Below are 56,387 nucleotides of genomic sequence, written 5' to 3' on the forward strand. Positions count from 1 at the left end.
CTACGACATCAGCGACGAGAAGAAGCCCGTACTGGTGTCCAAGCTCATGCTCGAGACGCACGATCCCGCGAACTGCGACAAGGTGCTGCCCGACATCGCGGGCCTCTCGACCTTCACCTATGGCAGCCACTACTGCTCGGTCGACAACCGCAGCAACGGCACCGCGCTGGCATGCTCGTATTTCAACTCGGGCGTGCGCGTGTTCGATATCCGCGAACCCGCGCGGCCCAAGGAGATCGCCTACTACAACCCCGCGGGCGCGACCACGCCGCGCGCCGGTTCCTTCCACAGCCAGCTGTCGGTGGCCGGCAGCGGCGGACCCGACTGGTGCGCGTCGCGCGCGGACTTCGATTTCGATCGCGGGCTGCTCACGACCATGTGCCAGGACAACGGGCTGCTGGTGCTGAAGTTCGCGAAGAACACCTGGCCCTTTGCGCAGAGCACGCCGTCGACCTTGCAGAACTGAAGACGATGCGGCCGCAGCAATTCACGTTTCAGCCATGGGACGGGATGCGTGCGGCCGCGACCGCACGGCGCGCTGCATAGACTGGAACATCACCCGATGTATCCACGAATCGACCATTGCAGACATGAAGAAAACCCGCCTCGCCGTCCTTGCATTCATTCCCTTGCTGTTCATGTCCGCGTCGTCGGCCGGTCCGGCCGATGGCCAGGACCTGGTCGGCCGCTGGAAGCGAGTCAAGGAGAACGGCGAGTGGGTCATGTACGACTACCGACGCGACGGCACGCTGCTCAGGGCCACCGATTCGCAGCACGCGCCGCTTGCGTTCGGCAAGTACAGGCTGGCCGGCGACGTCATCCACTTCCAGGAATCGCCCGAGAACTACACACCGGTGCGCTTCGCCATCGAAAAAGGCCAATGCAGTGGACACACCGGCATCACCCTGCTTCTCTACGACAGGACAACGGGCCATGCCTATGGCTGCTATTTCAAGCTCGACCCATCCGCACGCGCCAGTGACCCCTGACAGGCCGCGTCGACATCCGCGCGCATGGATGGCTGCCGTCCTCGCGCTGGCCAGCGCCCTGCCCTTCAACGCCGCCGCGTGGGAGGCCGACGTCCATTTCGGCCTCACGCGCTGGCTCGCGGTGCAGGCGGGTTTCAGCGCGCCGCAGGCCGATGCGATCGCGACCGGCAACCAGCGCGTGGACTTCGGTGCGATGGAAACGATGCAGCTCGTGACCGAATACGCCTGCACCGGCGCCGACGCCGAGGGCCGCGCGGAAGCGGCGCGCGCGGCGCGGCGGCTGCGCGCCCCCGGCGGCGGCGAGGCCTCGACCGAGGCGCTGCGCATGCTGCTGCGCGACGCGGGGCCGAAGGCTGGCTTGCTGCTGCTCAAGTTCGGCGAGGCGCTGCATCCGCTGCAGGATGCGTCGGCCCATGAAGGGCCGGATGCGGGCGAGATCGGCGCGCCCGCCATCGCGGGGCTGTCATGCGATCTGCCGCCAATGACTGCGGCAGCAGGCGGCGAACAGGCGCACCGCGCCGACATCACCGCGGCGCGGCCGGCTGCCGCGCTCGCGATGGCGCGCGCGAGCTTCGAATGGCTGCAGCGCTACCCGCCGATCGCGGATGCACCGCGCGTGGCCACCGAGTGGCCTCGCATCGAGGCGCAGCTCGGTGGCTTCGTGGCGGCCTCCACCAAGGCGGCGAAGGCCACCTGGTTCCGCGAGCACGGAATGGAGGACACGCGCTTTCTCGAAGGCATCAGCCTGCCCGATGGCGCGCAGCCCTGGACCGCGACCTGGCTAGGGCGTCGGCTGCCGCGGCTGCAGGAGGCCGCTTCCACGCAGCATGGCGTGCCCGAAGAGGTGCTGCGCTTCTTCGACGGCTTCTTCGCGGCCTGGCTGGGCGAGGACGACCCGGCCGCCGCGTTGGGCCTGGCCAAGGGCGAAGGCACGCCCGCGCAACGCGATCTCGCGGCGCGGCTGCGCCTGTGGCGCCTGCACGATCACGGCACCGCGGCGGCGCTGGCGCATGCGCCGTCCGCGCTCACGCGCGCGCAGCTGCAGCGCGTCGATGCGCTCGTGCGCGACCGCCAGGCCTATGCGCGCTATCCACGGCTGGCCGATGCCTTCTTTCCGCTGATGGCCATCGAGTCCTATGCGCCGCCGCTGCTGCCCTACATCGTGCGGCCGCTGCCAGCGCTCGCGGACGGCGAGCCCCGGATGCTCGCGATCGCGAAGCTGCGGCACGCGCCCTACGACGAGCTGCTGCTGGTTGCGCAGCGCCGCGCGGGGCGCTGGTCGGTGGTGTCGCTGCAGGGCGTGAGGGACCACTGATGAGGCACGTTGATGCCGTGAACGTGCGCCGATGGATCGCCCGGCATGCGGTCGCGTTGATGCTGATCGTTGGCTGGGCCGGGCTGGCGGGCCTGCTCGCGTTGAGCCTGGAACGCGCGGACCGCGATGCGCGCTTCGTCTATCTGGTGGAGACGCAGGTCTGCCATGTGCCCGGGGCGATCCAGCCCCTGGCCTTGTCGTCCGCGGCCGCCGTTGCCAACCCGCCGAAAGCCTCTCGCTGATGCGTTCGCTGGTTCGCCGCCCCGCCCTTCTTCTCGCCGCCGCGGCCGTGCCGGGCTTCGCGTTCGCCCACTCCTTCGGCGTTCAGTACACACTGCCGGTGCCGTTCTGGATGTATGCCTATGGCGCGACCGCGGCGCTGGTGCTGTCGTTCGTGATCGTGGGGATCTTCGCGGCGGTTCCGCCTGCGCGAAACGAGGCCTCGCCGATCGCTCGACGCGCCGGCACGCATGTCTTCGTCCCGGCCTTCCTCGTGCAAGGCCTGCGCGCCCTCTCGGTGGGCCTGCTCGCGCTCACCATCGCCTGCGGCTTCCTCGGCATCGACAACCCGTTCCGCAACCTCAACATGACCCTGTTCTGGATCGTGTTCGTGCTGGGCCTGACCTACGCCACCGCGGTCGTCGGCGACCTGTTCGTGTTCTGCAATCCATGGCGCACGCTCTGCGAGCTGCTGCGCGCGCGTTGCGGCATCCGCTTCGGCGGGCGCGTCGCCTATCCCGCGTGGCTCGCGTACTACCCGGCGCTGGCGCTCTACATCGCCTTCATCTGGATCGAGCTGTTCGGCCACAGCACGCCGCGGCAACTGGCGCTGATGCTGGCCGGCTACACGCTGCTGACCGTGGCGATGGCCTGGCTCTTCGGCATCGCGACATGGTTTCGTTACGGCGAGTTCTTCGGCCTCTTTCTCTCGCTGGTGGGACGCATGGCGCCGATCGCCTGGCGGCGCGCCGGCTGCCGCGGCGTGGCGCTGCGCTGGCGCCTGCCGCTGTCGGGACCACTCGAGCGCCATCCGGGGCATGTGAGCCTGGTGCTGTTCATCCTGTTCATGCTCTCGTCCACCGCCTACGACGGCGCGCACGAGACCTGGCCCTGGAGCCGGCTGTTCTGGAAGACGCTCTATCCGCTGGTCGAGCCGGCCGTGAAGGCTCACAGCGCGCAGCCCTACGCGACGGCCGCCAGCCTGTTCCATGGCTGGCAATGGGTTGCGCTGTGCCTCTCGCCCTGGGCCTATCACGGCGTCTACCTGTTCTTCCTCGCGCTCACGCGGCGCGTGGCGGCTTCCGAGCTCTCCACGCGCGAGCTGGCTTGCCGCTTCGCGCTCACGCTGGTGCCGATCGCCTTCGTCTACCACGCGACGCACTACTACACGATGCTGTGGTCCCAGGGCGCACAGCTGCTGCCGCTGCTGTCCGATCCGCTGGGGCGAGGCTGGAACCTGTTCGGCACCGCGAGCGCCTCGATGCCGCCGCGCATCATCGATCTCAACATCGTCTGGCACACCCAGGTCGGGTTGATCCTGCTCGGACACATCGCCAGCGTGGTGCTCGCGCATGCGGAGGCGCTGCGGATCTTCCGCCACACGGGCCGCGCGCTCGCGAGCCAGGTGCCGATGCTGCTGCTGATGGTGGCGCTCACGGCCGTGGGGCTGTGGATTCTTTCGCTGCCGCTGGCGGGATAGGTGCCAGCCCTTCTTCATCTTCCCCTGGAGCCCCAATGAAATCCTCGCTGGTCTACGCCTTCGGCGGCTTCGCCATCGTCGCGCTGATGGCGCTCGGCTACTCGCGGCGCGGCCGTCGACCGACCCGGCCACCTCCGCCGCGGCACCCGCGCGCACCGGCACGCAGTTCGAGGTACGGATCGGCGCGGCCGCCGAGGCCGAGGGCGCGCCGCTGCCGGTGCTGCCCGTCACGCGCGGCGACATCGTCTCGATCGTCGTGAGCTCGGCGCAGGCCGGCCAGCTGATGATGCACGGCTACATGCAGGAGATGGTGCCGGTGGCCGCGGGCCGCACGGCCACGCTGCGCCTGGCGGCGCTGCATGCCGGGCGCTATCCGCTGCACCTGCATGGCGACGACCAGAGCCACCGCGAGGTGGCCGTCCTCGAGATCCGTCCATGAGGCCGCGGCGTGTTGGCATACTCGGCCCCCATGATGGTCGAAAACAGCGGGCGGCGAGCGCCCCTATCTCGTCGAAGTGCAGGGAGAGGAAGTCACCGTACAGGACACGATGGTGGCCGGCTTCACCTATCGCATCCAGCTCGAATCGCAACTCGGCACCACGGCGCGTGTGGTCCAGTGCTTCAAGGCCTGGACCCGGCTGCAGCGCGAAGGTGCCGCGAACCTGCAGGGACCGGAACTGGAGCACGCGGCCGCCTGGCTCGAAGCGCATCGGCAGGCGCGCTGGCAGGCACGGCGCTTCTTCTCGTGCCGAGCGCGAAGACCTTCGTGCTGCGGCTTCGCGGCTCCTCCTAGCCAGCTGCGCGACATGCTCGCCAGCGCGTTACTCAGGCGCCAAAAGCTTTTAGGTTCACCGACGCCAGTTCCTTCGACCGCCTCCTATTGCAGGTCCCGCAGCGGTAAAGCTCAGTGAGCTCGACACGAGCCAGAGAACACCGGCGAGGCTTCCAAGCATGAGAAATTCTTCGCCGCCGTGGCCGACGCTGCCGACCTCGACAATCGAAACGCCAACGGATCGATCGGAAAATCCGTCGACTTCGCCGCGTCTGAATTCGCCGAGCCTATTGGCGGCTTAACCAGAACGAACTGATCGTCCACACGATACTTCTCGGACTCCTGCGTCCAAAGGGCCTCATGGGCAAGATATACGACCACCACTGGCAAGCAACTGAAGTCCCGATCTTCCCCTATGAGTCACTGCCCAGCACCTTGAGAGAGGTGCTGGACGAGCGCTCCAGTACCCCAAAAGACGATGCGATCGGAGCATCGTTGCTGGAGGCCGTTAGTTCACTGGCCTCATCAGGCTTGGCTGTGTACGAAAAGCCGGAAGGCGGCACCGCACCATTGAATTCATTCGGCATCCTGTTGGCGTCTTCGGGTGCGGGCAAGAGCTTTCATCATGGGCCGCTGACAGAGGCCATATCTCAATGGTGCACAAAGGCCTCCGAGCAGATACCGGCGACCCAACACCAGCAGCAAGCGGCACATCGTGTATGGCGCAAGCGTGTGATGAAGATCGAAAAGGATATTCAACAATGCTTGGCGGACGGTGAAGCAACGGATGAGATTGAAGCGCTGCTTGCCAAAACACTCGGGCAGGAGCCCCTCCCCGCAGTGACCCCCGCCCTCCTTCAAGAGGATGCCTCGATGCAGGCGGTGTTGCGCGACCTGGAACACTGGCCTGTGTCCGGCTGGATCGTCGATGAGGGCATGGTCGCATTGAACATGCTGCGCTCGAAGGACTTCCCGACCTTGGCGAATCTCTTTGGCGGAAAGATCGTTCGGCACAGCCGCGTCGGCGAGTCGCGCAAGGAAATCAAGGGCTATCTGACCACGCTGTTCATGGTTCAACCCGGGCTCTTCAAAACGTTCTACAAGAAGCGCGGGCAAGAACTAAAGGCCGGAGGTTTAGACGCTCGCTTTCTGTATCACATCGTCGCGGACAACTGGATTGGCTCAGAGAATCCCGAGAAGTCAAAATTGGCGGCGCGCACAAGGAATACAACCGCCGCGTGACCGACATGCTGGACGATCTTCTTAGACGTATCCGCTCGGGCAAAGAGAAACCCCTTCCATCGCCTTCAGCAGAAGGGCAAAGGAAGAATTGCAGGCATTGCAACGGAAAAACATCGACTCAATGGCGAAATCTAGGTATTCCTATTACCGCGATCTCCTGGCAAAGCAAGCCGGACATATTGCCCGCATGGCCGCCAAAAATCATATCTTCCTCGGCCTAGAAGGCGAAGTATCTCTTGAATTGGTGGAGCTCGCAGAACGAATTTGCGACTATCACTTCGATGTTTACATGTTCACTCACGACCCGCTCGATCAAGAGCCGCAACGCGTGCGCGATGCTGCGGCGCTGGAGCGGTTCATACGCCACGGGAACTCGCGACACTTCAGGTATGACGAGATTGGGAAGCTCGCGCTAAAGTTGGGGATGACGACGACCAACTTACGGGGAGCCATCGGAGAACTTTTCAATCAAAACCGTGCCGTACTGAAAAAACGGGATAGAGAATACCTGATTGAATTGATTCCGCCACCAGACTCACTAGATAACATTATAAACCTTCGTCAATTTTAGTATCGTTTGATCTGGAAGAAATAAAAAAACCTTGAGCGAAGAAAATTTCAAAAATCGTTCCGCGGTCAGCCTTACCGGTGCTTGAAAAGTCCGAATGCGTAAAGAAGGAATAAGTCGCGCGCCCCGTGATGAGCAATTCGATCTTGACGGAATATTTAAGAATCTGGAACGCAATATGGGGGTCACCTATGCTCTTGATGGGAAAGGCTACCGGCTCGGGTCGAGTGTCAAGCTACTCGTTTCCCAGATTCAATTCATGAATCTCGTAATCGAGACAGGCCAATTACCTTACGAGATCAAGCGCGACATTCAGGGGAAGGCACGCTTTAGCAGAAGCAAGCTGGCCGGCTATGCGGGCTTGCTACCCGCGTTCGGGCGACTGCTATTTGACAGCTTGGTGTTGCCACCCGATCTAACTTTATTCCATCGCGTTTTCTCGAAGCATGCCATCAAGCAATTTCCCGACACAGCCGAAAACCCGATTGATGAAAGTTTCGCAGCGACTTTCAACGATTTTGTCCTGAATCTGCGCGCGGAGGGAAAGCGGACCGATATCAAGCGACAGATGCAAGGCTGGCAACGAAATGCTGTTGAGAACGCCAAGCGGCTCGCTTCCTATCTTGACGCCTTGCACCGGAGATACGCCCGGCTGAAAGTGGTTCGCCTTGACCTGCTGTATCGGCAAGCGGCGTGCCAGGATTTTGAGGAGGCAAAGGAATGGAATCAAGTGCTCCAAGCCCTCCATGCCCGAGAGCGTTGCGCGTTGCCTCAAGAATTGATGCGCGATGATCTAGCGCATGATTTGCCACGCGTAGACATCATTACGGCGGCGCAGGACTGGCGCCACTTGAAGGACAACATGCGTGGAAAGCCGTCCTTGTTTCGCGACATGGTGGGCTACGTACTGCTCCATCGAATTCTCAAGCACGGGGGGCCGACTATTTGCATGTCATGCTGGCCTTCGAGGGTTCTTGGATCACTCCTCACGAATGGCTAGGCGATTTGATAGGCCAATATTGGGTGGAAATGACTGGGGGCCGAGGCTACTTTCGCAACTACGCGCAAGGCTTTCACAAGCATATGACTACTGGGCTGATCGAGTACGACGATAACGAAAAAGCGCCGTAGCCTTTTGCGCGAATTGATGCTTCTAGCAAAGAAAGATCAATTCGTGAGAGTGGCGGTACCGCCGAAATCTAAGACTTTCATGACAGGGCGCTTTCCCATGCCATCCTTCAGTGAGAGTGAATGGCGTCGCGCTGAGGACCTGGCTTCATCCTGATCGGATGGGCGGGTGATGCGCTGCGACAGGAGTCGTAGATAATTTTCCCGTAAATTATTAGACATCCAAAATGGTTCCTCGGCATACTGGGAACCATTTTGGATATCTGTATTTTATATTAAATTTATCTTGAATTGCCCCATGGATGGCTTTCCAAGCAGGAAGCGGTTTATGGGCAGCTCGCTCAGGCGGTTGGTGAAAATGGCCATCGACGGCTGAATATTTACCCAGGTCAAGCAGTGATGAACGGCTTTCGCTACGCGCCGAGGCCTCTAAAGCCAGGTTTCACTCGTGTTCTTCAGGATGCCCAACCTCGGACTGCCCATGCTGTTTCGCCGGGATTCCTCTATAAAAATGCACCCGCATCACACGACGTAGCTCAAGCAGAATATCGGGCCGCATGTGGTTTTCCAACAAGCTGGCTTCCGTGATTTCTATGGGCCTCAAGCATTAAGATTTCAAAAAAATCCTCAAATCGCGCCCCACATCCTCCCAGAATTGGCTCGCGACGGCTGAGGCCATGTCAGAACTACGTCTGCCCGCAGGTGTAGTTTGGACACCGTCTATGAATGAGTTAACGGGCGACATAAACCCCCGCACAGATCATTCTATGAATTTCGTCGCCGCGCTGCTGATCGATAGAATTTTTTGCGGCAATCTTTGGATTTTAGGATCAGAATTTTTTGCTTCTTATGGAATGGAAAAGGCCTCATCAATAAAAGCAAAATTCCACCGAATATCCAGGCACAGCCTCAACGGGGTCACCGGCAAATAAAATCATTTGCAGGAGAAGATCTGACCTATTCATAAGCAGCGACCTTCCAGGGTAAAAAATAATTGAGGAGCAAGATGGATTGAAATCAACCTCCATCCAGTCGATATGTTTAACCTTTCAGAGCAATCTCTTAATTATGACGAAGAAATTCGAAACCGCAAGGCCACACAAGCCAGGATACGGAGAAACAAGCAGCGCGGTCTGGATTTCGAAAAGGAGATGTTCGATGCCGCCTCCCGCTACCTGGTGCTGCACCTCACTCTCAACTACAAAGCAAAATTTCGGGACAAGGTAACACTCCGAACTATCCAAAAGCACCGAGATTTACTGTTTCGGCAAATCGACGAATACCCTCATCCTTTGCTTGAAGCCATTCATGGAATTATCTGGAAATTGGAAGAAGGTGAAAAATCGGGAGGTTTGCATATGCACCTGCTGATCTTCTATTCTGCGCACCGCAAATCGGACATTTTGGTTGCGCGCGATATCGGAGAGCACTGGGTCGAAAAGGTCACGGATGGATGGGGTGACTACTGGAACTCCAATGCGTGCAAGGAAAATCTGACACGGTGGGGAGTGGGCATCGGCCAAGTCAACAGGAGAGATTACTTGAAGCGAGGTTCGCTGCAAGCTTTCATTGCCAACTACCTCGCCAAGGCAGATCAGGTTCCTCATGGCCGCAGCAAAGACGACAAGCTCTTCGGTGCCAGGTCATTTGGCTATCTTCAGCCTGCCAATTCGGTACATTTCCATGCTGCAAGTGCGTCTCTGCACAGCTACTAGGCGAGAAAAAAATAACGCCTGATGAACAATCCCGCGTGGCCGTAAGGCCGCGCAGGATTGTTTTTTTCAAACTCAAATTCATGTCGACTCAGCACCCTCATCACAAGCCTCTTTCGCAAGAAATGACGAAGGAGAAATTCGAATGCAAAATGAGACTCAGGTACTGATCAGTTAGAACCGATCTAGCCAAAAAGTAAAAAAAGAATGATGCCGGCAGCTGCACACCCGGAGAAGACATATGACCAAACCTTCGCTGCATCAAGCTTGTATGCGGTTGACAATATTGAACGGCTTTCCCTCAGGTGAGTTGTAGTCCCTCGCGCGAGAGCGGCATCATTCTTTTCACGGATACGACGCCCGTGTTCAAGCCCAATTTCGTGAATACTCTCCAATTCGCAAGGCTTCCAGAAATTAGTGCTGTCGCTTTCGAACGCGATTCCAACTCTTTTGACTTGGTAGTACCCCAGAACAACGCCTTGCGCGTACGCATTGATCAACGGCTGCGCCGGGGAGCCATCGGTTAAATTTCGGCGGATCAAATCTCCGGCCAAATCGATCAAGTTGACCGCAACACCGGTCGGCGAAACGAAGCTCTCCTGGTTTACTCGCAGGCACCACAGGAGAGAGCCGAGCATCCAAATAGCTTGGCGAGGGGCTTCGCTACATGGCCGGTTGTCAGATGTACCTTGTCTCGCACTTGGGTAACTCGAGCCTCTGCGCGCGTTGAGCACGTCTGCCAACCGCTGGGGGCTGCTCAACATCTCCGTTTGCGCCATCTTCTCGAGTGCTCTCAGGCCGGAGACGTGATCGACGAGAAAGCTGAATTCAGTCGAGGACATCTGCCTCCCAGACGCCGTGAAGGTGTCGTACCAATCGGCAAGTCTCGCCGGCGTGGAGCATTCAACAAACGCCAAGTCGAACGAGGTCACCATCGCGGCGGGGATCGATCTCATATCAGGCCCCTCGGCAGGCGTATGCAGTTACGTCGATCGGCGCAAGAGGCACTAGCGCGAGTACTGGCGAGCCATCTGGCGTTTCGGTTGGCGCTGGTCGAGACCAGCCGAAAGAGGTGCTTCACGTTGTCTCTGGAACCTGTTGGGGGCGTAGTTGGGACTATAAACAACCTTTAGGGTTGACATCCAACTTTAAAGACCCTTCCTCTTCGAAGGGTGATACCCAACCATTCCAGTTGGAAATGGAGGGCGTATGCCGCAAGAGGAAAAACGATTGGCTGTTGCCGTGGGTCGGGCCATCGCCAAGCGTCGCAACGCCAGTCATCTCACGCAGGAGCGGGTGGCCGAGCGCTTGGGAATTGGCGTGGAGGCGATGTCACGCATCGAGCGCGGGTTGGCGCTACCCACGGTGGTGCGGCTGAGCGAGTTGGCCGACATCTTTGATTGCAACATCGCCGACTTGGTGACCGAGACCAGTTCCCGCGCAACCGATCAGGCGAGTCATCTGGAGCGGCTTTTGTCCAAACTCAGCGGGGACGATCGCTCGATGGTGGTCGACATCGTCGAGACGCTGACTAATCGGCTGGATCAACGGCGTCCTTAGCGCCCGGCTCTCACCTGCTTAGCCTGTGGGCAGGGCCCCGGCAGTGCCCGGCTGTTTTTGATAGCCATCTGGCAGCATGATGGTGGTGGTTTTCCGATCTGCCTCGGTGACGATCCAGATCCTGACGCCGTGTGCGATGGCATAGCACTACAGCACGCGCAGGCCCAGCAGCAAGGCCAGTTCGTTTTGCAGTGCGTCCTGCTCACACAGGTCGCCTCAATTGCCGTGCAGGTGACGCGCGAGCAGAAGGACGCCTTCGGTGCCGGTTCGTTCAAGAGCGGCCGTGGCGGCATCGGTGATGGTGACTTTGCCAAGCTCCAGGCGGGACCTGAAGTTCTGGCGCGGGCGGTGGAAGGGGACATGAAGAAATCTCCAAAATGAAAAGCCCGACCAGCCAAAGGCTGCCGGGCATGATGATGAATAAATGCTTCGGTCACGCGCGGGGAGCCACAGAAAGCGGGCGCCCGGCTGGAACTGGTTAGAAGTCTCGTGGGCCGTTCCGGTCTGCCAAAGGTGTGTCCGCACGTTTGGCACTCGTAGTTGTCGAGCACGTTGGTGTCGATGGCTTCGCCAACAGCAGCGCCGGTCGCACAACCCAGAGCACCACCGAAAGAGCGCCCATCAGCGCGCCCGCCACGCCGCCGAGGGCAGCGCCCAATGGTCCGGCGACCAGACCGAGGGCGGCCCCGGCTTCCGCGCCTCCGAGTGCAGCGGCGGCACTACCGGCCGCACCGGCAGCGGCTCCCACCGTGCCGCCAATCTTGCGGGCGTAGTCATGGGCGGTGATATTCGTCGAGTCGCAGCAGGGGCATGCAAGGGATTGGGTCATTTCCTATCTCTTCAAAGTGTTGGTGTGAGGGATAGCGTCGATGCGAAAAGCACCGATGCACGGGAGTCGTCAAAACGGCTCTCTTCGTGAGGGCCTGTCCAGGTACATCGGGTCATGGACGCTGGCGAGATGCACCTCTTCCTCGAGGGCCCGATGAACCTGATCCAGCCGGCAGGGATCGCTTCGCTTGCGGGCGAGGACTGCGCGATCGACCTGCAGGAGGAACGCCTCGTCGAACTCGATTGCCGCGCTGTCGCCTTGGGTGGCCGTGGCAATCGGGGCGCTCGTCATGGACGGACCTCCTCGAAAAAGATCCGCCTCGACGCGCTTAGCCTTGCCGCCGTGCGCGGGGAACCCCACGATGCAATGGCGATCTCGTTGCTGGCAGATGCCGCAGTTCAGGCAGTCGCTGTTGCCCACGAAGCCGGGCACACGACGACCTGACGCCCCCCTGGAGAGCGCATCGGCTTGGTCGTGTCCGCAGGAAGCACCACCACCACTGGCGCGATGCCCAGATCAGCATACGCATCCGCCTGCTGGAGCGTCTCGGCGCTGAGGTTGACCGTGAAGCCCATGCGGTTGGGCGGTCGCGATGGCGCCTCGATTGGCGCCGCTCGGCCGGTAGTGGGTATAGGTGAAGCCGCGCCGGCCCTTGTTGATCCAAGCCAACCGAGTCAGCAGTCGCGCGTCGATGACGCCGGGCGACGAGGGCGTGAGGTCACCTGCTTCGGTTGTGGCGCCACAGCGCATTGCGCCGCAGCGTGCCAAGCTCCCCAGCAAGGCGTCAGAACGTATCGCCTCGCTCGCCGCTGTCTGACACGGTCCCGAGTGGACTGCGCAGGGGCCGCTTTCTCGCGTAGCAGCCGTTGCCCTTGAAGCTGCAGTTCGGCGGGCACGAGTTTGCGCTCGTGGTCGTCACCGGAATGGGCCCGGTCTTGCGGTTGCGGCTGACGCGCACCAGATGGTATTTGTAATCGCTCGGTGCGCAGGTCGTTTCGGGAGCGAGTGCTGGGCGCACTTGGAGCGGCCAGTGCAGGTTCGAGTTCGGGCGAGCCTGTGCTCGCGCCATGATGGAAATGGACAAAATCGAATCCTTTGTATGTTGGGGCGCGCGCGGCCAGTGGTGGCCGCGGCGTGAATGCCGCGCGTGCAAAGCCGGCGGCGAGAAAAGTCCCGCGTGCGCATACGTCGCGCTCGGGCCGATGAGGCCGAGCGCGGTGGATGCATTGCTTGGAGGTGAGAAAGGTCGAAGCGAGGATGGAAGCGGCAGAACGCCAGGTCAGGCGCTCGGCAGCTCAAGCACTCGACCTGCGGGTGGCCAGCGGGCTGGCAGCCGGTGAACTGACCGCCTGCGGGTCAAACCTCCTTGCCAGCTTGTCGCGCAACTCCACGGCGCAACCGTGCCAGGCATGGCCGCTGACCATCGGGGTGTCCAGTGCTTGCGGATCCATCGCAGCGACGCGCTCGGCGTACTGCTGCAACGCCTGCGGCACGAAGGCCTGGATCAGCGCGCCGTGGGCACTGAACTCCATCAACTCGATGACAAATTCAACGTTGGACGAAGACATGTCCGCCGGCCTCGTTCACATTCGCAGGTCTCAGATGCTTCGCAGACCTCACAGCTCGACTGCAGGATCTCGAAGCCTGCGCCCTCCACAAGCCCTGGGTCGAGCAGCATGACGAGGTCGTCGGGCATCCCCGAACGCATCGACGCCCAGGCCCCGTCGCACAGGCCGTCTTCACGCGCGCGGATCCTGGCTGCGAGCGCCAATGCGTCTTCATCAAAGACCGCGAGCTCAACGCTGAATACCAGCACCGTGCGCGACCTCGGCAATATGGTGGACACCGCACTCATGCGCCCTCCCCGCTTTCGGCTTCCATGCTGGCCTTGACCCGATAGATTTCGGGCTCCGAACGCCAGTGCGGCGTTATCGGGACTGGGCGACCCGTTCTGACGAACCCACCAGTCCGGCGGGCTATAGGGCACCGTCATCACTCCCAGATACCCGTTCTGGGTGGCATAGCCCACCACCTTGGCACTGCCGATGCCATTGACGCGGATGATCACGTCTTCACCGATCGCCGGAACGTCGAAATCGCCCGACCACTTGAACATGTCCTGGGTAAAGGGGTCGCGGGTATGTGGCGGCACGATGGCGTGCCGCATGAATTTGTTTTTCATGAAAGGTTCTCTTGAGCGGGCAACACCTTGGCGTTACCCAGTTGTCGGGACTTCATGCGAAAGACGACGCCGTCGCTCTCGCGAGCCACCTCCCAGCCGCACGGCCGAGCTTGTGGCGAAGCACGTAGATGTGGTCGCCGTACGCGACGCGCGCGCCGCAGCGAATCAGAGTGCGCTTGGCAAACCGGTTCGCGTGGAATGCACGGACTTGCTCGCGCCAAGGGCCGGCATGTGGGCCGAGCGGCTCATCGGCGCGCGCCAGGTATGACAGCGGGCAGTCGTAGTAGTGAGGCCCAAGCGTTTCGTCCAGGCATTTCACGACCGCCTCGCCACCGCGACATTCGATGAGCGTCAGGCCGATCCACTTGCGACCGGCCAGCGTGCCCGTATGCGCTTGCGCGAGGAACCACAGCCGCGTGCCGATGACTCTGTGAGCCAACACTGCTGAAGAAGCGCTGACGTTCGCCAGTTCATCGCGGATGGCCTGTGCCTTGGTCGCGCGGTACACGAAGGAGCCCATGTCAGCCTCCGGCGAAGCAGGCGCAGCCCGGCCCTTGGAAGATCGACGGCTTCGAAGGGCTCGACGAAAAAGAAGAGAAGCAAATGGATGAGGCGGTGCATTGAACAGACGTAAAAAAAGCCCGCATGGAGCGGGCTGGATGAGAGGCATGATTGGGAGAGGGAGTGGAGGAAACCGTCGATGACGTCGGCGTTGCCCGGATCACGGCCACGAGAAAACATCAAACGCCAAGACTGCGGGCAAGACGAGGTTGTCGCCAGCGAGTTCCAGGCCTTCGCATCGGTGGCTTTGCGCGAGCGTCAGAAGCCGATGCAGCGCATGCCATTCAGGCGTCTTGGTCGCCGCAACGCTTTGGGGCGTGACATCCAGGCGCCAGTTGTAGTCCTCGAGCTCCAGGATCGGCAGGCCTGCGGGGATTGAAAGAGCGCCATCGCTCACTTGCGAATCGGACAAGGCATGAATTCGCTGCACGATCTCCCAGGGGAGATGACGCGCGCTGACGCGCAGCGTGCGGGCGATGTAGCGATGAAGGCTCGGGGCGCAAGTGCAGCGGAATGCTTCAGCTGCACCGGCACGGTTGGTCAGATTATTTTTCATTGCGAGTGGCTCTGTTTTGTGAATGACGCGTTGAAATGAATGGGGCTGCGGGAAAGAAGTTGGCCACCTGACCGGGCTGCGCTGCGGGCGCCATCTCTGCCCACATCTCTGCGGCATGCCGTTGTGGCGACAGCAAGACACTCGTCCAGAAAATCCAGGCGAGGCGGCACAATCGCCCCATGACAATGGAGCAGGAACTGCCCGACGAGGCGTTGAACACGATGGCCATGGCGTGGCGCAAGAAGGCACTCGAGGGAGACCTTCACGCCCGTGGCATTGCCCACGAACTGGAGACGGAGCTGCGCCGACGTGCCGGCGCCCCTTTACGGACTACGACACCCTGGATCTACGCCCTCTGGAGGCGCGGCGAGTCAGGCGCCGGTGGTGGACGTTCTGGCGCGCTCGCTGAGCGAGCAGGCTTTTCTACGACGCATCACTGCACCGGGAAATCCTCATCCGGAGCGGGGGGCGCCTGGTCGAGCTCGACGCCGCGCCAGAATGCCTGCTCCTGCTGGATAAGCCGCTCAATCTCGCCGTCGTCGCGCTCGATGCGGTAGACCTGCAGGTCCTGTCCGCACAACAAGGCCACCACGTCGACTGCGCGCGAACCGGTCACCGCCAGCAGATGCAGAGCCCGAAGCCTCATGTACCCCGGGACTCCCTGCGCCCGAAAGGGGGCGGCGTTCATGCCAACGCACAGGCATTCGAGAAGCTGAACGTCGGGGTCGGCCACCACCTCACGGGTCACGGTCGCGAGCATCCAAGGATGCTCCCGGTGCCGCACCGCGCCATCGACGCGCCGGACCGCGCGCCCGGTTCGGTTGATGTAGTGCGCGGCCACCAAAGGCTCGAGCAAGCAGCTCCAATACGTGAGGCTGTCGTCTTGCAGCTGCGTTGGGTGCAGCATGTCCTGGCGGCCTGTCTTCTCCATCCACAGGCGAACCTGGGACTTGAAGGGATCACGCCCCAAGGCAGCGGCGGCGTCGCGGTGTTCGATACCGACGTCGGGCGTTTGTGGAAGGTGCAGATTCCGATCAGTGAGAACTGTCGCACCAGGTGCCCTTGGCGTGCGATTCAAATGCAGCGCAGCGCGCTGTGTCGTGGCGAGGGCCGGGGATCGCAGCCGTTCTGCACGGGTCAGCATCATGATTTGCCTTTCTTCAGGTTTTTCGTTCGGATGAGCCACCCATAGCCAAAAGCCCCGTCCTCCTGGCGGAGGAACGGGGCTTCGGTGATGGGAGGGATGAGAGGGGTGGGCAGCGAAGATGCGGTAGAGCCGGGGCCCGCCTCACGAGGTCAGTTCAAGGGCAAGGCCCAGTGCTCGCTGTTTGAGCCTGCACACTGCCCGCACCAAGCACTGCCGAGACGGTACTCCCGGCTGCGCGCACGGCGTTCATGCTCGACGTAATCGGTCACGGCGTTTAGCAGGCCCCAAGCCGTGCCCTTGGCAGCGGTAAGTTTAGCGCCGCGGCCCTGACCCTCGCAGCTCGCTTGCAGCCGTTTGGCAGCCCGCTCGGGAGGGATGACGGCGGGCTCAAGGCGAGGTTCCGGCGACAAGGTCCTCCCTCTCGGCACCTGCCAGAAGTACTCCAGCGCCTCCTCGGGCTTGACGTTGCACTCGGACAGCGCCTTCATGCGGTACATGAAACCGTCCCAGTGCGATATCGCCATGCCCAACTGGCGCTTGATGGCTTCAGTATCGAAGGTGGTGCTGTGGAGTACGCGAATGGCGTTGCCGCTCGCGCCTTCGATCGCCATCGTGAGCGTGCTGTGGCAGACCATCCGCACCGTCGTCGGCGTGACGGTGGTGGCCAGGGAGCCATCGCTGAATGGTGGCCAGCAACAGGTTGCCTTCGACCGTATGCGAGCCCTGGAGCACGCTGCGCTCGCCTATACGAGCCAGAGCCCAGAATTGCGCCCCGCATTCAGGGCACTGACTGTCTTAGTCTCATCGCCTGAGAGGTGGGTAAGGTCTCGGTATCGCTTGAGCAATTCCGACGCCTAATGACCTGGTATCGGCTGTTAACCACCGAGAGCGCTGCACTGGTTTCGCTGCGGAAGAGGACCTTTTGCTCATTAAGGGCCTACAGGGCCTGAATTCAACCTGTGTGCTGCTCATGTACTACACGGGGGTGGCAAATGGTATAGGCCATCCTGACCTTCTGAGCCAAGGCCACCGAGGATTAATTTGACGTCAGCTGTCGATCGGGGTTGCGCCACGGGTGCCGCCCGCATAGGCCTGGGGGTGAGCCGGATTGGCTGGTTCCCTTTGTGTTGGTGAATAAGTAGCGCAAACTCACTCTGGGCAGCCAAGTGCGGCGCTCGGACCTGGGTCCCCCCACCTGCTCGGAGAAGAAAAGTAGAGGGGATCGCGGCATGCCCATCATGGAGTGGCGAATGCCGCAGATTCGCAGCCGAAGTTTAGGAAAGCCGTCCCGCTCAGGACGCAGACAGACGTTCGAAGCCCGCAAGGAGCTTGCCAAGACTGTTCAGACTAGCAAATCAAACAACCGATGCAACGATTTCTTCACTGTTCTCGGGGAGGTGATATAGGGCTGAAAAAAACTGGAATTCCAGCTGGCGCTGTGGGGCAACGACCGAAAAGTAAGCCAACGACCTAGTTCAGCTTCGGCCAGCCCGGTACAGCATGCTTGTCATTCAAGGAGCGAGTTCATCCCAACTCGAACCTGCAATCTCAAACAGGTGTCCACTGACAGATGGCTGACTTTTCGTCCTTAACTGCAGGGAAGTCGCTCAACGACAACAACCGTGACTTATGTCACGCAAAAAGATCAAAATAGCAGAGCAGTTACCACCTAAGAGTTAGCCAATGTCTGCTTTCAGAGCGTGCCGTTGCACCGTCAATCATCTTACGCGAGTGAAGCGAAGTCTTTGGATGAAACTATTCATGCCGTGGCTGAAGGCGTATCAGTGCCTAAACTGCGGAAAGACTCAACTACACCGAGAATCTATTGTAAACCAATCAAAAGCTAGGCATGCCGCGCGGCGAAAACATAAAGAGCCGAAAATTGAATAGTAAGCAATCAGTCCTCAACAACCAGCCGAGCAACGCTGCCACTATCCACGCCTATTTAGCCAACCCCCTGAAATTTTCCATAAACAATCAATTGTCAATAATTTGCGTCACCTGAAACTTTTTTACATTTTATGCAATTTTCAAGGCTCACTCCCGAGCATATTTCCCTTTGAAATGAACCTTATCATAATTTCCTCCAAAGCTGTGCTCCAATAGCTTGCGATCCAATAGGCTTTCACCTCGAGGAAGAAGCTCATGCCCAGACCTTGCTCTTTTGCCCGCGCTCCGGTATTGCTAGCCCTGATATGGCTCATAGTTTTCGCGCCGCCCGCACTGCCCCGTGCCTCTGAAGCAAAGGCATTTGATCATTTCCCACGTGATGTCCAGACACAACTTCGACTACTTGATCGGCTTTCCTGGGGCGCGAACGCGACGAGCCAAGCTCAACTAAAACAAGAGGGTCTCGGAAATTGGCTAAAGCAGCAACTACACCCTTCTTCACAATCATTACCTTTGGCGGCGCAAGCGCAGATCGACGCCATGACGATATCTCAAACGCCATTCGATCAGTTAGTAATCTCAGTAATTGAGCAACGGCAATTTATCGCAAAACTTGATGACGGAGAGCAAAAAAAAATTGCGCGTCAAGAATATCAGCAGCGCTTCAATCAAATAACCAACGAGACTCAAAAAAGATTTCTCCTCCGCACTCTTTATTCTGAAAATCAACTCCAAGAACAGATGACGTGGTTCTGGATAAATCACTTCAGCGTAAACATTCGCCGAGGAATTGTTCGCGCGATGGTTGGCGACTACGAAAACTCCGCCATCCGCCCGCATGCATTAGGAAAATTTCGCGATCTCCTAGGCGCGGTGGTCCACCACCCGGCAATGCTCTTATATCTTAATAATAACAGCAATTTCTCGAATCACATTAACGAAAACTTCGCGAGAGAGTTAATGGAACTGCATACATTGGGTGTAGGCAGCGGCTACTCCCAGAAGGATGTACAGGAATTAGCTCGCGTACTAACGGGTTTGGGCGTAAATATTCGACCGTTAGACTCGCCGGCCCCAAAACCGAAACCGGCCAGTCAATCCGAGTACGTACGTCGTGGACTTTTCGAATTTGACCCAGTGCGGCACGATTACGGACCAAAGACTTTGCTGGGCCAACCTATTGAGTCCAGGGGACTGGCCGAAACAGACGAAGCCCTCGATCGCCTTGCGAGTTCGCCTGCTACCGCACGCTTTATTTCTCGAAAGCTAGCGATTCACTTCGTTACTGATGACCCTCCGCGAGAGCTCGTCGATCGAATGGCATCGACCTTTTCGCTTAGTAATGGGGACATTGCCGCCACGCTTCAAACAATGTTCGAGTCGCCAGAGTTTTCTACTTCATTAGGTCAAAAATTTAGAGATCCCATACATTATGTGATTGCCTGCGTGCGACTAGCTTATGACAATCGTGTAGTTTCAAATGTCGCTCCAATAGTAAGTTGGTTGAATCGAATGGGCCAACCGTTATATGGACGCGAAACTCCCGACGGTTACCCCCTCAATGCCTCCGCTTGGTCAAGTGCGGGTCAAATGAACACGCGCTTTGAAATTGCTCGGGATATCGGCACAAACGGCATCGCCCTATTTCGAACGAACGACAAAAATTCACCAGCCCCGCTTCCATCTCCTATTTTTGCGAATTCATCAATTGGCCGCATGCTCCAAAGCAACCTAAATTCCAACACACGAGCGGCTCTCGCTGCGGCTAGGACTCCTGAAGAATGGAACACACTTTTATTTGCGTCGCCCGAATTAATGTATCGTTAATACCTCAAATTCACTTGTTTGGAAAAATCTTAGAGAGTTGGATTTATGAGGCGCCAAAACTAATTGAAAAATCGGCCATACACTTTTCGGGTCTTACGGGGTCGCTGTTCGCTGCACCATCTGCTAAAAGCGTGAAACTGTTGATCGTCTTTTTACGGGGCGCTTATTATTGCACCAGTTTCTTGATCCCATATCGAACGACTTTTACTACGAATCGCGACCCAGTATCGCGATTACGCCAAACAACTCCTACGGCGCGCCTCAGCTGGATGCCGAGTGGAGGTTGCATCCTGCAATGGCACGAAGTCTGATGCCACTCTTTCAGCAGAAACAAGCATCCTTTGCCGTCTACGCTGGGACCGACAATCTCACGCGCAGCCATTTTGAAACGCAGGATGCGATCGAACTTGATCGGCATCTGCGGCAACCACAGACGACGCTCGGGCTTCCTTAGCCGATTATCGAGTGTCCTTGAGGCTGGGCCGATCACCGGCATCTCGTTGATTGCCCTTACCAACGAATTGTCCATTTCTATGCGTGGCGATGCGAACGCGGTCAATAGGCCTTTGACCCGTGGCGCACGCACAGGCCTAGACGCGCAGAGGAGTCGACTCATCGCCTCGATGTATTGCGATAACCCGCTGGCCCGGTCTGCAACTGAGGTTTCGAGGTTCGCGACCAAATCCAGCGTGCAATGCAGGCGAATAAGATCGAAGGGGCGAGTCAGGGATTCGAGTTGATTGTGTGCCGCTTGGCGGTTCTTATGAGAGACCACTTCGATCTCGTCTTCATTGATGTCGACGGCTGAGTGGGCTGCTGCCGGTTTCGTTGACACCGACCTAAGCTTTTTGAGCTTGTTCGAACTGTACCGGGACTGACGTAGCCGAGCGTCGAATGCCGGCGCATCGGGTTGTAGAACCGCTCGATGTAGTCGAACACATCGGCCCGAGCTTGCTCCCGACTGCGGTACACGCGCCTGGCCGTGCGCTCGGTCTTCATTGAGCTGAAGAAGCTCTCCATCGCCGAGTTGTCCCAGACCTCGCCGGCTCTGCTCATGCTGCAGGTGATGCCTTGCTCGCGCAGCAGTTGCTGGAAGTGCGCACTGGTGTATTGACTGCCCTGGTCCGAGTGATGAAGCAGTGCTACTGGCTTGCCCCGGCGCCATACGGCCATCATCAGCGCGTCCACCACGAGCTGCGAGGTCATGCTCTCTTGCATCGACCAGCCCACGATGCGACGCGAGTAAAGGTCCAGCACCGCTGCCACGTACAGCCAGCCTTCGGCCGTCCAGATGTAGGTGAAGTCGGCCACCCACTTCTGGTTCGGTGCATCGGCCTGGAACTGGCGGTCCAGCACGTTGTCGGCAATCGCACAGCGCTCGCCCCGGTCCTTGGGTAAGCCCCGGCGCCTGGGACGTGCACGAAGAGCCTGCTCGCGCATGAGCCGCTCGATGCGGTGCAGGCCACAAGGCTGGCCCTGCTCCAGTACATCGCGCCACACGCGCCTGGCGCCATAGGTGCGGTCGCTGTGCACGAAGCTCTGGTGCACCTGAGCGCCCAGCTTCTCGTCATCGAGGCTGCGCCGGCTCCTGGGGCGCGCCAGCCAAGCGTAGAAGCCGCCTCGCGAGACACCGAGCGCCTCGCACATCAGATTGACCGGCCATGCCCCTCGGTGTTTCGCCACGAAGCCGAACTTCACATCGACTCCTTCGCGAAGTAGGCCGCGGCTTTTTTCAAGATGTCGCGCTCCATCTTGAGCTTGGCCACTTCCTTGCGCAGCCTGGCTATCTCCGCGTCCTGGGCCGTCTGCTTGCCATTGCCCGGAAAGGCCTCCTGCGGTGCCTCACGCAGCTCGCGAACCCATTTGCGCAGCACGTTCTCGTGTACGTCCAGGTCCTTGGCCGCCTGGGCCACGGTCACCCCACGCTCAGTGACCAGCTTGACCGCCTCGAGCTTGAACTCGCGGCTGAATGTCCTTCTTCTCTCCATGAACCACCTCCGGTTTCATTTCACACCTTAACAAGGTGTCTTTGAAACCGGCAGCAGCCAGAGACACGCTTGTAAGCCAAGGCTCAGCTACTGGCTATCTCGCAACAAGTTTTGAAGAACTGGGTCGCGGTCTGACGAGCTTCGCGGAGGAAATGGACGAGGCAATTTGGCGGCAGACCATAGTGGTTGTCATCAGCGAATTCGGCCGACTTTCCGAGAGCACGGCAGCAAAGAAGCTGGCCACAGGCACGGCACTGTCTCTAGGTGACGGCTCTCTGCGCAAGCCGGTTGCCGCACAGTAGGCGAGCAGCAGGCGTTGACCGAAAGCACGCTATTTCGAAACCGCGACTAGCCGGTGCTCAATGAGATCCGCGCTGTGCTGGGCGGTTTATTGCAACGCATGTAGGACTTCGGAGCTACAGCTCGCCAGGGTATTCGGTAACGTGACCCCGAAGACCTCAAACTGGTGTAGATTTGCGACGGCAAAAAGCATTGGGAAACGTTGCGCTGCTCAGCGATTAGTCAGGTCGTAAGGCTCTAATCAAAAGCGTCGAAGGTGGGAGAACCCAATGGCTCAACTAAGATGCAAATTTTTGAAATTGATCTAACTATTTTCGCACTTGGAGTATTGTTTGGCATCCTGCTAGCTAGCATGCTTGCTCTATTTCGAGCCGAAAAATCGCGCTCAAATAGATAGAGGCGTTGACCGCTTCGTTTCAGGTTTCGTCAAGGCAGCGATGCTTTGATCGAAACTGCCACATCAAAGCTCCCAGCCTGCCTGTCTAATAGCGAGGCAAGCGTCACCGCGCATCCCAAGGCAGCGAGGTTCTAGCAAACCTACTCCATAAAACGAACATTGATACAAATCTAAGGCTTGGTGCCGCTTGTCCGAATCGAACGGACGACCTTCCGCTTACAAGGCGGGTGCTCTACCAACTGAGCTAAAGCGGCCAAAAAGGAAACACCTGCTACAGATTCTAGCGGGGTGGCTGTCAGGACACGAAAGCAAGCACACGCGCACTCGACGGCTATTTGACGCGCTTGAGCGAAGGCCGCGCGCCACCGCCGGCCGGAGGGCGCGGCGGCTCGTCGGTCGGGTCGGCCTCGGGGCCATCGCCGACTTCCGTCACGTCGCTGCCCGCATCGTCGGCCGTCACCAAGTGCACGACCCGGTTGGCCTCGCTCTCGCTGCCGCCGCGCGAGGCATCGCGCAGCGCCGAACGCACCGGGCTCGCCGGTGCCGGCACGCCCGTGGCGGCCGGGGAATCGAGCCCCATGCCGGTGTCGGCCGCCGGGGGCGGTGCGGGAAAGGCCATGCCCTGGCCGTTCTCGCGCGCATAGATCGCGATCACGCGGCCCACTGGCACGCTGATCTCGCGCGCCGTGCCCGCGAAACGGGCCTTGAACTCGATGAAGTCGTTGCCGAGCTTGAGCGAGCTGGTCGCGTCGAAACTGATGTTCAGCACGATCTCGCCGTTCTTCACGTACTCGCGCGGCACCTGGACGGTGTCGTCGACCTGCACCGCGACATAGGGCGTGAACCCGTTGTCGGTGCACCATTCGTACAGCGCCCGGATGAGGTACGGGCGGGTGGAAGACGACTCGAGCGCGTTGATCATGAAGGACGGCGATGAAGCGAAGCGGAAACGGACCTGCGCGAGGATTACTTGCGCATGACCTTTTCGGAGGGGGTCAGCGCTTCGATGTAGGCCGGGCGCGAGAAGATGCGTTCGGCGTACTTCAGGAGCGGCGCGGCGTTCTTGCTGAGGTCGATGCCATAGTAGTCGAGGCGCCACAGCAGCGGCGCAATGGCCACGTCGAGCATGGAGAAGTTGTCGCCCAGCATGTACTTGTTCTTGAGGAACACCGGCGCGAGCTGCGTGAGGCGATCGCGGATGTGCGAGCGTGCCTTTTCGAGCGCCTTCTCGTTGCCCTTGGCGGTGCGGTTCTCGAGCGTCGACACGTGCACGAACAGTTCCTTCTCGAAGTTGAGCAGGAACAGGCGCACGCGCGCGCGGTCGACCGGGTCGCCGGGCATCAGCTGCGGATGCGGGAAACGCTCGTCGATGTACTCGTTGATGATGTTCGACTCGTACAGGATCAGGTCGCGCTCGACCAGGATCGGGACCTGGCCGTACGGGTTCATCACGCTGATGTCTTCAGGCTTGTTGTAGAGATCGACATCGCGGATCTCGAAGTCCATGCCCTTCTCGAACAGCACGAAGCGGCAGCGGTGGGAAAAGGGGCAGGTCGTACCTGAATACAGCACCATCATGGCGAAAGACTCCTAAAAATCAAAAAGAGTGGGCTGCGTTGGCAACCCGCTCCACGGGACCGGCGCACTTGACGCTCCGGTCGGCAAGGATGGAACTACTTGACGTCTTTCCAATACGAGGCGTTCAGTCGCCACACGAAAATCACCGACATCGACAGGAACAACAGCACCCAGACACCGATGCGGATGCGCGTGTTCTGCGCCGGCTCGGCCATCCACTCCATATAGCTCACCAGGTCGCCCACTGCGGTGTCGAACTGCAGCGGGGTCATGGTGCCGGGCGTGACCTGCTCCCACTTGCCGGTGAACACATCGGCTTCATGGCCATGCTGCTCGACCTTGGCGTGGATCGGACGGCGCTCGCCCTGGAGCTCCCACAGCGGATTGGGCATGGCCACGCTCGGGAATGCGAGGTTGTTCCAGCCGGTCGCCTTGGTGTCGTCGCGGTAGTAGGTGCGCAGGTAGGTGTAGAGGTAGTCCGCACCGGTGCCGCCGTGGCCGGCGCGCGAGCGTGCCACCAGCGTCAGGTCGGGCGGCGTGGTGCCGAACCATTCCTTGGCCTGGCGCGCATCGATGTTGGCCTTCATGGTTTCGCCGACCTTCTCGGTCGTGAACAGAAGGTTGTCCTTGATCTGCTGCTCGCTGATGCCGATGTCCTGCAGGCGGTTGAAGCGCATGAAGGCGGCCGAGTGGCAGTTGAGGCAGTAGTTGACGAACAGCTTGGCGCCGTTCTGCAGCGCTGCCACGTCGTTGGTCTTGTTCGGGGCCTTGTCCCAGGCGAGGCCGCCGGATTCGGCCGAAGCGGCCGTGGAGAAGGTCAGGCCAGAAGCCAGGCCGATGACCAGGCCCAGGGCCGCGAGCCAGCCGGAAATGCTTTTCTTCATCGTGTGTCTCTCGAGCTGTCTTGCGCTTTTCAATGGGCGGCGAAGGTCACGCGGTCGGGCACGGTCTTGAACTCGCCCTTGCGGCTCCACCACGGCATCAGCAGGAAGAAACCGAAATAGAACAGCGTGCCGACCTGCGAGATGGTCTGCGCGATGTCGAGCGCGAACGAGCCGATCACGAGGTTGCCCCAGACGCCGGGCGGCTGGATGCCGAGGTAGCCCAGGATCAGGAAGAAGAAGACGAACACGCCGTACACGTACTTGTGCCAGCTCGGACGGTAGCGGATCGACTTGACTTCGCTGTGGTCGAGCCACGGCAGGAAGAACAGGATGATGACCGAGCCGCCCATCACGACCACGCCCCAGAACTTGGCGTCGAAGGTCTTGAGCAGGAAGATCGCCACGGCGGCCACGACGATGATCGCGACCTTGAGCGCCACGCCCGACTTGCCCTTGACGAAGTTCCAGATCGCGGCCACGCCGATGATCAGCGCGAACACGTTGACCATGTCGTCGGTGGTCGCACGCAGCATCGAATAGAAGGGCGTGAAGTACCAGACCGGCGCGATGTGGTTCGGCGTCTTCAGCGAGTCGGCCGGGATGAAGTTGTTGTACTCCAGGAAGTAGCCGCCGGCTTCGGGGGCGAAGAAGATCACCGCCGAGAAGATCGTGAGGAACACCACCACGCCGAAGATGTCGTGCACCGTGTAGTACGGGTGCGACGGGATGCCGTCGAGCGGATGGCCGTCGGGACCGCGTTTGGCCTTGATCTCGATGCCGTCGGGGTTGTTCGAACCCACTTCGTGCAGCGCAATCAGGTGGGCCACCACCAGGCCGAGCAGCACCAGCGGCACGGCGATCACGTGGAAGCTGAAGAAGCGGTTGAGCGTGGCGTCGCTCACCACGTAGTCGCCGCGGATCAGCAGGGCCAGGTCAGGACCGATGAACGGGATGGCGGCGAACAGGTTCACGATCACCTGGGCGCCCCAGTAGGACATCTGGCCCCAGGGCAGCAGGTAGCCCATGAAGGCTTCGGCCATCAGGCACAGGAAGATCGCGCAGCCGAACACCCAGATCAGCTCGCGCGGCTTGCGGTAGCTGCCGTACATGAGCCCGCGGAACATGTGCAAATAGACCACCACGAGAACGCTGACGCGCCGGTCGAGTGGATGTAGCGGATCAGCCAGCCCCATGGCACGTCGCGCATGATGTACTCGACCGATGCGAACGCCTGGTTCGCGTCGGGCTTGTAGTGCATGACGAGGAAGATGCCGGTGACGATCTGGATCACGAGGACCAGCATCGCCAGCGAGCCGAAGATGTACCAGAAGTTGAAGTTCTTCGGCGCGTAGTACTTGCCCCACTGATCGTTCCACAGCTTGGTCAGCGGGAAGCGGTTGTCGACCCAGTTCAGCAGCTTGGCGCTGGCCGGGGCGTTGGGGGAGATTTCGTGGAATTCAGCCATGTTCTTCTTCTGCCTCAGGCCTTCTTGGAGTCTTCACCGATCAGGAGCTTGGTGTCCGACAGGTACATGTGCGGCGGCACAGGCAGGTTGTCGGGCGCGGGCTTGTTCTTGAAGACTCGGCCGGCCAGGTCGAACGTGGAACCGTGGCAAGGGCAGAGGAAGCCGCCTTCCCAATCATTGGGCAGCGAGGGCTGCGGGCCGGACTGCAGGCGGTCCACTGGCGAGCAGCCGAGGTGGGTGCAGATGCCGACCACGACCAGAACGTCGGGCTTGATCGAGCGGTGCTCGTTCTGGGCGTACTTGGGCGTGAATTCGTCGGGATGGCGCTTGGACTGCGGTCCGCGAGCTGCGCATCGAGCTTCGGGAGCTCGGCGATCTGCTCCGGGGAGCGCTTGAGGATCCAGACCGGCTTGCCGCGCCACTCGACGGTGACTTTCTCGCCGACCTTCAGGCCGGAGATGTCGACCTCGACGGCAGCGCCGGCGGCCTTGGCCTTTTCGGAGGGCTGGAACGTGCTGACAAAGGGAATCGCGGTGGCCACGCCTCCCACTGCACCGGCACAGCCGGACGCGATCAACCAGGTCCGCTTGCTTGTGTCGATCCGGGGGGAGCCGGCGGTCATGTCACTCATGGGGATCCTCTATCTTCTTCGCTGGAGCAGGGTCAACCGACGATTGTAGCGGGGCGCAACGTGCGAATTCAACGGTTGCAAGACCGCGCGGTCGCGCGAATGACGCTCCGATCCGACATCGGCGGGGTGCCGTCCGCTCGTGATCGATGGGCTATCGACGAACGGAACGAGCGCGCGCGAAAGCGCCCGCGGCTTGGGACCGCGGGCGCTTCACGAGGGGAGATTCAGTTCAGCAGGCCGTGCTGCATCGCTTCGCGAACGGCTTGCGTGCGCGACTTGACCGCGAGCTTGCGGTAGATGCTCTTGGCGTGGAATTCGATCGTGTTGATCGAGAGATAGAAGGCCTCGGCGATCTGCCGATTGCTCCAGCCCTGCGCGATCAGGTTCAGCACCTTGAGCTCGCTGACCGACAGCACGGACTTCGGCGCTTCGGTTTCGGCGGCGGCCGACGGCACCTGCGCGTGCTGCTGCTGGCGGGCGCGCGGCGCGGCGTGCCGAACATGCGTTCGAGCACGCAACGGGCGACGCGCGGGTCCATCGCCGCACCGCCGCGCTCGAGCCAGCGCAGCAGGAAGACCAGTTCGGTGTCGAGCGCATCGGTGAGCAGGTAGCCCGCCACGCCGGCCGAGACCGCGGCGCGAACGCGCTGCGTATCGGGCAGCGCCGAGACGGCGATGCGCTCCATGTGCGGGTGCGCCTCGCGCAGATGCAGGATCGTCGAGACACCGCCGTCCTCGGGCAGGTCCATGCCGACCAGCGCCAGTGAGCAGGAACTGCGCGCCAGGATCTCGCGGGCCTGGGCGCACGAGCGGGCAACCAGCACGCGTGCTCGGGGCTCGAGCACCGAAACGACGGTGCGCAGACGCTCGGTCACTTGCAGATCGTCATGGACGATCAGCACGCTCTGGAACTTCGAATTCCTCGCCATCACGCTGGCGTCGGTCTTTTCCAACAGAATTTCCACCTTGGGTCTCCCGGTGCGGCAACAGGGTTGCGGGTCTGAAAAAAGTTAACGTTGGTTTACGCAAACGCAGGATCGATGCCTGCGCGGCGCGCTGGAGCCAACAACCCGCGTCCGAGACGACCAAGCGGTTGATTTCATTGGAGTTTTTCGAAGCCAATTTGATCAGGCGCCCCCGGAACACGGTGGATTCCGGGCGTTTCGAAGGCCTCGTTACGGTCGACGTCACGCCTGTCGCTACGTAACATCAGATGCGTAACCTTTTTCACGGACGCGACCGGCGTCGGGTAACAAAGAAGAAACCGAGTGCAAATGGGTTGCGACCCACTTTCAATGCTGCTACTCTCGAATCGATTGCCTAAAAAAATCTTTGAGAGGACCCCTTATGAAGACCAACCAACTGCTTGCAGCTGTCGCTCTGTCCGCCCTGGCGGCCTCGTCGGCGTTCGCTCAGACCGCTCCTGCTGGCGGCAACACCGCCACCACCAACGCGCAAGGCAGCTTCACAACCGAAGAGAAGATCGCAGCCGGTGCAGGCGCCGCTCTGTTCGTCGCAGCAGTGAGCGGTAACGGTGGCAATTCGGGCGGCGGTTTCGGCCTGATCCCCGGCACCGGCACCACCGGCACGACTGGCACCACGCGCTGATGCCGCGAGCCCTCCTTGACGGAGGGCATTCGCTGAAAAGTCCCCGCGTCGGTATCGCCACGCGACTTATAAAATGTTGCCTTTTGGCAACGTTTTTTTTGGGCGTTGGCGGTTGTTCTTCCGGTTCTTCCGCGATGCTGGACACAGCACGCGCCCTCTATGGAGGGCAATCCTCCGCATCCTCGCAGGCTTTCAATCCCAATTTCGCCTATCTGCGGGCCGATATCTCGGGCCGCACTCTTTACATGGTGCTTGGCTACCTGGATCAGCGACCTGAGGGCGCTGTCGAAGTCTGGTACAGCGGCGGCGGCGAAGTCATTCGGTTGCTGAATGGCCGCTTGATCGGCACCACCGGGCTTTCCACGGACTGGCGAGCGGTTCGCATTGCCAACTGGCCCGCATGGCCCACCACGGCTTCGAATGCCGGCAGCGCCCCTGTGCAGCGCTACGAACGCGAGCGCGACGTCATGCCTGGCTATCGATTCGGCATCAACGACGAAATCACCCGTATCTCCATACCGGCGCCCAGCGACAGCGCGATTGCCGGCACGGACCGAAGTCGCTGCAGTGGTATGAGGAGCGCAGCGTCTCGCGTCCGGCGAGCGCGTCTCTTCCTGCCGCCCGATTCCGGAATCTCGAACAAGACAGGCACACCTGTTGTCATCTATTCCGAGCAGTGCATCTCCAACAATCTGTGTATGAGCTTCGAGCGCTGGACACCCCCCACGCCGCCGGCAGTCGGCGCCCCGGCGAGCGCTGGGACATGACCTCGCGAGGCCCATCCCCTCGGCATTCCCACTGGCCCCGTCACATAGCGGCGGCGTGCGCGCTGCTCGTCACATGCGGCGCCTGGGCTCAGCAAACCGGTACGACACCTTCGAACGGCCCCGCCACGAGCTCGGACGCCGATGTGCGCGCCGGCGAACGCTTCAGCACCTGGCTGCTGCGGCAGCCGCCGGAGACGGCATCCCCGGACTCTCATGGCGCGTCCCTGAGGAGCGGCTTGCGCAGCAGTTCCTGAAGAACACCCTGCTGGTCCGCCTCGAGGCCGAAGCCCGCCGCGCTCCTCGTGCGGATCAGGTCGATCGGCTCGCGCTGATCACCTGGCTGCAAGGCCTGCCCGTGACCGGGCGCGTGGCTCTGGGCATCGTCGATCCTCGGTGGCTGGAAACCCATCCCGCACAGGACCCCGTCCTGTCGGCCGGCCAGCAATTCGTGGCAGGCCCGCCTGAACTGAAGACGATCGCCGTGGTCCGTTCCAACGGCGAGCTCTGCCATGTCCGGCACGAGGCCGGCCGCAGCGCCTTGGACTATGCCAAGGCCTGCGATCTTCCCGCCGCCGATTGGGCCTGGGTGGCGCAGCCCGATGGCCGCACCGCACGCGTCGCTGTCGCACCCTGGAACGCGCAACCTTCGGACGAACCCGCGCCTGGATCCTGGATCTGGGCCGCGCCGCGAGCGATGCCGGATCTGGTCGCGGCGTCGGAGGGGATGATCAAGTTCCTGGCGACCCAGGGCCCCTCGCCCCAGGTCCTGGACGCCGCGGCGCTCGATGCGGTCGCGCCGGCGCCCGCCGCCGACAAACGCGCGCCGCTGATCACCTCCCTCGACACACGGAAAGGCGTCGACGCAGCCCACTACGCGCCCGTGCGCTCCGTGCTGCCCGATCCGGTGCCCACGCCCAAGGTCTTCAGGACCAGCACGAACGACTGGGCGAAACCGGCCTCCTTCAAACGCCTTCAGCCCGCATGGGCGAGCTCGGGGACTTCCGGCTGTCGTTCACCAACGTCTATCCCTACTCACGGCTGAACTTCATGTTTCAACCGCTGGAGTGGTTCGAAGCGGGCTTTCGCTACACCTCGATCAGCAACCAGGCCTATGGGGCGAGCACCACAGGCCAATCAAACAAGGACAAGAGTATCGATTTCAAGGTCCGGGCTCGCCAAGGAGTCGGCCTATGTGCCGGAACTCGCGCTCGGGTTTCGCGACTTCGGCGGTACCGGCTTGTTCTCGTCCGAATACCTCGTCGCCAGCAAACGCTACGGCGACTTCGATTCAGCCTCGGCATCGGCTGGGGCTACATGGGCAGCAGCGGCAACATCAAGAATCCGTTGATCGGCATCGGCAATCGCTTCAGAACGCGCCCCGGAAGCACAGGCACTACCGGTGGTCAAGCAAACTTCAACAGCTTCTTTCGCGGTCCCGCCGCGCTTTTCGGCGGCGTCGAATGGCGTACCCCCTGGGATCCGCTGACCCTGAAGCTTGAATACGACGGCAACGACTATCAGCACGAGCCTTCGGGCATCAATCAGCGCCAGCGCACACCTTTTAACGTCGGGTTTGAGTACCGCTACGCGCCCGGGCTGTCGTTTTCGCTGGGCTTCGAACGCGGCGACAAGGTCATGCTTGGCGTCTCGCTTTCGACCAATCTGGCCAAGCTCCAGTCCCCCAAAGTGCTCGATGCGCCGCTGCCACGTTTCACGCCCGAGGCACCCAAAACGCCACCTGGCTGGCCGACGACCGCAGCGGACATCGAGGCCCGAACCGAATGGACCGTGCAGCGCATCGCTCCACAAGACGACAAGCTGCATGTCTGGATCAGCGAAAGTTTGACCGTCTATCGCGAAGCGCGCGTCGAGAAAATCACCGCGCTGCTGCATCGCGATGCGCCAGCGTCGATCAAGTACTTCGTCCTACATTATCGTGAACGCGGGCTCTCGCTACATGCGCAGGTGATCAATCGCAACGAATGGGTCAACGAGCACTACAGGGCGATGACGCCGAGCGAGAAGCGTGCTGTCGGCCAGCGCGAATACGCACCTAACGTGGACAGCAGCGAAGACATGCAGCCTTTGCCCGCCGTCGCCGCCACGGCGGCGAGCGCATCCGTAAATGCGCCACAGAAGGCAGGGGATGGCTCGTCGACCAATGCGGCCACCGTGGCGACTACGCCCGCGCCAATGGCGCCATGGGAACGCAAGCGCGAACGCTACACCTTCGGCATCACGCCCAGCACCTCGCAGATCGTCGGCGGCCCGGACGCCTTCCTGCTCTACCAGATCGGCATTCAAGCGGTCCTCGAGTACCGGTTCACCGACAGCACCTGGTTCAACGGCGCCCTCAACTGGCGCATATTCGACAACTTCGACAAGTTCCGCTACACCGCCCCCAGCAATCTGCCGCGCGTGCGGACCTTCCAGCGTGAGTACGCCACAACGAAACGGCTCACGCTACCGGTGTTCCAGCTCACGCATGTAGGCCGCTTGGCGGAGGATCAGTACTACAGCGTCTACGGCGGCGCGCTCGAACCCATGTTTGCGGGCGTCGGGGCCGAATGGCTCTATCGCCCCTCACGCAGCCGCGTCGCCTTCGGCATCGACATCAACCACGTGCGGCAACGCGACTTCGCACAGGACTTCGGTCTGCGCGACTACAAGGTCAACACGGGACACGCCACGCTGTACTGGGACACGGGTTGGAACGGCGTTCGCGCAACCATCAGCGTAGGCCAGTACCTCGCGGGTGACAAGGGGGTGACGCTCAACGTCAGCAAGAGCTTCGACAACGGCGTCGTGCTCGGCGCCTATGCGACCAAGACCAACGTGTCCTCACGCGAGTTCGGCGAGGGCAGCTTCGACAAGGGTATCTACGTCGCCGTGCCTTTCGATGCCTTCCTGCCGAAGTCGAGCAAGTTCACCGCCGCCTTCAATTGGTCGCCGCTCGTTCGGGACGGTGGCGCGAAGCTGGGCCGGATCAATCCGCTATACGACATGACCTCGATCAGGGACCCAAAGGCCTTCTCGATCGGGGCTCCGGAGAGCAATCCGCCACGGGCGGGGGATAATATTCTGAACTTCGAGGGTGCTCGCTGAGGCGAAGGGTTGGCTAATACACGCTGACGAACAGATCGAGAACCCCAATCCCCTCCGCACTGCATTCAAAGGCATTCACACCAGAAACAAAGCGGCCGTTGCTCAGCAACGGGCCGCTTTGTTGTTTGTTGTCAATCCTCCAAAAGGCCGCGAGTCGAGCAATTCGATCAAGCCACAAGAGCAACTCCGGCAACCCGAGGAGAGCCATCCAGCAGGACCTCCGCACCAACAATCGCATTCGAATCCGAATCAACGTCTCGCAACAGCACTGCGTTTGCCGAGTGCCTCTCCAAATGCACCCAGTCGACCACCTCCGCGTGCGGCTGATATCCGGGCAGCATTTGTGCCAGCGCGTGCTTGAGCGCCGGTACATCATTGCGATCGAGGATGGCTCCCAACATTGCAAACTGCCGCCATAGCTCCTCGGCCGGCGGGCAAGGCTCGTGGGCCTTCATCACGCGAGAGTGTGTGGTCTGCATCGCGTTGTCCCCGATGAGAAGCTCTTCGTAAAGTTTTTCACCCGGTCGCAACCCTGTTATGCGAAGCTCGATGTCTCCTTCAGGGGCATTTTCGTCACGAACAGTTCGCCCCGACAGCTCTATCAGCCTCCGAGCCAGATCGATGATTCGAACCGGCTCACCCATGTCGAGAACGAATACGTCTCCGCCTTGCGCCATGGCGCCAGCTTGGATCACAAGTTGTGCAGCCTCCGGGATCGTCATGAAATAACGCGTGATGTCAGCGTGCGTCAAGGTAATCGGGCCACCAGCCTCGATCTGCCGACGGAACAACGGAACCACAGATCCACTGGAGCCCAGCACATTGCCGAAACGCACCATCGAGAAGCAGGTGCCAGAAGGCTGCTGTGCCAACCCTTGCAAGGCAAGCTCGGCCAAGCGCTTGCTGGCTCCCATGATGTTGGTTGGCCGCACTGCCTTGTCGGTACTCACTAGTACGAACCGACGAACCTGACATTCCATGGCGACCTGCGCCGCCAGGAGTGTGCCCAGAGAGTTGTTCCGGACGCCTTCGACAGGGTTGTGCTCCACGAGCGGCACATGCTTGTAGGCTGCCGCGTGATAAACGGTGTCGGGACGCCAGGTGCGCATGATTTCGCGCAGGCGTGCCGGGTCGCGTACCGAAGCCAAGAGAGGGATTATCTGGACATCCGGACTCATCGCCTCTAGTTCTTGGTGGATTGCGTAAAGCGCAAATTCCGTAAGCTCTACCAACAGCAGCTTCGCCGGCGAAAGCTTGACGATCTGCCTGCAGAGCTCACTGCCGATCGAACCTCCCGCCCCCGTCACCAGCACTACTTGATGTCGTATGTGCTTGTGCAGCAGATCATCGACTGGCGCGACGGGATCACGGCCCAGCAGATCCTCGATATCGACTTCGACCAAGTCATGAACTTGAACACGGCCATTGGCCAAATCAGCGAGCGCGGGCAGCGTACGCACATGCAGATGAAGCGGTAGCAAGTCATGCAAGATCTCGGCCCGCCGCGCCCTGCTAGTGGAAGGCATCGCCAGCAAGACGTCCGAGATTCCGAGCATCGCGGCGTTCTCTCGCAACCAGCTTGATGATTGAATCCTGATGCCGTTGAGAGTGCTTCCTTGAAGGTGCTTGGCATCATCGATGAAGGCACGAACTACCATATCGCGACTCTGCGCCAACGCCGCTACCAACTGCAGCCCCGCACCACCCGCCCCGTAGATCACTACCTGAGGCAGGGATTTGCGATCTACCGCGCTCATGTACATGCCTCCAAGCCAGTATCGGGCGAGCATGCGCAAGCCACCAATACAGAGGAAGAGCAACAGCGGCACCACGAGGCCAACGGTACGCGGAACTGTGGTGATCCCAACCAACGAAAAGATCACCGCATAGCTCAAACCGAAAAGAGCGCACGCTTTCATGATGGCCATGAGCGCGGCGGCACCAGCGTAGCGGAAGATGGCGCGATAGAGACCAAAACCGGTAAACAACGGCAGCGCGATAGCAACTGCCATGATAGCGGCCGACCACTGAAGGCCTTGAGGGAAGGTCCACTGCTCGAAGCGAAGGCTGAGCGCAAACCAGACGCACAGCACGCACAACAAGCCATCCACGCACAACGCCAACAATCGCTTGGCAGGTCGAGGCAAGGCGAGCAGATGCTCTGCCAGACGATTGATCACACTGTAACTCCTACCCGAACGCAACGAGGTCGTGATGTTGATTTTGCCTAGCTTCTCCTAGTGCAATCTTCACCAACCCGCACTTGATTGTGAATGAAAGTGTCAAAAACCACTCACCAAAGGCCTCCCCAATTCATGGGAGGCGAGAAACAAAAACTTTAGTTACCCCTAAAGCTATAGCCTCTGTAACTACCGCAAGCAAGAGCTCCTAAGCGCGGCTGCTACATCCGCACTGATCGAAGACCTTGTTGCTAGCCTCTTCACTAAAGGATTGCATTTGTTCGACCCGTTTTCTATACATCAAAAGAACTATCACGGTGCACCCACCCCTCAGAACTTGTACCAGTCGTCCGTTCAGACCGAAGCTGCGAACAACACCTCGCTGACGGCTTCACAAGTCTTCTCAATCTCATTTGTCATCAACGTCGGATGCACCAGGAACATCAAACTGGTTTCACCAAGCTCCTTGGCCACGGGTAGTCGTTTTTCGGGGCGCCAGCCTGTGGCGTCGAACGCGGACTCAAGATAGACCTCTGAGCACGATCCCTGATAGCAAGGAACGCCTCTCTCCTGAATGCTTTCAACGATGCGGTCTCTGCTCCAACCAGAGGCCAGGCGGCCTGGCTGCACGTATACATAGGTTTTATAGTGGGCGTGCACGTTGTCTTGAGGGACGGCAGGTACTCGCACCGCGGAGTAAGGGCGTGCGGCGGACCAAATGGCCTCGGCATAACGCGTCCGCATAGCCGTCCAGTCGGCCATGCGACGCAGCTGGATGCGGCCAATAACGGCCTGCATTTCCAACATCCGCCAGTTGGTGCCAAAGCCCTCATGGAGCCAACGAAACCCCGGGGGATGCTGGCGCTCGTACACCGCTCCATAGCTTTTGCCATGGTCCTTGAACTCCCACATCGCGCGCCACAGCGACTCGTCGTTCGTTGTCACCATGCCACCTTCGCCGCCGGTGGTCATGATCTTGTCCTGGCAAAACGACCAGGCACCGATATGGCCGATGCTGCCGACCATGCGCCCCTTGTATTGGGCGCCATGCGCCTGTGCACAATCCTCGATCACCTTGAAACCATTTTCGTCGGCGAGCGCCATGATTGGATCCATGTCGCAGGGCCAACCCGCGAGGTGCACGCAAATCACGGCCCGCGTCCGCGGCGTCACCACGCGAGCGATGGTCTCGGCCGAAAGATTGCCGCTATCGACATCGACGTCCGCGAAGACCGGCGTGGCGCCTGCATTGACAACACAGGAGACGCTGGCAATGAACGTGCGCGGCGTAACGATCACTTCGTCCCCAGACCCGATGCCCAATGCCTTGAGCGCGACGTCGAGCGCCAGCGTTCCATTGGACAGGGCAACCGCGTGCGAGGTGCCGGCCCAGGCCGCGAATTCCTTTTCGAACTCACGGCATTCGGTGCCGGTCCAATAGTTAACCTTGTTGGACAGCAGGACACCGCGAACGGCATCGGCCTCCTCGGCAGTGAAGCTCGGCCATGGGGAGAAGGGGGTATTCAGCACGACGATTCAACCTTTGGAAGAAAGAGGGCGCGCCGGGTTTCCAACCACGGTGCTGCCGGAGGGAACATCTCGCGTTACGACGGCACCCATGCCGATCACCGCACCGCGTCCAATTACCAATGGGCGGCCAGGCTGGCCCTGCTTGATGACCACACCCGAGCCGACGTAAACATGATCCTCAATGGCGATGTTTCCGTTGCACTTGACACCCGGGGCAAAAGTCACAAAGTCGCCTATCACGCAATCGTGCTCGACGTAGCTGTAGAGGTTTGCGTGAAAGTGCCTGCCGATCCTGATGTTCGAGGTGATCGTCACGAAGGGACTCAGCGCGGCGCCTTCCCCGAGAACGACATCATCCATGACCACTACGTTCTCTGCAGCAACGGTCCACGGACGCACACCATCCGCGGCGCATCGACCAGCAAGCTTCTCTCGAACCAAACCATTGGCAATTGCAAGCACGACGTGACGTGTGGAAGCCGTTTCCAGAACAAAATCGGCGTAGCGGAGCACACGATGTCCGTTGATCGAAGCGACCTGTGGGCTGTCGTCCACGAACACGAGTCGGTCCAGCGCAATGCCCTCGCGCTGCAGTTGTGCTCGTGCCAACGGCATGATCCCCCGGCCACATCCACTGGCGCCGAAGACGGCATACATCGGAAGCGTCATGGCTCGCGATTCACCGCCGAGTGCGAGCCATTGAATCGCGGCATGGTTGCCTCACCCGCTGCGCTGATCCCTTCACGCACGATCACCTTTTTCACGGTCAACCAAAGAATTCTGAGATCCAGCCACAGGCTCTGGTTATCCACGTACCAAACATCCAACTCGAATTTTTCTTCCCAACCCAGCGCATTCCGACCGTTGACCTGGGCCCATCCGGTGATGCCCGGCCGGACCTCGTGTCTGCGCGCCTGCTTCGTCGAATAAAGGGGCAAGTACTCCATCAGCAACGGCCGCGGTCCTACGAGGCTCATGTCGCCTCGAAGAACATTCCACAACTCGGGGAGTTCATCCAAACTGCTTGACCTAAGGAACCGGCCGAACGGCGTCAATCTCTCCCCGTCAGGCAAAAGCTGCCCATCCGCGCCCCGTGCATCAGTCATGGTCCGAAACTTGATCATCTCGAACGGTTGCCCACTCTGACCAGGCCGGGTCTGTCGAAAAAAGACCGGGCTGCCCAATTTGCGTCTCACCTGCCAAATCAACAAACCCAGGGGGACAGCAAAGACCACCAATGCGAACGCACTGGTGATCAAGTCAAATATTCGCTTCATGCCACTTATGTAACTTCATCTCGGTTCATTCCTGACGTTCATCGAACTTGAACGCCAAGGATCTGGATCATGGACTTAACCGATGATTTTTGTGCGACAACGGGAGGATGGGTTGGAGGCGACCCAGGTTCGCAAAAAACCGAGCGACAAACTCACTCGTGGCCTCGAACACTCGCATCGCCGGACACCTTGAACTCTTTGCTCCCAAGCTAAGCCGGGACACGAATCATAGGCGACTCCGATCTCAGGGCCATCCACCAAAGGGCGGGCGAAAAGTGCGCCATCAGAAATCACGCTGCCCTCAGCTCGGAGGCAGGGCAGAAACCGGAGGCATACTGGCGCCTCCCTCAACCCCAGTGCTCCAGCACCCTCCCAACCATGACCATCCTCAGCGAATTCAAGGAGTTTGCCGTCAAGGGCAATGTCGTCGACCTGGCGGTCGGCGTGATCATCGGCGCGGCCTTCGGCAAGATCGTCGATTCGCTGGTGGCCGACATCATCATGCCCATCGTCGGGCTGGTGTTCGGCAAGCTGGACTTCTCGAACCTCTACGTGGTGCTGGGCACGGCGCCGGCGGGTGTCGCCAACACCCTGGCGGACCTCAAGAAGGCCGGCGTGCCGGTGCTGGCGTACGGCAACTTCATCACCATCGTGGTCAACTTCGTGATCCTCGCCTTCATCATCTTCATGATGGTCAAGCAGATCAACCGCCTGCGCCGCACGGAAGAAGCCGCGCCGGCCGCCCCCGCCGCACCGCCCGAAGACATCGTGCTGCTGCGCGAGATCCGCGACAGCCTCAAGCGCTCCTGACGCGCAGCGCGGCCCGTCGCGGGCCACGCATCCTTCAGATACCGGCCAGCGCGCGCGCCATGCGCAGCGCCTCGATCAGGCTCGATGCATCCGCCCGGCCGCTGCCCGCGATATCGAACGCCGTCCCGTGATCGGGGCTGGTCCGCACCAGCGGCAGCCCGAGCGTGACGTTCACGCCTTTCTCCACGCCCAGGTACTTCACCGGGATCAGTCCCTGGTCGTGGTACATCGCCACCACGACGTCGAACTCGCCGCTATCGGCCACGCCGGGCTGCTTCGCCCGCGCGCGCATGAAGACGGTATCGGGCGCATGCGGCCCATCGGCGGCGATGCCTTCGGCGCGCGCCGCTGCAATGGCGGGCACGATGATCTCCTGCTCCTCCGACCCGAACAGCCCGCCCTCCCCGGCATGCGGATTGAGCCCCGCTACGCCGATACGCGGCGCGCGGCCCAGGGTGCGCGAGAGCGCATGGTGGGTGATGCGCAAGGTCTCGAGCACGCCGTCGAAGGTGACGGCCTCGATCGCCTGGCGCATCGACATATGGATGCTGACGAGCACGGTGCGCAGCTCGTCGTTGGCCAGCATCATGCGCACGGGCACCTCGGCCACGTCGCGGCCCAGATGCGCCGCGGCTTCGGCCTGCAGCAGTTCGGTATGGCCGGGAAACGGGAATCCCGCCGCGGACAGCGCCTCCTTGTGCAAGGGCGCGGTGACGATGGCGGCGATCTCGCCGCGCAGCGCGGCCCGGGCGGCCCAGACCACCGCATCGCCCGCCGCGCGCCCGGCCTCTGCGCTGATGCTGCCATGCACCACGCCCACCGGCGGCGCGATCACCTGCAGCACGGGCACGCAACCCGGCGGAACGTCCGGCGCCTCGGCCGGCGAAGCAATCTCGACCACGGGCCACGCCGGATGCCCAGGCGCCGACAGGGCCCGCAGCGCCGCCCGCATCGTCGCCACGTCGCCCGCCACGAAGGCACCGCGCGCGGCCTCGGGTGCATCGCGAAACGCCTTGCCGATGATCTCCGGCCCGATGCCCGCCGGATCGCCGAGCGTGATGGCAACGGGCTTGCTACCCACGGAAGCGTCGCTCTTCATGCCGGGTTGTCGATATCGATGAACTCGTGCTGCAGCCCGAGCTGCGCGGCCACGTGTTCGGCCACGGCGGGCGCGCCGTAGCGCTCGGTGGCGTGGTGTCCGCAGGCCAGGAAGGCCACGCCCATCTCGCGCGCGTAGTGCGCCTGCGGCTCCGAGATCTCGCCGGTGATGAAGGCATCGGCGCCCGCCGCGATGGCGGCCTCGAAGTAGCCCTGCGCGCCGCCTGTGCACCAGGCGATGGTCTTGATCGGGCGATGGGCCGTGTCGACCAGCGTCACCGGCCGCTTGAGCACTTTTTCGACATGGACGGCGAGCGCCTTCGCGTTGGCCAGGGTCTCGCCGTCCTCGAGGCCGCCGAGAAAGCCCAGCTCCTGCTCGCCGAAGCGGCCGGCCGATCCGGGATGGGCCAGCAGGCCGAACTGCAGGCCGAGTTGCGCGTTGTTGCCGAGCTCGGGATGCGCGTCGAGCGGCAGGTGGTACGCGAAGAGGTTGACGTCGCGGTTCAGCAGCAGCGCCAGCCGCTGCTTCATCCAGCCGGTGACGCGGCCGTCCTGGCCGCGCCAGAACAGACCGTGGTGGACGAAGATGGCATCGGCCTCGGCGCGGATGGCGGCCTCGATCAGCGCGCGGCTCGCGGTCACGCCCGAGACGATCTTGCGCACCGTGGTGCGGCCCTCGACCTGCAGGCCGTTCGGTCCGTAGTCCTTGAATCGCTCGGGAGCGAGCAGCAGGTCGAATGCGTGCAGCAGTTCGTGGCGGGTGGTGCTCATCGCGACATTGTCGCGCCGCCGGCCGGCGCCATGCCAGCCCGCATGGGTAGCCGGCGATCGGCGCGATGGCGATGGCACCGACGAACAGACCTCCAGGAATCTCGACCGGCCGGCGCGGTCTTCGTCCTCCTGCCGTTGAGAGACAATCTCCCGCAGCGCCGCGCTCCGCGGCCTTTCCCCCTCAGCGCCCCCGCCCTTTCGCGCCTTTTCACCAAGTTTTCATGAAACGCACCTGGCTGCTCTTCGCCCAAGCCGTGACCGTCCTGCTGGCGGCCTATTTCGTGGTCGCCACGCTCAAGCCCGAATGGATCAACCGGCGCACGACCTCGCTGGGCGGCGTGGTGTCGATCATCGAGGCGCCTGCCAGCTCCACGCCCGGCGTGCCCGCGCCCGGCAGCCTCAGCGCCGCGGCCAAGAAGGCCTCGCCGGCGGTGGTCAGCATCAACACCAGCAAGGCCGCGCAGCGCCATCCGCGCAGCAATGACCCCTGGTTCCGCTTTTTCTTCGGCGACCAGGACGACCAGCCCCAGGTGGGCCTGGGCAGCGGCGTGATCGTGAGCACCGATGGTTACATCCTCACCAACAACCACGTGGTCGAGGGCGCCGACGAGATCGAGGTCACGCTCAACGACAGCCGCCACGCGCGCGGCAAGGTGATCGGCACCGATCCCGACACCGACCTAGCCGTGCTCAAGATCGAGCTCGACAAGCTGCCCGTGATCGTGCTGGGCAGCTCCGACGAACTGCAGGTGGGCGACCAGGTGCTGGCCATCGGCAACCCCTTCGGCGTCGGCCAGACCGTGACCAGCGGCATCGTCTCGGCGCTGGGCCGCAACCAGCTCGGCATCAACAACTTCGAGAACTTCATCCAGACCGACGCCGCCATCAACCCCGGCAACTCGGGCGGCGCGCTGATCGACGTCAACGGCAACCTGCTGGGCATCAACACCGCGATCTATTCGCGCTCGGGCGGCAGCATGGGCATCGGCTTCGCCATTCCCGTGTCGATGGCCAAGATCGTGCTCGAGGGCATCGTGAAGGAAGGCCAGGTGCGCCGCGGCTGGATCGGCGTCGAGCCGAGCGACCTCTCGCCCGAGCTGGCAGAGACCTTCGGCGTGAAGGCCGACGCGGGCGTGATCATCACCGGCGTGCTGCAGAACGGCCCGGCCGCCAAGGCCGGCATCCGCCCCGGCGACGTGATCACCGCGGTGGGCGACAAGAAGACCGACAGCGTGCAGGCGCTGCTGACGGCGGTGGCCGGCCTCAAGCCCGGCAGCACCGCGCGCTTCGCGCTGCAGCGCGGCAGCGACAAGATGGAACTGGACGTGATGCCGGGGCTGCGGCCGAAGAGCCCGGTGCGGCAGGTGCCGAACCAGCAGGAGTGAACGAACGAGACGCGGACCCGGGTCCGCGGCACCACGAAAAAAGCGGCCTACGGGCCGCTTTTTCGTTGCCGGATCCGGAAGACCCTTGCCGCTCAGGGCGGCGTGGTCGACGACGAATCCGCTTCCTCGTCCTCCGGCGACTTCGAGACGCGCGAGAAGTACTTGGCCCCGAGGATCCCGACCTCGTACAGCACGCACATCGGGATCGCCAGCGCCAGCTGCGACACCACGTCGGGCGGGGTCAGCACGGCGGCCACGATGAAGGCCACGACGATGAAGTAGCCGCGGAAGGAGCGCAGCTTCTCGATGGTCACCATCTGGAAGCGCACCAGCAGCATCACGACGATCGGCACCTGGAAGGCGACGCCGAAGGCGAGGTACAGCGACAGGATGGCCTCGACGTACGAGGAGATGTCGGGCGTGGCCGCCACCGCCGCCGGCGTGAACTTCTGGATGAAGCCGAACATCTTGTCGAGCACGAACAGCTGCACGAAGGCGATGCCCGCGTAGGCCAGCAGGCTGCCGAAGATGATCAGCGGCAGCGCGAAGCGCTTCTCGTGGGTGTAGAGGCCGGGCGCCACGAACATCCAGGCCTGGTACATGAGCCACGGCAGCGCGAGCAGCACGGCGGCCATCATCAGCACCTTGAGCGGCACGAAGAAGGGCGAGAACACGCCCACGGCGATCAGCTTGGCGTCGGGCGGCATGTGGGCGCGGATCGGCATCGCGATGATGTCGATCAACCCGCCCGGACCGGGCCAGACCGCCAGCAGGATGCCGGCGATCGCCATGCCGTAGACGCAGAGAGCAGCCGGTCGCGCAGCTCCATCAGGTGCGCGACGAAGGGCTGCTCGGTGCCGGCGAGCTCGTCTTCTTTGTTCTTGGAGTCGGAATCAGCCATTGAGGAGATGGAAAGCGTGGGCTGCCGACGGGCGGCGCGCGTGGGAACGCTGGGTGGAGGGGAAAACGCGCCGCGCCGCTGCTAGCTGACCTTGTGCGGCCGGTAGCGCGCGACGCGCGCCGCGCCCGACAGTGCCTTGGTGCGCACGCCGTTGCGGGACTTGTACCACTGCGGCGTGGCGCCCTGCTTGAGGCGCCAGTTCTTGCGCGGATGCTTGTAGACCGGCATCACCGGTTCCGGTTCGGCCAGCGCCGAGAGGGTTTCGCCCGCCGGAGTGGAGAACTGCTTCTCGAGGTCGCTGACGCCCGAATGGATGTTCTGCTCCACGTCGCGCGCCGCGTCCTCGACGGTGGTCTTCATCTTGCGGAGCTCGTCGAGCTCCATCGAGCGGTTGACCTCTGCCTTGACGTCGTTGACGTAGCGTTGCGCCTTGCCGAGCAGCATTCCGACGGTGCGCGCCACGCGCGGCAGCTTTTCGGGTCCGATGACGATCAGCGCCACGACGCCGATCAGCGCCATCTTCTCAATGCCGAGGTCCAGCACGTGTCGCCCGGATCAGGACTTGTGGCGTGCTTCGACGTCGATCGTCGGCTTGTCGGTGGCGGCCGACTGGGCCGTGACCTGGGCGGCCGGGCCGGTGGCGGTCGGCGCGTCGGTCGCGGAACCGTCCTTCATGCCGTCCTTGAAGCCCTTGACGGCACCGCCGAGGTCGGAACCCATGTTCCGAAGCTTCTTGGTACCGAAGATCATGACGACGACGAGCAGCACGATCAGCCAGTGCCAGATGGAAAAAGAACCCATGGAAGACTCCTAAGAATGTGCCGATTTTAGTCGCGGCGAATGTGACAAATTTACTTAACGGCTCAGCCGCGAAGCCAGGGGCGCGGACCGCCCATGACGTGGACATGGAGATGATGCACCTCCTGCCCCCCTTCGGTACCCGTGTTGACCACCACCCGGTAGCCGCCTTCGGGGTACGGATTGCAGCCCTGCTCGAGCGCCAGCTTGGGCGCCAGGGTCATGATCTTGCCCATCAACGCCGCGTCGTCGGGCGTCAGCTGGGCCATCGAGGCGATGTGCTTCTTGGGCACCACCATGAAATGCACCGGCGCCCAGGGCGCGATGTCGTGGAAGGCGAAGACGTCCTCGTCCTCGTAGACCTTGCGCGACGGGATCTTGCCCTCGACGATTTTGCAGAAGATGCAGTTCGGATCAGATGACATCGTTGGGTTCCATGGGACGGCCGTCGTTCATCCGGATCATGCCTTTCACGATCCGGTAGAGGAACCACAGCGAAATCAGGCTCCAGGCGATCCAGCCCGGGACGAAGAGCAGCAGCCAGAGCCACGAGGTGACGATGTACAGCAGCCCGGCCCAGAGCACCGAGCGGATGCGCCAGCTGAAGTGCGAGGCCTGCCAGGTGCCGGCCGCGTCGTCGCGCTTCACGAAGTCGATCACCAGCGCCACCAGCAGAAGCAGCACCGAGGCCTGGGCACCGGGCACCACGGCGCCGATGGCGACGATCAGGTGCAGGATGTAGCTGACCCAGCCCCAGGTCTTGAGCGAGTCGTCGGGCTGAACGTTCACGATGTCGTTGGGCATGGCGATGTCCTTTCGGTCGTCAGAGTCATACCTCGGCAATCAGGCGGTCACTCGCTGGCGGCTTCGCGGGCCTGCACTTTGCGCAGCGCCTTTTCCTCGATGCCGCTGGTGCCTTCGCGCCGCTCGAGCTCGGCCACCACCTCGGCGGGCGACAGGCCGTAGTGCGCCGAGCGCCACCATGGTGTGGAACCAGAGGTCGGCCACTTCGTAGACCACCTTCGTGCGGTCGCCGCCGTGGTCGGCGTCCTTGGCCGCCATCACCACTTCGGTGGCTTCTTCGCCGATCTTCTTGAGGGAAGGCGTCTGGGCCCTTGTGCAGCAGCCGAGCGACGTAGCTCTTCTCGGGGTCGCCGCCATTGGCCGGCAGGCGGCTCTCTCGATGACCGCGGCCAGGCGTGCGAGGGCGTCGTTGGTGTTCACGGTGCCGCTCATTTGTAGATCGACTCCGGGTCTTTCAAGACCGGCTCGGTCACGGTCCACTGGCCGTTCTCGTACTTGTTGAAGAAGCAGCTGTGGCGGCCGGTGTGGCAGGCGATGCCGGGCTCGTGGCCCAGCTGGGTGACCTTGAGCAGCACCACGTCGTTGTCGCAGTCGAGGCGGATCTCGTGCACGGTCTGCACGTGGCCCGATTCCTCGCCCTTGAACCAGAGCTTGCCGCGCGAGCGGCTGAAATACACCGCGCGGCCGAGTTCGGCGGTCTTCTCGAGCGCCTCACGGTTGATCCACGCGAACATCAGCACGTCGTTGGTGCCTTGTTCCTGGGCGATCACCGGCACGAGGCCGTTGGCGTCCCATTTCACATCGTTGAGCCAAGTCATACGCGATATTGTCACCGAGCTCGACATGACACACGATGACGTTGGCGCCGACTTTGGTAGCTCCTCCAGGCGCCCCAACCGAAAGGTCGTCACCCACTACACCCTACGACAGGCTGGCTAGAGCAGATGAAGAGACGTTAACATCGAGAGCTTGCTAAAGCTTCGACCCCCGACGATCGAGTAGGCACTTTTATGTAGAGGAGTTTTGCTCCTCTTGTAACTATCGCATCGATTGGCAACAACTGTAGCGCCTCCGCTTGGAGCATGAGGTCTCACGACCACAGATGACGATCGTAATGGTGAATTCGATCCTTGTAGTTTGTATTGGCAATATCTGCCGCAGCCCGATGGCACATGCACTTTTTGCCGAGGCTTTACCAGGCATCTCCATTTCCTCTGCAGGAATTGGTGCCTTAGTGGGACATCCAGCCGATCCAATTGCCACCGGCTTAGTTGCCCGTCGTGGCCTTGATATCAGCAATCACCGTGCACGTCAAATAAATCAAGCGATGAGCTTGCAAGCCGATTTAATACTTACCATGGATGACCAGCAAAGACGCCATATAGAGTCTCGCTTTCCACTGACGTGCGGCAAGGTATTCCGTCTTGGTCAAGCCTCGAAATCAGATGTGCCCGACCCGTACCGACTAGGTGAAGAAGCCTTTGAAAATGCTTTGAATCTTATAGACGCAGGCGTTAGCTCTTGGGTCGATCGCATCAAAAGAATTTGATTTAATTATATGAATACTTCGGCCGTCACGATTGCAGAAACATCTTCCAACTCAATTCTGTACGCAGATCGGGATGAAGATCAAATTCATATTGCAGAATACATTGATATTCTTTTAGATCACAAATGGAGAGTTGCGGCAGTTACAATTTTTGCGCTGCTGATCGGTATCGCTTATGCGTTGTTAGCAACGCCAGTATACTGAATCCGATTTACTTGTTCAAGTCGAAGACGCTGCGCCCGATGCAAAGGGAGTGCTTGGAGAGGTTTCAAATCTTTTTGAGGTTAAAACACCCTCAGCGGGCGAGATTCAGATACTTAGATCGCGTCTCGTAGTGGGTGCCGCAGTTGATCAAACGCAATTTTTTGTTGATGCCAAACCACGCTATTTACCTGTGGTTGGCGAATGGATGTCGCGTCGGGCGAATAGCCTTTCAACGCCTGGATTTGCGGGCATTGGAGGCTATGTAAATGGCTCAGAGCGAATCAAGGTTGCACGCTTTGATGTTCCCGCATCCTTTGAGGACGGCGCGCCATTTATTGTTACCGCCTTGGACAATGGAACGTACTCCATAGAACATCCTGCCTTTGAAAAGGCGTTGATCGGACGCATTGGACAACCAATAAAGTTCGAAAATGCTGAGGGAGTATTTGATGTATCGATTGAACAGCTCCATGGAAAGACCGGCGCGCAATTCGTTGTCACGCGCGCCTCACGCTTACGCTCCATTGAAGAACTGCAGCAACGCCTGCAGCTCGCCGAACAAGGCCGTCAATCTAACGTTATCAGTGTAAAATTAGAGGATAGCAATAGAGATAGACTGATGCGCATTTTGAATGCGATCGGCGATCAATATGTTCAGCAAAATGTTGAGAGGAAAGCCGCAGAGGCCGAAAAGACCCTCGAATTCTTAAATCAACAACTCCCCGAATTTAGACGCCAATTAGAAGCATCGGAAGACGCATACACTGAATTCCGCAATAAAAACGGAACTGTTGCTTTCGATGAAGAGGCTAAGGGGGTTTTGACTGAATCGATCGAGTTGCAGACCAAACTTCTCGAAGCTCGACAGCAGCGACGGGAACTCTCTTCGCGGTTTACTGATAGCAATGTTCGGGTCCGGACATTGGACACGCAGATTGGGGCCATTCAAAAAGAAATTTCTGTCTTGGCCGAGCGTATTGGTCGAATGCCCACTCTCCAACGAGACGCATTAAGACTGGAACGAGATGTTCGCGTTAATAGCGGCCTATACCAATCGTTGCAAAATAATGCTTTGCAGCTTAGATTGGTTAAGGAGGGAAAGGTAGGCAACGTAAGGCTGCTCGACAAGGCAGTAAGGCCCAAACTACCCGTTAAGCCCCAAAAACCACTTGTAATCGCGCTCGCTTTGGCGATCGGCCTGCTCGCCGGAGCAACACTTGCGATTATTCGTGCACGCTTTTTTCGGCGGAATTCGGGATCCTCAGGAAGTTGAGGCGGGAACCGGACTTACGGTGTACTCCGTAGTGCCTTTTGCGGACTGCGCAAATACCTCTGGACCAGCAAATTGCGTCGGGAAATTCTGGTATACAACTCCTCGCAAACGCTCAGCCCGAAAGCCCGCCAATTGAGGCGCTCCGAAGTCTTCGGGTTGCCCTTCAATTTGCAACTCTCGAAGCTAGCAACAATCGCATCCTTGTTACGGGGGCAACGCCCGGCATTGGAAAAAGTTTTGTTTCTAGCAATTTTGCAGCCATTATGGCTCATGCGGGAAAGCGGGTATTGCTAATTGACGCAGACATGCGAAAGGGGCATATAAACAAATCATTTGGGTTGCAGCGCGAGGGTGGGCTTTCGGAATTGCTTGCGGGCGAGCTTTCACAACACGAAGCAATTCATCAACAGGTCCTCTCAAACCTAGATGTTCTTACCACGGGAAGACTGCCTGTTAATCCGGCCGACATGTTGCTTTCGGATAAATTCGCGCGCACACTGGATTTGATTTCAGCCGCCTACGATTTGGTAGTTATCGATGCCCCCCGATTTTGGTTGCGTCGGATACAACCGCGATAGCGCCACATTGCGGAATCGTGCTGCTGGTAGCCAGAGCCGATCAGACACAATTGGGTGAATTGAATGAAAGCGCTAAACGTTTGGCGCAGGCAGGAAAAATTGCAAGCGGAGTGGTATTTAATGGAATGGATTTGAGCCGCCGCCACTATGGCAGCTATGGTTACCGGTACGGAGGGTACCGATACACGGAGTACAAATACAATAGCTAACCGCTGTCATACTCTTTACGGCGCAGTTTTAGAATTAGGTACTTTTTGGAGCTTTTTGAGCGCGAGCAGGGGCTCGAGCGACAGAACCTCGGGCGCGCATGATGACTGATAGCGAGCCCGATTCATAGATTGAAGATGAGCTATCAATGCTATGTGCCGGACCGGCAGAGGCCACAGCCCGAGGCATGACAAGATGGTTGCCCTGAAGAAATTTGCTCTACTTTGTCGAAGATTCGATCGATGAGCTGGATCTGAGCGCATTCCATGTGCGTTACTAGGCCGGTGTGTCCGCGCCGAAGTAGAACAGAGCCACCGCGCCGACTGAATAATGAGCCAGGGGTGGAGGCCGACGCTTTGATGGTCGACTGTGGATAAGTGTGGCTCGTGCCCTGTTCGTTGACCTCCTGATCGTGGCGATGGATGCGCGCGGCAAGGCGCGAAGGGCGTAGCCCGCAGCGCCTTGCCACGAGCGGCTATCGTCAATCGACGACGTCTGGTGGATCGGCCTTCGCGCTTCCCTTACGGGCCTGCCCCTGGCCTTGATGCGCTTCTTTGCCGTGGCGCTGCTGTGCAGGAAGCGATGGCTCTCGTTGCTGTCTCCACGATGTGGCAGTGGTACGTGAGCCGGTCGAGCAAAGGCGGTGGTCATCTTCGCGTCGCCGAACCCGTCGACCATTCGGCGAAGTCCAGGTTGGGGGTGATCACCACGCTGGTGTGCTCGTACAGCTTGCTCAGCAGATGGAACAGCAACGCGCCGCCGGCCTGGCTGAACGGCAGGTGGCCCAGCCCATCCAGGATCACCAGGTCCATGCGCAACAGACCGCTGGCGATCCGCCCGGCCTTGCCCTGGGCCTTCTTCTGCTCCAGTGCATTCACCAGGTCGACCGTTGAGTAGAACCGTACGCGCTTGCCTTGGCGCACGATGCCCGACACCCCGAAGGCCGTTGCCAGATGGGTCTTGCCCGCGCCCGGTCCGCCGACCAGCACGGCGTTGTGCGCGGCCTCGGTGAACTCCAGCGTCGCGAGCTGCTGGATCAGCTTCTCGGTCCACCGGCGAGGCATCGAAGTCGAAGCCCGCCATATCCCGGCGCATGGGGAAGCGTACCAAGGTCATCTGGTACTCAGACCGAACGCATCGCCCGGTCCGTCGACTCAGCCTGTAGCAGATGCTCGACCAGCCAGCGCGAGGCCTCCAGACCCGAGGCCGGCCCTTGCTCCTGCAGGCCGCACCAGGCACTGGCCATGCCGTGCAGGCGCAAAGCCTTGAGCTCAACGGTGACGTCACCGCACGGCCCCCCTCCTGACCACGCAGGCTGTCGTAGCGCGCCGTGTTGGCCAGCGGCGGCGTGGCGACCTGCAGCGCCGTCTCAGCGCTTAGCGGTATTACTGGCGCGTTCAGCCGGCGCCAGCACGTTGACGACGTGCTCCACGCTCACGCGCCCGGATGGAGGGCTGTTCTCCATTGCCAATTCGACCGCCACGATCACAATATCCAGTCCGGCCCTGGGCCATCACGCGGTCCCCGCCGACCTGGCGCAGCAGACCACGGCGCAGGCGCTGCAGCGCCTCGGGCATGTCGGCGAAGGGGTCTCCCGTTCCTCAACGCGCCGGACTTGCGCTGCACCAGCGGGATGTAGTGCTGCCAGTCGTAGCGGGTGCCGCCCAAAGCGCTCATCCGCTCGTGGCGCGCGACCACCACATCGTCGGCGACGACCACCAGGCTGCCCGGGTACAGGCGTGCTGACCATCTGCCTGGCCAACTCGCACGGCACCGAGTAGCGATTGCGCGCCACCGACACCAGGCAGGTGCTCGACACGCGCGCCGGCTTCTCCACGTAACCGTCGAAGGGCTCGGGCATGGCCATCAGGTGGGGGCGCTCGTGCTCAAGCATCTCGGCCGCGCGGAACTGGCCGTGCTCGGGGTGCCGGACCTCGTTCCACAGGGCTCGGCAGCGCTCGCCCAGCCAGACGTTGAATTCGACGAGCCGAAGCGGCGCCGGGCCGCCTCGACCCAGATGCGCCGGCGGCTGTTCTGCACGTTCTTCTCCACGCGCCCCTCTCCCAGCCCGAGGCAACGTTGCAGAAGTCAGGGTCGTACAGGTAATGCGCGCACCTCACCGCGAAGCGCGCGTTGACGGTGCGGCCCTTACCCTTGTGGACCTGTCCACGGCGGTGCGCATGTTGTCGTAGATTCCACGACGCGCCACGCCGCCCAATGCTGCGAACGATCTCGTGTAGGCGTCGAACAGCATCTCGTGACCCTGGCTCGGGTAGGCGACCAGCCAGAACGCGCAGCTCGCACACAGCTTCAGGTGCGCAACATACCCGGTAGTAGATGCCGCCAACGACCAGGCCTTCCTCTCTCCAATCGAACTTGAAGGCCTCGCCAAGCTCGAAGTTCAAGGGAATGTAGGCCTGACGTTGACCGATTGCCCCTCGCGCTGGCGCCGAGCCCGAACGAAGTCGGTGACGGCAGAGTAACCGCCGCCGTAGCCCGCGGCCTTGATCTCAGCGTGCAGCGCGCGGGCCGTGCGTCGCTCGTGCTTAGGCCGCCTTGCATCGTAAGCGTCCGGCCAACCCGCCTTGACGGCGAGTTCGGGGTTTAGCTGTGCTGCCAGTGATGCGGCAGTAGCTCTTCGATGCGGCTGGCAGGCTGCGATCGGCAGCCGCGTGAGGACGTCGCGGATATAGACGTATGGGTCGTGCCCATTGAGCTTGGCGGAGTGGATCAGACTCATCACGGCGGCCGCTCTTTTACCCGCGCGCAGTGATCCGGCGAACAACCAGTTTTGTCTTCCCAGCGCGATGGGTCGGATGCGGTTCTCAACCCAGTTGTTGTCGATCGGCAGATCACCGTCTTCCAGGAAGCGCGTGAGCGCATCCCAGCGTTTGAGGTTGTAGTCGACTGCCTTGGCGGTCGCGGATCCGTCGGGGATCTTCTGCCGCTGCTGGCGCATCCACTGATGCAACGCATCGGCCACCGGCCTTGATCGTCGTCGTCGAAGTTCGAGCCTGCCGGCACTGTCGGCCCCGGCCACCTCACGCTCGACGTCATACAGCTCGCCGAAGAACTTCAGCGCCTGCTCGCCGACCGGGCTGCCATGGTTGGCCCATAGCTCGTGGAACTTGCGCCGAGCGTGCGCCAGGCAACCAACCTCGGTCACCCCGAGCTCGAAGCAGGCCTTGTAGCCGCTGAAGTCGTCGGTGACGAGCTTGCCCTGCCAGCCAGATCTGGCGTTCGTGCCGCTGAGCTGGAGGAAGTCACGCACGTGCTGGCCGCCCCGGCTGTCGGCGAAGTCGAACACGACGCCCTGGATCGGGTTGAACTGCGTCGTGCAAAAGCTCCACAGGTACGCCCGATGGGTCCTGCCGATTCCGGGCTTGAGCATCGCCACTGGGGTCTCATCGGCGTGCAGCACGTCGTGTCGCAAGAGTTCTGCTGCCAGCGCGTCCACGAGCGGCTGAAGCTGCGTGCCGCACTCACCTACCCACTGCGCCAGTGTCGAGCGGGCGATGACGTGGCCCGCGCGCTCGAAGATCGCTTCCTGTCGGTAAAGCGGCAGGTGATCCAGGTACTTGGCGACCAGCACCTGCGCGAGCAGGCCGGTGGTTGGCATACCCTTGTCGATCACGTGTGCAGGACCCGGGGCCTGGGTGATCTTCTCGCAGCACCTGCACACCCACTTGCCGCGGATGTGGCGCTCCACCGTGAACAGGCCAGGCTGGTAGTCCAGCTTCTCGGCGACGTCCTCACCGATGCGCTGTAGCGGCTCGCCGCATCCGCATGTGGTGTTGTCCGGCTCGTGGTGGATCTCGCGACGCGGCAGGTTTGCCGGCAGCTTCTCGCGCTTGGCTTGTTGCCTCTCAGCCCGCGGCCTTGTTCCCTGCAGCGCTTCTATCTCCGCGGCGACGGCGGCCAGATCGGTGTCCAGCGTCTCCTCGATCAGGCTCTTCTGTTCGGCGTTGTACGCCTCGCTCTTGGCGGCGAACTTCAGCCGCTTGAGGACCGCGTTCTCGTGGGTGAGCTTGTCGATGAGCGACTGCTGGAACGTCAACTGCGCGTCGGCCTTGCGCAGCCTCTCGCGAAGCTCTTGCGGGTCCAGCGTGTCGATGTCGTCGGCGATCACGGACAGTGATCGTGCCGGCAACCATGCCCACGCACCATCCGCAGATACCGCAATGGACGCGCTACAACGTGGTGATCACACCGGCCTCACCGACGAGTTGCCAAGGTAGTCCCAGCACCAACGCATCGAACTGCGGCCGGCTCAACGTGAGCGTCCCGTCGATGTTCTTGGGCCAGACAAACTTGCCGCTGTTCAGCCGCCTGGCTGCCAGCCACACGCCGATGCCGTCGTGCACGAGGACCTTCATGCGGTTGGCGCGTCGGTTCGCAAAGAGGTAGGCGTGATGTGGGCGCGCTGCGCCGAACACCACCACGACGCGGGCCAGCGCCGCCTCGGTGCCGGCGCGCATGTCCAGCGGCTGGACCGCCATCCAGATCGATTCGATTCGGATCAACGCAGGATCTCGCGAAGCCACGCGGCACTCGCCGCGCAAGCACTGCTCGGCCAGTGCACAACCACCGTGGTCGCGCCGCGCTTGAGCTCGATTCGGATGTCCTGCACTCGGCGAGGACTGCGCGGTGCCAAGCTGCACAGCCACGAAGGCTCCGTTGCTCTGATCGCGCGATAGCTCGGCGGCCACTTCAGGGCTGGGAAGCCCTTGGCCTCCTTCGATCATCCAGCGACGCAGCAGGTTCGCGTTGATGCCATTGGCCAGCGCCACCGAGGCGATCGATACACCGGGTCGAGCACACGCGGCGACCAGGTTCGCCTTGAATTCATCGCTGTGACGGCGCCTCCGACGGCGCTCCCCCTTTACCGCTGTCGCCTCGATAGTGTTCACGTGTCCGCCAAGAAATAAGTGGAGTAGTGAACACCATGCTCCTAGCCAGAGCGGTGGGAATCAAGACGGGATGGCCGGACGCTTACCTTGCATCGGCTGTCAATGCCTACCTCAGTGCCGCCTCGAAAGCGCTGAGCTTGTTCGGGCGCGGTTCACGCCGGTACTTCGGCGTCTTGTTGAGCGGTGCGCACAGCCACTTGGAGACTGTGTTGCGCGATAGCCCCGTCATGCGCGAGATCTCGCGCTCCGACAGCTTGTCCCTCACGTGCAGCCGTCCGATTCTGCAAATCATGTCCATGGTGATCACTCCTCGAACCCCGCTGCTCAAATAAACAGCAGGGTAGGTTGAACACCTGGCCCACTTTTACTTCGGCGCTACCTACAAAAGTGGCTCAGTTTTCGGTCGGCGCCAACGGTTGACAATAGCGCTCTTGGCATTGTCAACATGAAGCGCTCGAGCACGCGAGCGAACCACGCGAAGGCGCGCCGGTGGCAGCCTAGCCAGGTGTGTGGGCTTTGGTTCCAGACCAACTCGACGGACTGATAGGAGCTGTGGCAGAGGATCGTCACTAACGCCGGGATGCATCGTGGCTGGCCGTTAGGGAGCGTGAGCACGTGGCCGGCACCTAAGTCCACCTGCGCGACCTCGGCCGGAGTGAGCACCAGGCCCATGGTGACGCCAGGCGGACGCGTCGCACGTATACGACCTAGCATGCGCACCACTGCCGAATACCTGCCGGTGAATCAGTGACCGCGCTTCAAGGCTGCGTGGATGGCACGCCCTGCACCCTGGCGTCAGACCAGTGCTGCACAACTTCGCGCAGTGGCTTGACGCAAGAGATAGTGGAGGCTGCACGCCGCCACGGAGCCATTGCGGTTGCGATTGCAACGTCATCAGCCAGTTCTGCGCCTGCCGTCAACCAGCCGCAACTTTGGCCGAGCGCACGAAGTTTGTCGAGCTTGTCGTGGCCAATAAGGCCTGAGCGCGCGATCTCCCGCTCGGTGTCACCCGCACGCAAGCGCACGAGCGCATTGTGCTGGACCATTTCCCTTTTACGCCCCAACGGTCTCCCGATCAAAAAGCTCGCGAGATAGTCCCGCAGGTAGGGGTTGAAGGCTTCAAGACGCCCAGGGAACTGTCCGCTGGCAACCTAAATATACAAACTCCCGATCGGCCGAGATATGCCGATAGCTAACAGCCAGCGCGTTCCAGACATAACGACCAACCAGACTGTTTCAAAACTTTCTAAAGAGAAAAAACCGCGCCGACCGCTGGATTACGGTCCGTTTCAATTGGGGATATCTCCGCTCAGCAATGACGACTCGACTGCTATTAAAAGCATGACGGCAGACGAACCAGGCAGCCACAAACTATCAAAGCAACGCCCTCTAGGCACCGATCGGCGGCGCTCTGCGCGATCGCATTTTCACAATCAACGACGCGGCAAACTCGATCAATGCCAGAAGCATGATCAAGCGGCCATCGAAATGCTTAGTTGCGTGGCCGACTCGACGGCGTTGATTGATACAAACCTTTTAGTGATTAGCACGGTTTTATTTCGTATAAGAACAATAGTGACACAACAGCGACGACATAATTTACGTAATACCCATCTCGTGCAGCATCAGAGCATTAATCTTTCTTACATCGTACTTCCAGACGACTAGATCTCGAGCTTTACGGCCCATCTTTTCAGCAAGGCTCGGGTTGTCAAGAATCGGATCATCGCCCCTACCAAATCATCTACAGAAGCGACAGGGATCAAAAACCCATTTTCGCCGGACACGACTGTCTCTTTACATCCAGGAGCGTCGGTCGTTATTACCGCGCGCCCCATGGACATCGCTTCAAGCACTGTACGGGGAGTACCTTCACGGTACGAAGGAAGCACGAAGACACTCGCATTCGCGATGGCAGGGCGAACATCGTCAAGTCGCCCCACGTAATTGATTATTCCACATGCAATCCAGTCGTTCAGTTCATCTTTTGCGATTGCGTCTGGGTTATCGTCAATCCAACCCACCAAGTCGAAAAAAACACCTTGCCTTTGCGCACGAATTATTCGCGCAGCTTCAACATACTCTCGGACACCCTTCGCTCCCAAAAATCGTCCAATCATCAAAAAACGAACTTCAGCTGGTAGCGGTGCAACACGAAAATATTTGATATCAACCCCGAACCATTAACAACGCAGGTGTACGCCTGCCTCTTCAAAATCCTTTGAAAACGAAACAACTCACGATCATCGGGGTTTTGAAAAAATACAGCTTCAGCGCCACTTAGCGACAACCGGTATAACTGCCGCGCAAAAGCACCAAGCATTTTACGCAGAAGACCAGGGGAACCATCATTTGAAAACGCATAGCCCAAGCCGGTAATTAATCCAAAACGCTTAGGAACCCCCAAAATCCGGGCAATTAGAAGTCCGTAAACTACCGGCTTGATCGTATAGGCAAAAAAACGTCCGGACGAATTTTTAAAACAAGAAAAATTAAACGACACAAGCTGAAAAAATCAAAAATCGGATTCAGCGAAGTTCGATGCATAAACAGATTGTGAACGAAAAAACCGTTCAACTCCAACTCTCGTCTGAAAACACTACTCTCACCCAAGCCGGGAGCCACGACATGAACATTCCAGCCCTTTGACTTAATCTCTCGGAGCAGATCACCACGAAAAGACAAAATCGAATTAGGAAAGCTTGCAAAAATCAAAAAATTCATTTTCGATGTGCGGGCTGAGATCGCCGATTATGCAACGGGGCCCTGAAAACATTACGGCGAGACCGGTCTGAGGCAGATGCGACAAGAATAAAAATTAGCATCGGAGCAAACATCCATTTTTGCCGCAGCGCAATGCCCAAATTAGCCGTGGTAAAAGCTAGAACGACCCATGCCATTCCCACATACAGGAGCAAAAATGTTCGGTTCCCGGTCGCTGCGCCAGAGCGGCGGCGCAAAAGACCTCGCCAACCAACAAAAAACAAAAATAATATAATCGAATTATCGATTGCCGCTGCAAGAGAAAAAACATTACGAGCTTCAAGCAGTATCAGGTCGAAACATATACGTGAAGAGCTTCATTGGCCAACTCATTGATGCGATGTCAACACTAGTATCCCCCTGGGCATTGACACTTTGTCTTTTCGTCAACATACTCCGAAAGCCCTTCAGCATCGACGTCCTCCCCACCCCCGCATAATTCAGAGCGAATGGAATCAAAAACGCTGAGACTACAAGCGCGATAATTGCGACGGTAGCACGTTGCCACCCAGGAGATCGACTGTCAAAAACGGACGCGCCAATTAGAGCCAGCACCATAAAGCCAGCTATATGTGGCCGAACCAAAAACATAGCGGCAATCCCAATCCCCATTAAAATTTTTCTGTTCTTTAACTCTATGGCTGCCCACA

Annotated in this window: 54 protein-coding genes, 1 tRNA gene and 11 pseudogenes (2 of these 66 only partly in view); 28 read left to right on the plus strand and 38 right to left on the minus strand. The window is 60.5% G+C overall.

Annotated features, from left to right (window positions below; genetic code table 11):
- The 11 genes from ACHMXE_RS35940 to ACHMXE_RS35990 form a co-directional block, all read left to right on the plus strand.
- Nucleotides 1–466 carry the end of an LVIVD repeat-containing protein gene (locus ACHMXE_RS35940; RefSeq protein ID WP_395348636.1) on the plus strand. Its footprint begins 1,187 nt before the window's first position, so only the last 466 of its 1,653 coding nucleotides appear in the window; its start codon lies beyond the left edge, outside the window; it ends in the stop codon at nt 464–466.
- A 124-nt stretch (nt 467–590) separates the two neighbouring features.
- Nucleotides 591–989: a hypothetical protein gene (locus ACHMXE_RS35945; RefSeq protein ID WP_395348637.1), complete on the plus strand. Its 399-nt coding sequence runs from the start codon at nt 591–593 to the stop codon at nt 987–989.
- A gap of 28 nt (nt 990–1,017) precedes the next feature.
- Nucleotides 1,018–2,304 (plus strand): hypothetical protein, encoded by a 1,287-nt coding sequence (locus ACHMXE_RS35950; protein WP_395348638.1) that lies wholly within the window; start codon nt 1,018–1,020, stop codon nt 2,302–2,304.
- Nucleotides 2,304–2,546, plus strand: a complete 243-nt coding sequence (locus ACHMXE_RS35955) for a hypothetical protein (protein ID WP_395348639.1) — start codon at nt 2,304–2,306, stop codon at nt 2,544–2,546. Before ACHMXE_RS35950 ends, ACHMXE_RS35955 begins: the two co-directional genes overlap by 1 nt.
- On the plus strand, nt 2,546–4,003 hold the full coding sequence (locus ACHMXE_RS35960) for a hypothetical protein (protein WP_395348640.1): 1,458 nt from the start codon (nt 2,546–2,548) through the stop codon (nt 4,001–4,003). The genes ACHMXE_RS35955 and ACHMXE_RS35960 overlap by 1 nt, the downstream gene beginning before the upstream one ends.
- Before the next feature lie 217 nt (nt 4,004–4,220).
- Nucleotides 4,221–4,442, plus strand: coding sequence for a hypothetical protein (locus ACHMXE_RS35965; protein ID WP_395348641.1), 222 nt, complete (start codon nt 4,221–4,223; stop codon nt 4,440–4,442).
- 109 nt (nt 4,443–4,551) lie between these two features.
- A complete protein-coding gene (locus ACHMXE_RS35970; RefSeq protein ID WP_395348642.1) occupies nt 4,552–4,914 on the plus strand; it encodes a hypothetical protein in 363 nt (120 codons plus the stop codon).
- A gap of 221 nt (nt 4,915–5,135) precedes the next feature.
- Nucleotides 5,136–6,017, plus strand: a complete 882-nt coding sequence (locus ACHMXE_RS35975) for a DUF3987 domain-containing protein (protein ID WP_395348643.1) — start codon at nt 5,136–5,138, stop codon at nt 6,015–6,017.
- Nucleotides 6,018–6,105: 88 nt separating this feature from the next.
- Complete coding sequence (locus ACHMXE_RS35980) at nt 6,106–6,588, plus strand: hypothetical protein (RefSeq protein WP_395348644.1); 483 nt, start codon at nt 6,106–6,108, stop codon at nt 6,586–6,588.
- 94 nt (nt 6,589–6,682) lie between these two features.
- Nucleotides 6,683–7,585, plus strand: coding sequence for a hypothetical protein (locus ACHMXE_RS35985; RefSeq protein ID WP_395348645.1), 903 nt, complete (start codon nt 6,683–6,685; stop codon nt 7,583–7,585).
- A 1,165-nt stretch (nt 7,586–8,750) separates the two neighbouring features.
- Nucleotides 8,751–9,428, plus strand: coding sequence for a hypothetical protein (locus ACHMXE_RS35990; protein ID WP_395348646.1), 678 nt, complete (start codon nt 8,751–8,753; stop codon nt 9,426–9,428).
- A 182-nt stretch (nt 9,429–9,610) separates the two neighbouring features.
- Here the strand turns inward: ACHMXE_RS35990 and ACHMXE_RS35995 are convergent, their stop codons facing one another.
- The gene (locus ACHMXE_RS35995; protein WP_395348647.1) at nt 9,611–10,381 is read right to left on the minus strand and encodes a hypothetical protein; all 771 of its coding nucleotides are present in this window, start codon (nt 10,379–10,381) and stop codon (nt 9,611–9,613) included.
- 253 nt (nt 10,382–10,634) lie between these two features.
- On the opposite strand from ACHMXE_RS35995, the gene ACHMXE_RS36000 reads away from it, so the two are divergent.
- The 3 genes from ACHMXE_RS36000 to ACHMXE_RS36010 all read left to right on the plus strand — a co-directional run bounded on the left by ACHMXE_RS36000 (nt 10,635) and on the right by ACHMXE_RS36010 (nt 12,258).
- Nucleotides 10,635–10,985, plus strand: coding sequence for a helix-turn-helix domain-containing protein (locus ACHMXE_RS36000; RefSeq protein WP_057598220.1), 351 nt, complete (start codon nt 10,635–10,637; stop codon nt 10,983–10,985).
- A 57-nt stretch (nt 10,986–11,042) separates the two neighbouring features.
- Entirely contained in the window at nt 11,043–11,366 is a 324-nt protein-coding gene (locus ACHMXE_RS36005) for a hypothetical protein (RefSeq protein WP_395348648.1), read from the plus strand.
- Between the two features lie 601 nt (nt 11,367–11,967).
- The gene (locus ACHMXE_RS36010) at nt 11,968–12,258 is read left to right on the plus strand and encodes a hypothetical protein (protein WP_395348649.1); all 291 of its coding nucleotides are present in this window, start codon (nt 11,968–11,970) and stop codon (nt 12,256–12,258) included.
- Nucleotides 12,259–13,109: 851 nt separating this feature from the next.
- On the opposite strand, the gene ACHMXE_RS36015 is transcribed toward ACHMXE_RS36010, so the two are convergent.
- From ACHMXE_RS36015 to ACHMXE_RS36045, 7 genes are all read right to left on the minus strand, one after another.
- Complete coding sequence (locus ACHMXE_RS36015) at nt 13,110–13,382, minus strand: hypothetical protein (RefSeq protein ID WP_395348650.1); 273 nt, start codon at nt 13,380–13,382, stop codon at nt 13,110–13,112.
- Entirely contained in the window at nt 13,346–13,996 is a 651-nt protein-coding gene (locus tag ACHMXE_RS36020; RefSeq protein WP_395348651.1) for a hypothetical protein, read from the minus strand. The genes ACHMXE_RS36015 and ACHMXE_RS36020 overlap by 37 nt, the downstream gene beginning before the upstream one ends.
- A 52-nt stretch (nt 13,997–14,048) precedes the next feature.
- Nucleotides 14,049–14,516, minus strand: a complete 468-nt coding sequence (locus ACHMXE_RS36025) for a hypothetical protein (RefSeq protein WP_395348652.1) — start codon at nt 14,514–14,516, stop codon at nt 14,049–14,051.
- Nucleotides 14,517–14,717: 201 nt separating this feature from the next.
- Nucleotides 14,718–15,113 carry a hypothetical protein gene (locus tag ACHMXE_RS36030; RefSeq protein ID WP_395348653.1) on the minus strand — a complete coding sequence of 132 codons (396 nt, stop codon included), beginning with the start codon at nt 15,111–15,113 and terminating at the stop codon, nt 14,718–14,720.
- The gene (locus ACHMXE_RS36035; protein WP_395348654.1) at nt 15,103–15,342 is read right to left on the minus strand and encodes a hypothetical protein; all 240 of its coding nucleotides are present in this window, start codon (nt 15,340–15,342) and stop codon (nt 15,103–15,105) included. Before ACHMXE_RS36035 ends, ACHMXE_RS36030 begins: the two co-directional genes overlap by 11 nt.
- A gap of 204 nt (nt 15,343–15,546) precedes the next feature.
- A complete protein-coding gene (locus ACHMXE_RS36040) occupies nt 15,547–16,260 on the minus strand; it encodes a YqaJ viral recombinase family protein (RefSeq protein WP_395348655.1) in 714 nt (237 codons plus the stop codon).
- Nucleotides 16,261–16,409: 149 nt separating this feature from the next.
- Nucleotides 16,410–16,895 carry a DUF932 domain-containing protein gene (locus ACHMXE_RS36045; protein ID WP_395348656.1) on the minus strand — a complete coding sequence of 162 codons (486 nt, stop codon included), beginning with the start codon at nt 16,893–16,895 and terminating at the stop codon, nt 16,410–16,412.
- Nucleotides 16,896–18,405: 1,510 nt separating this feature from the next.
- Here ACHMXE_RS36045 and ACHMXE_RS36050 point away from each other — a divergent pair.
- Nucleotides 18,406–19,977 carry a DUF1800 domain-containing protein gene (locus ACHMXE_RS36050; protein ID WP_395348657.1) on the plus strand — a complete coding sequence of 524 codons (1,572 nt, stop codon included), beginning with the start codon at nt 18,406–18,408 and terminating at the stop codon, nt 19,975–19,977.
- A gap of 870 nt (nt 19,978–20,847) precedes the next feature.
- Here ACHMXE_RS36050 and ACHMXE_RS36055 read toward each other — a convergent pair.
- Nucleotides 20,848–21,965, minus strand: a pseudogene (locus ACHMXE_RS36055) (IS3 family transposase); the annotation flags it as partial.
- A 35-nt stretch (nt 21,966–22,000) separates the two neighbouring features.
- Here ACHMXE_RS36055 and ACHMXE_RS36060 point away from each other — a divergent pair.
- Nucleotides 22,001–22,267 (plus strand): hypothetical protein, encoded by a 267-nt coding sequence (locus ACHMXE_RS36060; protein WP_395348658.1) that lies wholly within the window; start codon nt 22,001–22,003, stop codon nt 22,265–22,267.
- Nucleotides 22,268–22,840: 573 nt separating this feature from the next.
- Here ACHMXE_RS36060 and ACHMXE_RS36065 read toward each other — a convergent pair.
- The 8 genes and pseudogenes from ACHMXE_RS36065 to ACHMXE_RS36100 form a co-directional block, all read right to left on the minus strand.
- A tRNA-Thr gene (locus ACHMXE_RS36065) sits at nt 22,841–22,916 on the minus strand.
- Between the two features lie 77 nt (nt 22,917–22,993).
- Nucleotides 22,994–23,584: a ClpXP protease specificity-enhancing factor gene (locus tag ACHMXE_RS36070; protein ID WP_395348659.1), complete on the minus strand. Its 591-nt coding sequence runs from the start codon at nt 23,582–23,584 to the stop codon at nt 22,994–22,996.
- A 44-nt stretch (nt 23,585–23,628) separates the two neighbouring features.
- Complete coding sequence (locus ACHMXE_RS36075; RefSeq protein WP_057596959.1) at nt 23,629–24,240, minus strand: glutathione S-transferase N-terminal domain-containing protein; 612 nt, start codon at nt 24,238–24,240, stop codon at nt 23,629–23,631.
- A gap of 95 nt (nt 24,241–24,335) precedes the next feature.
- Nucleotides 24,336–25,124, minus strand: a complete 789-nt coding sequence (locus ACHMXE_RS36080) for a cytochrome c1 (RefSeq protein WP_395348660.1) — start codon at nt 25,122–25,124, stop codon at nt 24,336–24,338.
- 29 nt (nt 25,125–25,153) lie between these two features.
- Nucleotides 25,154–26,589 (minus strand): annotated as a pseudogene (locus tag ACHMXE_RS36085) (cytochrome bc complex cytochrome b subunit).
- 14 nt (nt 26,590–26,603) lie between these two features.
- Nucleotides 26,604–27,220, minus strand: a pseudogene (gene petA / locus ACHMXE_RS36090) (ubiquinol-cytochrome c reductase iron-sulfur subunit).
- A gap of 224 nt (nt 27,221–27,444) precedes the next feature.
- On the minus strand, nt 27,445–27,636 hold the full coding sequence (locus tag ACHMXE_RS36095) for a response regulator transcription factor (protein ID WP_395348661.1): 192 nt from the start codon (nt 27,634–27,636) through the stop codon (nt 27,445–27,447).
- A complete protein-coding gene (locus ACHMXE_RS36100; RefSeq protein ID WP_395348662.1) occupies nt 27,606–28,172 on the minus strand; it encodes a response regulator in 567 nt (188 codons plus the stop codon). The genes ACHMXE_RS36095 and ACHMXE_RS36100 overlap by 31 nt, the downstream gene beginning before the upstream one ends.
- A 394-nt stretch (nt 28,173–28,566) precedes the next feature.
- Here ACHMXE_RS36100 and ACHMXE_RS36105 point away from each other — a divergent pair, with 394 nt between their 5' ends.
- The 5 genes and pseudogenes from ACHMXE_RS36105 (at nt 28,567) to ACHMXE_RS36125 (ending at nt 32,699) form a co-directional block, all read left to right on the plus strand.
- Nucleotides 28,567–28,827, plus strand: a complete 261-nt coding sequence (locus tag ACHMXE_RS36105; RefSeq protein ID WP_395348663.1) for a hypothetical protein — start codon at nt 28,567–28,569, stop codon at nt 28,825–28,827.
- Between the two features lie 134 nt (nt 28,828–28,961).
- Nucleotides 28,962–29,594 carry a YjbF family lipoprotein gene (locus ACHMXE_RS36110; protein WP_395348664.1) on the plus strand — a complete coding sequence of 211 codons (633 nt, stop codon included), beginning with the start codon at nt 28,962–28,964 and terminating at the stop codon, nt 29,592–29,594.
- A 73-nt stretch (nt 29,595–29,667) separates the two neighbouring features.
- Nucleotides 29,668–30,636 (plus strand): capsule biosynthesis GfcC family protein, encoded by a 969-nt coding sequence (locus tag ACHMXE_RS36115; protein ID WP_395348665.1) that lies wholly within the window; start codon nt 29,668–29,670, stop codon nt 30,634–30,636.
- Nucleotides 30,594–30,698 (plus strand): annotated as a pseudogene (locus ACHMXE_RS36120) (YjbH domain-containing protein); the annotation flags it as partial. The gene ACHMXE_RS36115 and the pseudogene ACHMXE_RS36120, both read left to right, overlap by 43 nt.
- 7 nt (nt 30,699–30,705) lie before the next feature.
- Nucleotides 30,706–32,699: pseudogene (locus ACHMXE_RS36125) on the plus strand (YjbH domain-containing protein).
- Nucleotides 32,700–32,866: 167 nt separating this feature from the next.
- Here ACHMXE_RS36125 and ACHMXE_RS36130 read toward each other — a convergent pair.
- From ACHMXE_RS36130 to ACHMXE_RS36145, 4 genes are all read right to left on the minus strand, one after another.
- Nucleotides 32,867–34,879, minus strand: a complete 2,013-nt coding sequence (locus tag ACHMXE_RS36130) for a polysaccharide biosynthesis protein (protein ID WP_395348666.1) — start codon at nt 34,877–34,879, stop codon at nt 32,867–32,869.
- A 354-nt stretch (nt 34,880–35,233) separates the two neighbouring features.
- A complete protein-coding gene (locus tag ACHMXE_RS36135) occupies nt 35,234–36,409 on the minus strand; it encodes a DegT/DnrJ/EryC1/StrS family aminotransferase (protein ID WP_395348667.1) in 1,176 nt (391 codons plus the stop codon).
- Between the two features lie 6 nt (nt 36,410–36,415).
- Nucleotides 36,416–37,078: a NeuD/PglB/VioB family sugar acetyltransferase gene (locus ACHMXE_RS36140; protein WP_395348668.1), complete on the minus strand. Its 663-nt coding sequence runs from the start codon at nt 37,076–37,078 to the stop codon at nt 36,416–36,418.
- Nucleotides 37,075–37,686 (minus strand): sugar transferase, encoded by a 612-nt coding sequence (locus ACHMXE_RS36145; protein ID WP_395348669.1) that lies wholly within the window; start codon nt 37,684–37,686, stop codon nt 37,075–37,077. The genes ACHMXE_RS36140 and ACHMXE_RS36145 overlap by 4 nt, the downstream gene beginning before the upstream one ends.
- Before the next feature lie 378 nt (nt 37,687–38,064).
- On the opposite strand from ACHMXE_RS36145, the gene mscL reads away from it, so the two are divergent.
- On the plus strand, nt 38,065–38,496 hold the full coding sequence (gene mscL, locus ACHMXE_RS36150; RefSeq protein ID WP_208511627.1) for a large conductance mechanosensitive channel protein MscL: 432 nt from the start codon (nt 38,065–38,067) through the stop codon (nt 38,494–38,496).
- 34 nt (nt 38,497–38,530) lie between these two features.
- Here mscL and pdxA read toward each other — a convergent pair whose 3' ends face one another.
- Entirely contained in the window at nt 38,531–39,595 is a 1,065-nt protein-coding gene (gene pdxA, locus ACHMXE_RS36155) for a 4-hydroxythreonine-4-phosphate dehydrogenase PdxA (protein ID WP_395348671.1), read from the minus strand.
- Nucleotides 39,592–40,365: a Nif3-like dinuclear metal center hexameric protein gene (locus ACHMXE_RS36160; protein WP_395348672.1), complete on the minus strand. Its 774-nt coding sequence runs from the start codon at nt 40,363–40,365 to the stop codon at nt 39,592–39,594. The genes pdxA and ACHMXE_RS36160 overlap by 4 nt, the downstream gene beginning before the upstream one ends.
- Nucleotides 40,366–40,586: 221 nt before the next feature.
- Here ACHMXE_RS36160 and ACHMXE_RS36165 point away from each other — a divergent pair, with 221 nt between their 5' ends.
- A complete protein-coding gene (locus ACHMXE_RS36165) occupies nt 40,587–41,750 on the plus strand; it encodes a S1C family serine protease (protein ID WP_203204647.1) in 1,164 nt (387 codons plus the stop codon).
- 92 nt (nt 41,751–41,842) lie between these two features.
- On the opposite strand, the pseudogene tatC reads toward ACHMXE_RS36165, so the two are convergent.
- The 7 genes and pseudogenes from tatC to hisI all read right to left on the minus strand — a co-directional run bounded on the left by tatC (nt 41,843) and on the right by hisI (nt 45,080).
- A pseudogene (tatC, locus tag ACHMXE_RS36170) lies at nt 41,843–42,651 on the minus strand (twin-arginine translocase subunit TatC).
- Nucleotides 42,652–42,732: 81 nt separating this feature from the next.
- On the minus strand, nt 42,733–43,194 hold the full coding sequence (gene tatB, locus ACHMXE_RS36175) for a Sec-independent protein translocase protein TatB (protein WP_203204645.1): 462 nt from the start codon (nt 43,192–43,194) through the stop codon (nt 42,733–42,735).
- Between the two features lie 12 nt (nt 43,195–43,206).
- On the minus strand, nt 43,207–43,452 hold the full coding sequence (gene tatA, locus ACHMXE_RS36180; protein ID WP_395348673.1) for a Sec-independent protein translocase subunit TatA: 246 nt from the start codon (nt 43,450–43,452) through the stop codon (nt 43,207–43,209).
- A 62-nt stretch (nt 43,453–43,514) separates the two neighbouring features.
- Nucleotides 43,515–43,874 carry a histidine triad nucleotide-binding protein gene (locus ACHMXE_RS36185; protein WP_395348674.1) on the minus strand — a complete coding sequence of 120 codons (360 nt, stop codon included), beginning with the start codon at nt 43,872–43,874 and terminating at the stop codon, nt 43,515–43,517.
- Complete coding sequence (locus tag ACHMXE_RS36190) at nt 43,864–44,253, minus strand: hypothetical protein (protein ID WP_057595255.1); 390 nt, start codon at nt 44,251–44,253, stop codon at nt 43,864–43,866. The genes ACHMXE_RS36185 and ACHMXE_RS36190 overlap by 11 nt, the downstream gene beginning before the upstream one ends.
- 47 nt (nt 44,254–44,300) lie before the next feature.
- Nucleotides 44,301–44,685: pseudogene (locus ACHMXE_RS36195) on the minus strand (phosphoribosyl-ATP diphosphatase).
- Nucleotides 44,682–45,080 carry a phosphoribosyl-AMP cyclohydrolase gene (gene hisI / locus ACHMXE_RS36200; protein ID WP_395352953.1) on the minus strand — a complete coding sequence of 133 codons (399 nt, stop codon included), beginning with the start codon at nt 45,078–45,080 and terminating at the stop codon, nt 44,682–44,684. Before hisI ends, ACHMXE_RS36195 begins: the two are co-directional and overlap by 4 nt.
- A gap of 287 nt (nt 45,081–45,367) precedes the next feature.
- On the opposite strand from hisI, the gene ACHMXE_RS36205 reads away from it, so the two are divergent.
- From ACHMXE_RS36205 to ACHMXE_RS36220, 4 genes are all read left to right on the plus strand, one after another.
- Nucleotides 45,368–45,802, plus strand: a complete 435-nt coding sequence (locus tag ACHMXE_RS36205; RefSeq protein ID WP_395352955.1) for a low molecular weight protein-tyrosine-phosphatase — start codon at nt 45,368–45,370, stop codon at nt 45,800–45,802.
- A 9-nt stretch (nt 45,803–45,811) separates the two neighbouring features.
- Nucleotides 45,812–46,006, plus strand: a complete 195-nt coding sequence (locus tag ACHMXE_RS36210; protein ID WP_395348675.1) for a Wzz/FepE/Etk N-terminal domain-containing protein — start codon at nt 45,812–45,814, stop codon at nt 46,004–46,006.
- Between the two features lie 130 nt (nt 46,007–46,136).
- Nucleotides 46,137–47,279, plus strand: a complete 1,143-nt coding sequence (locus tag ACHMXE_RS36215) for a GNVR domain-containing protein (RefSeq protein ID WP_395348676.1) — start codon at nt 46,137–46,139, stop codon at nt 47,277–47,279.
- A 38-nt stretch (nt 47,280–47,317) separates the two neighbouring features.
- Complete coding sequence (locus tag ACHMXE_RS36220; RefSeq protein ID WP_395348677.1) at nt 47,318–47,857, plus strand: AAA family ATPase; 540 nt, start codon at nt 47,318–47,320, stop codon at nt 47,855–47,857.
- Between the two features lie 741 nt (nt 47,858–48,598).
- Here ACHMXE_RS36220 and istB read toward each other — a convergent pair.
- From istB to ACHMXE_RS36245, 5 genes and pseudogenes are all read right to left on the minus strand, one after another.
- Nucleotides 48,599–49,310: pseudogene (istB, locus tag ACHMXE_RS36225) on the minus strand (IS21-like element helper ATPase IstB); the annotation flags it as partial.
- 47 nt (nt 49,311–49,357) lie between these two features.
- Nucleotides 49,358–51,956 (minus strand): annotated as a pseudogene (gene tnpC, locus ACHMXE_RS36230) (IS66 family transposase); the annotation flags it as partial.
- Nucleotides 51,936–52,193 (minus strand): annotated as a pseudogene (locus ACHMXE_RS36235) (transposase); the annotation flags it as partial. The pseudogenes tnpC and ACHMXE_RS36235, both read right to left, overlap by 21 nt.
- Nucleotides 52,194–52,254: 61 nt before the next feature.
- Nucleotides 52,255–52,974, minus strand: coding sequence for an IS66 family insertion sequence element accessory protein TnpB (gene tnpB / locus ACHMXE_RS36240; RefSeq protein ID WP_395348678.1), 720 nt, complete (start codon nt 52,972–52,974; stop codon nt 52,255–52,257).
- Nucleotides 52,975–53,083: 109 nt separating this feature from the next.
- Nucleotides 53,084–53,272 (minus strand): annotated as a pseudogene (locus ACHMXE_RS36245) (IS21 family transposase); the annotation flags it as partial.
- 884 nt (nt 53,273–54,156) lie between these two features.
- On the opposite strand from ACHMXE_RS36245, the gene ACHMXE_RS36250 reads away from it, so the two are divergent.
- A complete protein-coding gene (locus ACHMXE_RS36250; RefSeq protein ID WP_395348679.1) occupies nt 54,157–54,642 on the plus strand; it encodes a hypothetical protein in 486 nt (161 codons plus the stop codon).
- Here ACHMXE_RS36250 and ACHMXE_RS36255 read toward each other — a convergent pair.
- The 3 genes from ACHMXE_RS36255 to ACHMXE_RS36265 all read right to left on the minus strand — a co-directional run.
- Nucleotides 54,639–55,094 (minus strand): glycosyltransferase, encoded by a 456-nt coding sequence (locus tag ACHMXE_RS36255; protein WP_395348681.1) that lies wholly within the window; start codon nt 55,092–55,094, stop codon nt 54,639–54,641. The two genes, ACHMXE_RS36250 and ACHMXE_RS36255, sit on opposite strands and share 4 nt — an antisense overlap.
- Nucleotides 55,094–55,477 carry a hypothetical protein gene (locus tag ACHMXE_RS36260; protein ID WP_395348682.1) on the minus strand — a complete coding sequence of 128 codons (384 nt, stop codon included), beginning with the start codon at nt 55,475–55,477 and terminating at the stop codon, nt 55,094–55,096. Before ACHMXE_RS36260 ends, ACHMXE_RS36255 begins: the two co-directional genes overlap by 1 nt.
- Before the next feature lie 539 nt (nt 55,478–56,016).
- Nucleotides 56,017–56,387, minus strand: the 3' portion of a protein-coding gene (locus ACHMXE_RS36265; protein WP_395348683.1) for a hypothetical protein. Its footprint extends 496 nt past the window's final position; the window shows 371 of its 867 coding nt (coding positions 497–867); the start codon falls outside the window, past its right edge; the stop codon is at nt 56,017–56,019.

Source organism: Variovorax sp. UC122_21, assembly GCF_044056785.1.
In the GTDB taxonomy this organism is placed as follows: Bacteria; Pseudomonadota; Gammaproteobacteria; order Burkholderiales; family Burkholderiaceae_C; genus Variovorax.

Coding starts and splice junctions, on each gene's coding strand:
- ACHMXE_RS35945 (WP_395348637.1), top strand. CDS start 591: ATGAAGAAAACCCGCCTCGCCGTCCTTGCATTCATTCCCTTGCTGTTC.
- ACHMXE_RS35950 (WP_395348638.1), top strand. CDS start 1,018: ATGGCTGCCGTCCTCGCGCTGGCCAGCGCCCTGCCCTTCAACGCCGCC.
- ACHMXE_RS35955 (WP_395348639.1), top strand. CDS start 2,304: ATGAGGCACGTTGATGCCGTGAACGTGCGCCGATGGATCGCCCGGCAT.
- ACHMXE_RS35960 (WP_395348640.1), top strand. CDS start 2,546: ATGCGTTCGCTGGTTCGCCGCCCCGCCCTTCTTCTCGCCGCCGCGGCC.
- ACHMXE_RS35970 (WP_395348642.1), top strand. CDS start 4,552: ATGGTGGCCGGCTTCACCTATCGCATCCAGCTCGAATCGCAACTCGGC.
- ACHMXE_RS35975 (WP_395348643.1), top strand. CDS start 5,136: ATGGGCAAGATATACGACCACCACTGGCAAGCAACTGAAGTCCCGATC.
- ACHMXE_RS35985 (WP_395348645.1), top strand. CDS start 6,683: ATGCGTAAAGAAGGAATAAGTCGCGCGCCCCGTGATGAGCAATTCGAT.
- ACHMXE_RS35990 (WP_395348646.1), top strand. CDS start 8,751: ATGTTTAACCTTTCAGAGCAATCTCTTAATTATGACGAAGAAATTCGA.
- ACHMXE_RS35995 (WP_395348647.1), bottom strand. CDS start 10,381: ATGAGATCGATCCCCGCCGCGATGGTGACCTCGTTCGACTTGGCGTTT.
- ACHMXE_RS36000 (WP_057598220.1), top strand. CDS start 10,635: ATGCCGCAAGAGGAAAAACGATTGGCTGTTGCCGTGGGTCGGGCCATC.
- ACHMXE_RS36010 (WP_395348649.1), top strand. CDS start 11,968: ATGAACCTGATCCAGCCGGCAGGGATCGCTTCGCTTGCGGGCGAGGAC.
- ACHMXE_RS36015 (WP_395348650.1), bottom strand. CDS start 13,382: ATGTCTTCGTCCAACGTTGAATTTGTCATCGAGTTGATGGAGTTCAGT.
- ACHMXE_RS36020 (WP_395348651.1), bottom strand. CDS start 13,996: ATGAAAAACAAATTCATGCGGCACGCCATCGTGCCGCCACATACCCGC.
- ACHMXE_RS36025 (WP_395348652.1), bottom strand. CDS start 14,516: ATGGGCTCCTTCGTGTACCGCGCGACCAAGGCACAGGCCATCCGCGAT.
- ACHMXE_RS36030 (WP_395348653.1), bottom strand. CDS start 15,113: ATGAAAAATAATCTGACCAACCGTGCCGGTGCAGCTGAAGCATTCCGC.
- ACHMXE_RS36035 (WP_395348654.1), bottom strand. CDS start 15,342: ATGGCCATCGTGTTCAACGCCTCGTCGGGCAGTTCCTGCTCCATTGTC.
- ACHMXE_RS36040 (WP_395348655.1), bottom strand. CDS start 16,260: ATGATGCTGACCCGTGCAGAACGGCTGCGATCCCCGGCCCTCGCCACG.
- ACHMXE_RS36045 (WP_395348656.1), bottom strand. CDS start 16,895: ATGGTCTGCCACAGCACGCTCACGATGGCGATCGAAGGCGCGAGCGGC.
- ACHMXE_RS36050 (WP_395348657.1), top strand. CDS start 18,406: ATGCCCAGACCTTGCTCTTTTGCCCGCGCTCCGGTATTGCTAGCCCTG.
- ACHMXE_RS36070 (WP_395348659.1), bottom strand. CDS start 23,584: ATGATCAACGCGCTCGAGTCGTCTTCCACCCGCCCGTACCTCATCCGG.
- ACHMXE_RS36075 (WP_057596959.1), bottom strand. CDS start 24,240: ATGATGGTGCTGTATTCAGGTACGACCTGCCCCTTTTCCCACCGCTGC.
- ACHMXE_RS36080 (WP_395348660.1), bottom strand. CDS start 25,124: ATGAAGAAAAGCATTTCCGGCTGGCTCGCGGCCCTGGGCCTGGTCATC.
- ACHMXE_RS36105 (WP_395348663.1), top strand. CDS start 28,567: ATGAAGACCAACCAACTGCTTGCAGCTGTCGCTCTGTCCGCCCTGGCG.
- ACHMXE_RS36110 (WP_395348664.1), top strand. CDS start 28,962: ATGCTGGACACAGCACGCGCCCTCTATGGAGGGCAATCCTCCGCATCC.
- ACHMXE_RS36115 (WP_395348665.1), top strand. CDS start 29,668: ATGCGGCGCCTGGGCTCAGCAAACCGGTACGACACCTTCGAACGGCCC.
- ACHMXE_RS36140 (WP_395348668.1), bottom strand. CDS start 37,078: ATGACGCTTCCGATGTATGCCGTCTTCGGCGCCAGTGGATGTGGCCGG.
- ACHMXE_RS36145 (WP_395348669.1), bottom strand. CDS start 37,686: ATGAAGCGAATATTTGACTTGATCACCAGTGCGTTCGCATTGGTGGTC.
- mscL (WP_208511627.1), top strand. CDS start 38,065: ATGACCATCCTCAGCGAATTCAAGGAGTTTGCCGTCAAGGGCAATGTC.
- pdxA (WP_395348671.1), bottom strand. CDS start 39,595: ATGAAGAGCGACGCTTCCGTGGGTAGCAAGCCCGTTGCCATCACGCTC.
- ACHMXE_RS36160 (WP_395348672.1), bottom strand. CDS start 40,365: ATGAGCACCACCCGCCACGAACTGCTGCACGCATTCGACCTGCTGCTC.
- ACHMXE_RS36165 (WP_203204647.1), top strand. CDS start 40,587: ATGAAACGCACCTGGCTGCTCTTCGCCCAAGCCGTGACCGTCCTGCTG.
- tatA (WP_395348673.1), bottom strand. CDS start 43,452: ATGGGTTCTTTTTCCATCTGGCACTGGCTGATCGTGCTGCTCGTCGTC.
- ACHMXE_RS36185 (WP_395348674.1), bottom strand. CDS start 43,874: ATGTCATCTGATCCGAACTGCATCTTCTGCAAAATCGTCGAGGGCAAG.
- ACHMXE_RS36190 (WP_057595255.1), bottom strand. CDS start 44,253: ATGCCCAACGACATCGTGAACGTTCAGCCCGACGACTCGCTCAAGACC.
- ACHMXE_RS36205 (WP_395352955.1), top strand. CDS start 45,368: ATGGTGAATTCGATCCTTGTAGTTTGTATTGGCAATATCTGCCGCAGC.
- ACHMXE_RS36210 (WP_395348675.1), top strand. CDS start 45,812: ATGAATACTTCGGCCGTCACGATTGCAGAAACATCTTCCAACTCAATT.
- ACHMXE_RS36250 (WP_395348679.1), top strand. CDS start 54,157: ATGCCGATAGCTAACAGCCAGCGCGTTCCAGACATAACGACCAACCAG.
- ACHMXE_RS36255 (WP_395348681.1), bottom strand. CDS start 55,094: ATGATTGGACGATTTTTGGGAGCGAAGGGTGTCCGAGAGTATGTTGAA.